Here is a 55,648-nt window from a genome sequence, read left to right on the forward strand (position 1 = left end):
CGGGCCAGGAGGCTCGCTACATGGAGCACGAAGCCCCGTTCGGGGAGCTGGCCCTCACCTGCCCAGACGGTCAGATGCTCCATCACCTCGACTGGCAGAGCGACCATCCGGTCGGCCTGCTGAAAAACGTCCAGCGCCTGACGGCGCCGAATCCCGGCTTCATGACCGGCCCCGGCACCAACAGTTACCTGGTCGGCGACCCCAGCAGCGGCCACATCGTGATCGACCCCGGCCCTGACGACGCCGCCCACGTGGAGCGTCTGTGGCGTGCGGCTGGCGGCGACATCCGCTTCATCGTCTGCACCCATTCACACCCTGACCATTCGCCCGGTGCTCCGTTGCTGCAGGAACTGTGCGCCCGCCACGGCCCACGCCCCCCGATCCTGGGCCTGCCCAGCGCCCCGTCGGCCCGCGCCCACAGCCATTTCATCCCCGACCGGGCGTTGGCCGACGGCGAACGGCTGACGCTGCGCAGCCGCGACGGGACCACCACCCACACCCTGCGCGTCCTGCACACACCGGGACACGCCGCCAACCACATCTGCTTGGTGCTGGAGGAGGACGGCCTGCTCTTCAGCGGCGACCACATCCTCAACGGCAGCACCACCGTCATCGACCCGCCGGACGGGCACATGGACGCCTACCTGCGCTCACTGGACCGGCTCGACCAAGCCTGCGTCGAACACCAGATCGAATTCATCCTCCCCGCCCACGGCTATGTGCTGGGCCAGGCCCGGGAGGCGATCGCGCAACTCAAGCGGCATCGGCTGCAGCGGGAGGCCAAGATCGCCGCCGCCATGCGGACCTTGCCCCATGGCACGCACGACGACTGGGTACGACTGGCCTACGACGACGTGCCCGAACGCCTGTGGCCCGTGGCCAAACGCTCACTGCTGGCACATGTGGAGCGCATCCAAAGCCTGGGCGCGTTCAATCTGTGACCGCCTGCGCCTGGGCCTGCCACTGCAGCCAAGGGCGGTCACGCTGCCAGGTCTCGAGCCAACCGGCCAGCGCCTGTGCCGGCATGGGTCGGGCAATGGCGTAGCCCTGAGCCAGATAGCATCCCAGTCGCAGCAGCAACGCCGCGTGCTCAGGGGTTTCCACCCCCTCGGCCAGTAACGGCCGCTGGAACGCGTGGGCCAGGAAGGTGACACTCTCCACGATATTACGGTCGTCCGGCTGGTCCAGCATGTTGATGACAAAGCCCTTGTCGATCTTGACCTGATCCAGCGGCAACGTGCGGAAGTACGCCAGCGAGGAATAGCCGGTGCCGAAATCGTCGAGTGCGAAACGAATGCCTTGGGCCCGGCAATCCACCATGACGCTGGCTGCCGTGGCCACATCGGCCAGCGCAACGGATTCGAGCACCTCCAGTTCGAGACACCGGGCCATGCCGGCAGGATGCGTCTGCAACAGCTCGGCGAGCCACTGGGAGAAGCCGGGGCGCAGCAACAGGCTGCCCTCGATATTGACACTCACACAAGCCCGTGCGCAGAGGCCGATGTCGTCGCTACGCCAGCAGGCGCGCTGGCGCAATGCGGTGTCGATCACCCACTGGCCGAGCTCGATTTCCAATGCCGTACCCGCGAGCTGCGACAGGAACTGGGCCGGCGGCAGCAGGCCCTGCTGGGGATGCTGCCAACGGATCAGCGCCTCCACGCCCAGCACCGTGCCCGTGCGCAGATCGACCTGCGGCTGGTAATACAGCACGAATTCACCGCGGCGCAGGGCTTCGCCCAGCCGCGACACCTGCTCCTGCTGGACCTGGAGTTCGCGGTCTTCGGTCATGTCGAACAGATGGAACCGATTGCGGCCCGCCTGCTTGGCCCGGTACATCGCCTGGTCGGCGTGGCGCAGCAGGGTATCCGGGTCGGCATCGTCCAGCGGGAACAGGGTCACACCCGCGCTGACCGATACCGTAGCCGTGTGCGCCTCGATCACCACCGGCTGCTGCACCTGCTCCATCAGGCGGCGCAGCACGCCCTCCCATTCGGTGTCGTTCTGCAAATCACCCAGCAGAATCACGAACTCGTCGCCCCCCAGACGGGCCAGCGTGTCCTCGGCACGCAAGCCCTGCTGCAGACGCCGGGTGATCTCGATGAGGAAGCGGTCTCCCATGGCATGCCCGAGACGGTCGTTCACCGGTTTGAAATCATCAAGGTCCAGGTAACACACCGCCAGCAGGCGACCACTGCGCCGGGCCCTGGCCACGGCCCGGCTCATCCGCTCCTCCAACAGCCTCCGGTTCGGTACACCCGTGAGGGCATCGTAATGGGCCAGCCGGTCCAGCTCCCGCTGGTGGGCGCGCAACTTGACCCGGTCGGCCTGCAAATGGGTTTTGGCCAGCATCAGCCGGCGCATATTCCATGCCAGCACCAGAGCCAATCCAAGCACCAGGACACCAGCCGCACCCAGGGTGACGATCCAGGGCCGGTAACGCTGCCACACGTCGCTCCACGCCGGGGGAGGCACCTTGTCAAAAGGCACCATGCGCAGATCCCGCATGGCCTGCTCGACGGAAGAATAGTCGGCCGGAATCGTGAATCCGTAGATGCCTGCCTGTTGGGCCGCGCGGTGGGAAGCTGGCAACGACAGCAACGCGGCAGCCACACGGTGCGACACCGCGGGTGGCACATGTGCTACCGCCAGGAAGGGCCACTCTGGATACAGCCGGGTGGACAAGCGGTAGGGAAAGCCGGGCATCTGCTGAGGATGGATGACCGTCAGATCACCCGACTGCAGCCGTCCCTCTCGCTCCAGGTCCTCCAGCACACCGGTCCGCACAAAGCCTGCGTCGGCCCGACCCTCCAGTACCGCCGTGATCACCTGATCCACCGGCTGGGCCGATTCGATGAAGGTGATCGAATCGAGCGCAATGCCGGCACGCACGAGTTCGGCAGCGGGGGCCATGTAGGTACCGAGAAATGTCTTGCCAGCGATTGCCACGCGACGGCCCCGCAGATCGCGCAACCCATTCAGGTCACCTCGGTCGGCACGCCGCACGATCACGCCACCGATCCCGTACACGGGGGTCTGGCCGTCGCGCAGCACCATCGAGGCCAGCGCACCGGAAAGCTTCCCGTATTCCCGAAGGATGACGTAGTGGGTAGGGTTGGTGAGCACGAAATCAAGCACGCCTTCGGCCATCGCCTGCTCGAGTTCGGTGTCGGTCAAGGCGCTGACACGCACCCGGTAACCGTCCAGATGCTGGCTTAGGTATTCACCGAGTTCGGCAAAACGCTCGTTGATGATGGGTTTCGGCCGAAAGGCGAACACACCCAAGGTGAGGACAGGACGGTGATCGCCTACGGGATCCTCAGCCTCGATAGGCATGGCCCAGGCCTGGGCCGCCATTGCACCGGTCGCGAGCGCCCAAGACAGAACCGGCACCAGAAAGCATGCGACCCTCCACGCCAGGGGGCGGGGCTGGCGGCTTGGGAATGACCGACGGTACGAAGACATGCGGTGATCACGGTTGCTGAACGCCAATCATAGGCCCAAGAACCGCGCAAGGGTAAAGCGTGAAGTCTGCCGATACGCCGGATTCTGTGCATCGGGTTGCCCCGATGTGACCGCCATTTCTCTGGGCCGTGGGTCGCCCACACGGCTCGGTGCCACCTACCCGCCAGCTCGCCTTGCGGAACCACAAGGTCGGAAGAGGTTGCCCTGCTCCCGTGGCTGGCCTACTTGGTGTTGCTGCGCGTAGAGATTGCCCGTTTCACCCCCCACGCTCCTGCCGCCGCAGCGGATGGTTCATGGGGACTCGTCTCTGTTGCTCTGATCCTCACCTCACGGTGGACAGCCGTTAGCTGCTACGCCGTCCTGTGCAGTCCGGACGTTCCTCCAGCGCGCCCTTTCGGGCCTTGCGCCAGCGGCGGTCTGGCAGACTTCACATGAACATTATCGCAGCTTGGCTCGACCATTGCGTATCATCGACACCGATTGCTTGATGAACACGAGCCACACATGATCCGCCTGTCTGAACTCAAACTGCCACTGTCCGCCTTGCCGGTCGAGGAGCGCCGGGCCGCCGACGCGCCCGCCGAAACCGATGCCGACCGCCTGCCCACCCCACACCCGGTCGCGGCGTTGATCACCCTGGCCGCGCAGTCCCTGGGCGTGCCTGAAACAGCCATCGCCCACCTGCATGTGCACAAACGCAGCTTCGATGCGCGCCAACCCGAGTTGCTGGCCGTGTACATCGTGGACGTGACACTCGTGGACCCTGCTGCGGAGGCCGGCTTGCTGGCACGCCACGCGGGGCATCCGCACATTCAGCCCACGCCCGACATGCGCTGGCACCCACTGGCCCAGGCACCTGCCGGCTGGCCGACCCATGAGTGCCAACGCCCCGTGGTGGTGGGCCTGGGGCCGTGCGGCCTGTTCGCGGCGCTGGCGCTGGCCCAGATGGGGCTCAAGCCCATCGTGCTGGAACGGGGCAAACCGGTGCGCCAGCGCACGAAGGACACCTGGGGCCTGTGGCGCAAGAAAGTGCTCACGCCCGAATCCAACGTGCAATTCGGCGAAGGCGGCGCCGGCCTGTTTTCCGACGGCAAGCTCTACAGCCAGATCAAGGATCCGCGCTTTCTGGGCCGCAAGGTCATGCAGGAATTTGTGGACGCCGGCGCGCCGCCGGAAATCCTCTACATGGCCCACCCACACATTGGCACCTTCAAGCTGGTCAAAGTGGTGGAGGCGCTGCGCCAGAAGATCATCGCCCTGGGCGGCGACATCCGCTTCCAGCAGCGGGTCTGCGGCGTGCGGCTGGAGCCGGCGCCCGGCGAAACGGCCTTGGGCCACGGCTGGCCCGCCTGGCGCCTGCGCGGCCTGGAGGTGGAAGACCTGGCCAGCGGCGCGCACTTCGAGCTGGCCTGCGAGCGCGTGGTGCTGGCCCTCGGACACAGCTCGCGCGACACCTTTGCCTGGCTGCACGACGCCGGGGTCTATCTGGAGCCGAAGCCTTTCTCCATTGGGGTGCGCATCGAACACCCGCAAAGCGTGATCGACCGCGCGCGCTGGGGCCGCCACGCCGGCCACCCGCTGCTGGGCGCTGCCGACTACAAGCTCGTGCACCACGCCAGCAATGGGCGCACGGTATACAGCTTTTGCATGTGCCCGGGGGGCACCGTGGTGGCGGCCACCAGCGAGCCCGGCCGTGTGGTCACCAACGGCATGAGCCAGTATTCGCGCAGTGAACGCAACGCCAACGCCGGCATGGTGGTCGGTATCGATCCCCAAGATTACCCTCTGGACGCCGCGGCCTGGGAAGCCGCCTTCGGTCGCGAGGACGGCCCCCGTTACGCCGCCGAGGCCGCGTGGCTGCACGCCCAAGGCCGGGTGCATCCGCTGGCAGGCGTGGTGTACCAGCGCCAACTCGAAAGCCGTGCCTTCGAGGCCGGTGGGGGCGACTACGAAGCGCCCGGCCAGCTCGTCGGTGACTTCCTGGCCCAGCGCCCCTCGACCGCCTTCGGCACGGTCCTGCCCTCCTACAAACCGGGGGTCCGCCTGGGCGACTTGGCCGAGGTGCTGCCGGCCTACGCGGTGCAAGCCATGCGTGAAGCCCTGCCCGCCTTCGGCCGCAAGATCAAGGGCTACGACATGCCCGATGCGGTGATGACCGGCGTGGAGACCCGAACCTCCTCACCGCTGCGCATCACCCGAGGCGACGACTATCAAAGCCTGAACGTGCGCGGCCTGTACCCCGCTGGGGAAGGAGCCGGCTATGCCGGGGGCATCCTGTCGGCCGGGGTCGATGGCCTGCGGGTGGCCGAGGCACTGGCCTGCCATGCGCTGGGCGTACAGCCCCCGCCGCCCGACCGCGGGGCACGCGCCGCCCTGGCTTACGGATGAGCGTCTGGACGGATCAATGCCACCAATTCACTCAGCGGCGCCTCGATGGCTTGTTGCGCCTGCCGCTCGACTTCGCGGTACAGCCGCAACACCTGCTGCCCCATGGGCGTCAGGGTGGTGCCGCCACCGGATGCCCCACCCCGCTGCTTGAGCACCAGCGGCTCGACGAAGTCGCGGTTCATCGCCTCGACGAGCGACCACACACGCTGATAGCTCATGCCGAGCCGACGCCCGGCTTCGGCAATCGAGCCGGTTTCGGCAATGCCCTGCAACACATCGGCCTTGCCCGGCCCGATGGCCACCGCATGCTTGATCTGGAGGCGAAAGCGCGTGCGCGCCTCTAGAGGCGATACGTTCAAGCTGGGTTTCATGGCGCGATGATATTCCCGACAAAAGGCTATTCAAAACACCGATATCTTTTATTTAGAATATCGAAGCCTGTTCGTCTTCCAGCCCGTTTCCACATGCATACCCGTCGTCACTTTATGCTCCCGCTGCTGGCTGCGCTGAGCGTGTATGCAGCCTCCACACATTCCCATGCTCAAGCGGCACCCGTTCCCACGCTGGCCGCTGCATCAGATTTGAAATTCGCCATCGAAGAGGTGGCCGAACGGTTCACACAGGCCACCGGGCAACGACTGCGTCTCGTCTTTGGCTCGTCGGGCAATTTTTACTCCCAAATACTGCAAGGAGCCCCATTTCACCTGTTCATGTCGGCCGACGAGGACTTCGTGTTCAAGCTGGCCGATGCGGGCAAAACCCTGGACAGAGGACAACTCTATGCCTATGGTCGAATCGGGATCATGGTGCCCAAAGGCTCATCTCTGAAAGCCGACGGCACGCTCAAAGATCTTGCTGAGGCCCTTCAAGACGGCCGACTCAAAAAGTTTGCCATTGCCAACCCCGATCATGCGCCTTACGGCATGCGGGCTCGAGAGGCTTTGCAATCCCAGGGCCTCTGGGAGGCCATCGTCCCGAAACTGGTCTATGGCGAAAACATTTCGCAGGCGGCCCAATTCGCCACCTCTGGCGCGACCGATGGCGGCATCATTGCCTACTCATTGGCCTTATCACCACAGGTGGCCAGACTGGGGGATTTCGCCCTGATTCCAGAAAACTGGCACAAACGCCTGGCGCAACGCATGGTGCTGACCAAAGACGCCCCCCAAACCGCTCGCGACTTTTATGCATACCTCTCCACGCCCGAGGCACAAGCCATCATGACGAAATATGGCTTCGAGATGCCCAGGCAGTAATCCAGCCTGAAACCATGGACTGGCAAGCCCTTCGCCTCTCCCTGGAGCTGGCAACCGTCACGCTGCTGGTGCTCCTGCCTATCGGTCTGTGGATGGGGCGCTGGCTGGCGTACACCTCGTTCAAAGGCAAAGCCCTGGTCGAAGCCGCCGTGGTGCTGCCTCTGGTGCTGCCCCCGACCGTCTTGGGTTACTACCTGCTGGTCTCCATGGGCGCTGGCTCTCCCTTGGGCCGCTGGTTGCTCGACACCTTCGACATCCGGCTGACCTTCAACTTCTTGGGCCTGCTGATCGCTTCGGTGGTGTTCAACATTCCTTTCATGGTGCAACCCATCCAGCGCGCCTTCGAGGCCATCCCTGCCAACCTCGGGGAAGCGGCAGCCGTCAGCGGGCTGAACGGCTGGCAGACCTTGATCCGTGTCGAGTTGCCCCTGGTCTGGCCTGGTCTGCTGTCAGCCATGGTGCTGACCTTCGTACACACCCTGGGAGAATTCGGCGTGGTGCTGATGGTGGGCGGGAGCATCCCCGGAGAAACCAAGACCATCGCGATCAGCATTTACGACAAGGTACAGGCCTTCGATCTCGCGAGTGCAGACCAAATGGCCCTGTTTCTGCTGCTGATGTCGCTGACAGCCGTGGCAGCATCGTTCTTTGCCACGGCACGGATGATCAGGACGCGATGAAGCCGCCAGAGACATTGCCCGACGCTGCCTTGCAGGTCCAGGTCGAGCAGGACTGGCCTATGCCCTTGCATGGCCAGTTTGCTTGCCAGCCAAGGGAATTGCTGGCGCTGGTGGGGCCATCCGGGGCAGGGAAAACTTCGATGCTCCGGTGCTTGGCCGGCTTGATGCGACCCGCACGAGGGCGGATCACCGTAGGCCACACGACCTGGCTGGACACCGAGCGCGGCATCTGCCTGCCGCCCCAGCAACGGCACGTGGGTCTGGTGTTCCAGAACTATGCGCTCATGCCCCATCTGAACGCGTTGGACAACGTGGCCTTGTCGTTGTTGCACCTGCCCGCCCGTGAGCGGCGCGCGAAAGCCGCCCACTGGCTCGATCATGTGCGGCTGTCGGCCGATCAGCAAGCCCGCCGGCCCGCCCACCTCTCAGGCGGACAGCAGCAGCGCGTCGCGGTGGCTCGTGCGCTCGCGCGCGAGCCACGGCTCCTCCTGCTCGACGAGCCTTTCTCGGCCGTGGATCAGATGAACCGGCAAGGGCTGTACGACCTGCTGGCCGATTTGCGACAAGAGCTGCACATTCCCATCGTGCTCGTGACCCACGACCTGACCGAAGCGCGCCACTTGGCCGACCAGTTGGTGGTGATGGATGCAGGCCAGGTGCTGCAGCAGGGCACACCCGCACGGGTTTACCGCTCGCCGCGCAACGCCCGGGTGGCCGATTTGGTCGGCGTGCAAAACCGTTTCCGTGGCCGCTGGATCGGGCCGCAGTCGCCGCAGGACGAGGCCGACCGCGCCGGCTGGCTGCAATGGCTCACGCCCGACGGGCACCCGACGCATGTGCATCTGCGGGTGCGCGACAAACAGCGACTCGGCTTCGGCCAAGACGTGAGCTGGATCATCCAGGGCGACGGCCTACACCTGGGGCAAGAAATGCCAACCGACCCCGAAGGACCGGCGTTGGGTGAAGTCACGCTGCAGACCACGGTGACCGCGGTGCGCAACCTCGGCGAAACCACCCTCGCCGACATGCGGGTGGACGGCTTGGCTGGCGTGGCGCTGCGCATCGCACGCTCCGGACCGCACCGGCAGGGGTTGACCCAGGGCCAGTCGCTGTCGGTGCGGCTGGACTGCGACTGGGTCCATGTGATGCCAAGCCGGACCGGCTGAACACCGGCCCGGGTGACGCGATCAGAGTTGCTGCAGCGCGGCGATGCGCTCCTCGATCGGCGGATGGGTGGAGAACAGCTTGCCCAAGCTGCCCGTGATGCCCAGTGCCTGCATACCCTTGGGCAACTCACCCGGCTGCAACCCGCCCAGGCGAGCCAAGGCGTTGATCATGGGCTGCTTGCGGCCCATGAGCTGCGCGGCTCCGGCGTCGGCCCTGAATTCACGCTGACGGCTGAACCAGGCCACGATGATGGCAGCCAGGAAACCCAGAATGATGTCCAACACGATGGTGGTCACGAAGTAGCCGATGCCGGGACCGCCCTGGCTGTCCGAACCGCGGCGCAGAAAGCTGTCCACGATATAGCCGATGACGCGGCTGAGGAACACCACGAAGGTGTTCATCACACCCTGGATCAGCGTCATGGTCACCATGTCGCCGTTGGCGATGTGCGCCACCTCATGCCCAATGACGGCCTCGACCTCTTCCCGCGTCATGTTCTGCAACAGACCGGTGGAGACGGCCACCAGGGCCGAGTTTTTGAAGGCCCCCGTGGCGAAGGCGTTGGGGGCTCCCTCGTAGATGGCCACTTCGGGCATGCCGATGCCGGCCTTGTCAGCGAAGCGGCGCACGGTCTCGACGATCCAGGCTTCATCGGCCGTTCGCGGCTGGTTGATGACGCGCGCGCCGGTGCTGAACTTGGCCATCGGCTTGGAGATGAGCAGCGAGATGAAGGCGCCACCGAAGCCGATGACGAGCGAGAAGACCGCCAGCGCCGTCATGTCCAGGCCATTGGCCGTGAGGAAGCGGTCCACGCCCAGAATGCGGGTGGTGATCAACAACACGGCCATCACGGCGATGTTGGTCAAGACCAGCAAAAGTATGCGTTTCATAGGTGTTGATTCTCCAGAAGAATGGGCTCCACTCAGACCAGGGCCGGCGGCCCAGGTTCCCCAAAAGCGAGGGGACACTGTACCTGAAGGACATGGGGACCGTGTGACGGATCTCAAGCGCGGGCCCGTTGCGTGCGCGGTGGCCGGAACACCTCGGTGTCGGCGTAGAAGGCCGCTGCTTCGTTGGCGGCCCACCAGCCTGGAATGCCCAACACCGGCAGCGGTGTGTACGGTTTGCTCGCCAGCCACTCAGCGCTGAGTCGGGGGGCCAGCCAGTCGTCCCACGGGTGCGCGCCGCAGCCGCTGTCACCGGGCAGATCGCACGGCACGGGCAGGCAGAGCACATGGGCCGTGATCGACTTGTAAGGGGCCACCAGCTTTTCCGTGAGGGCATGGCCGAAGGTCACGGCCTGCGCCCGACTCCAGAGCGGGCGCAGGCCCAGAAACAGCCGCGACCACGCCCGTTCCCGCAAGGCTTGCCACAGGGGTTCGGGAGCCTGCAGCAGCAACGCGTTTTCGTCGAACAAGGTCAGCGCATCGCGCAGCGGTCCACGGGTGGCGTGCACGCCACCCGCATCCCGAATGGCTTGTGCCTGCAGGCGGTTGAGGGCCCGCTTGGTCTGCGGGAAGCGCATCCAGCACAAGGCGTTGAAAAAATCGTGCAGGTTGTCGCGTGTGGGCACGCACCCGGTGGCGTGGATGTACGTTTCGTAGGCCAGCCCTTCGGGCAAGGCGGCCTGGGGCACGAAACGCACCGGGGCCAGGCCGGAGGCATTGAGCACGCCCGGCAGGCCACCCGATAGGCCCCGCTCCACACGCACCCCCAGGACGCGCCAGGGAGTCATCCAAGGTGAGTGCCAAGGCATTGCGATCGGACGCCCCTGCGCTTCATAGACCACGGTTTCCTCGGCCCCACCGGTTTTTCAGGAAACCACGCGCCAGGGCAGCGCTTCACCGGCGCGCAGGGGTTTGAGCTCGGCTTCGCCGAAAGGAAAGCTCTCGGGCGGAGTCCAGCTCTCCCGGCGCAGGGTGAGGGTGCCGGTGTTGCGCGGCAGGCCATAGAAGTCGGCACCGAAGAAACTGGCGAAACCCTCCAGCTTGTCGAGCGCGCAAGCCGTGTCGAAGACCTCGGCGTACATCTCCATGGCGGCGTGGGCCGTGTAGCAGCCGGCGCAACCCGTGGCATGCTCCTTCAGGTGGGCCGGATGCGGCGCGCTGTCGGTGCCCAGAAAGAACTTAGGGCTGCCACTGGTGGCCGCGGCGACCAGCGCCTGGCGGTGAGCCTCGCGCTTGAGCACGGGTAGGCAGTAGTAGTGCGGGCGTATGCCACCGGCGAAGATGGCGTTGCGGTTGTACAGCAGGTGATGCGCCGTGATGGTGGCGGCCAGATGCCCGTCTGCCTCGGCCACGTACTGCGCGGCTTCCTTCGTGGTGATGTGCTCCATCACGATCTTCAGGCCCGGAAAGTCCTTGCGCAGCGGTTCCAGTTGTTGCTCGATGAAGACGGCCTCGCGGTCGAACAGGTCGATGTCGGGGCTGGTGACTTCGCCGTGAACGAGCAGCAACACGCCTTCGCGCTGCATGGCGTCCAGCGTCCGGTAGGTTTTGCGGATGTCGGTCACGCCGGCGTCGCTGTTGGTGGTGGCGCCGGCCGGGTACAACTTGCAGGCCACCACGCCCGCGGCCTTGGCTCGCGCGATTTCCTCGGGCGGCAGGTTGTCGGTCAGGTACAGCGTCATCAGCGGCTCGAAGGCCACGCCGGCCGGCACCGCCGCCTGGATGCGGGTTTTGTACGCCAGCGCCTGCTCGGCGGTGGTGACCGGCGGCCTGAGGTTGGGCATGATGATGGCGCGGCCGAACTGCGCCGCCGTGTGCGGCACCACGGTGTGCAAGGCAGCCCCGTCGCGCACGTGCAGGTGCCAGTCGTCGGGGCGGGTGATGGTGAGAGTCTCGGAGGGGGCGCTCATGGCGCTATTGTCTCATTGCGCCTGACGCCAAACCCCTCATCCAAGTCATGGGACGACCCGGATGTCCCTCACAGGGTGTAGTCGCCGCTGGCTTCAGGCTGAAACAGGATCTGGAGCACCTCGGCTTCACCGATCCGCCCATCGGGAGCGTTCCAGCGGGCGCGACTGCCCACCGTCAGACCCAGCAGGGCCACCCCCACGGGCGACAACACCGACACGAATCCCCGTTCGGGTTCGGCGTCATCCGGGTAGCACAGCGTCAGCACACGCTCACCCCCCTGGGTCAGGTCACGCAGTCGGACCCGGGAATACATGGTGACCACCTCGGCGGGGATGTCCCGCGAGGGCACCACGTCGGCCGTATCGATGAGCTCTGTGAGGGTGTGCGCAATGCCGTGGGGAATGGCGTCCGGGCGCTGGCGCATGAGTTTGTGCAACCGCACGTGGTCGAGTTCGGTCAAGGTTCGGTCGAAAGAAGGCAAAGAAGGCATAACACGCTCCGAATCGGGCCGAGGGCCCTGAGGCGCCTGGAAGCCCGGCGATCTGGAGGGGCGCGAAACGATGAGAGAGGTGACGCGACCGCCGGGCTCAGAGGTGTGCGGCCACAGACCGGCCGCACACCAGGGGCTGGTGCGCCATGCAGGCCGGGTGGAGCAGGTTACGCATGCTGAACATGATACCCGTTCAGGGAGTTTCCTGCTGAGTGCCCATGCCCTGTGCAGTGGATACGTTCACGTGCCGCTCGACATCGGCCCAGAACGCTTGTGCCACAGGCTTGCCTTTGCGGCCACCGGGGCGTTCGCTGGGCCGTTCGCGGTAGAGGCGAATTTCCATGGCTCCTCGCCAAGTATCGCCGGACGGAGCGGCATCCACCAGCCGTCCGTCTGCCAGGGCCTGCTGCACCGAGCTGGTCGGCAAAAACGCGATCCCATGACCCTCGATGGCCATGGCCTTGAGGCTTTCGGACATGTCGGTCTCGTACACGCGCTGGGTATGCACCGATTCGCCCGACTGGCGCAGCACCCAATCCACCACACGCCCCAGATAGGCACCGGGTGCATAGGCCAGAAAGGGCACGGGCTGCCCTGGCGTGCCGGGCAGGCGGTGCAGCGGCTGTCCGTTCCGATCCGGTTTGACGTAAGGGGCCAGCACCTCGTGGCCCAGTGACAACATCTCATAGCGCTCGGTATCGAGCTGAATGGGTTGCGAGGCGTGATGGTAGGCCAGCAGCAGGTCGCAACTGCCTTCGGTCAGGCGCATCACGGCGTCGTGCACGTTCAGGGCAATCAGCCGGCTCTTGACCGGGCCCAGCCGCTGCCGCAGCCCCGATAGCCACGCGGGAAAAAACGTGAAGGCCAAGGTGTGCGGCACCGCGAACTCGATCGTGTCCTTGGCCACCGCCGTGTGCTGGCGCAGCATGCTGCGGGTGGTCTGGAGGGTGTGCAGAATGTCGAGCGCCTGCTCGTACAGCGTCTGCCCCGCCGCGGTGAGCCGGGTGGGGTAGGAGGACCGGTCCACCAGATCGGTGCCGGCCCACGCTTCCAGCGACTGGATGCGGCGGGAGAAGGCCGGCTGCGTCACGTGGCGCAACTGGGCCGAACGGCTGAAACTGCGGGTTTCGGCCAGGCTGACGAAATCTTCAAGCCACTTGGTGTCCATCGGCCAGGTCTCCTCCACTTTGCTGCAAGGCCCACATCTGGGCATAGCGGCCCCCAGCGGCGAGCAGTTCGGCATGCCGGCCCCGCTCGACGATGGTGCCGTGCTCCAACACGAGGATTTCGTGCGCATCCACCACGGTGGACAGCCGGTGTGCGATCACCAGCGTGGTCTTGTCGCGGGCCACCTGCCGGAGTTCTGCTTGGATGGCCCGCTCGTTGGCGCTATCCAGCGCCGAAGTGGCTTCGTCGAAGATGAGGATGGGGGGGTTTTTGAGCAAGGTACGCGCAATCGCCACCCGCTGCTTTTCTCCACCCGACAGCTTGAGCCCTCGCTCACCCACCATGGTCTGATACCCCTTGGGCAACCGCTCGATGAAGTCGTGGATGTGCGCAGCCCGGGCCGCACGAACCGCCTCGTCGTGCCCGGCATCGGGTCGGCCGTACAGGATGTTGTACTCGATGGTGTCGTTGAACAGCACCGTGTCCTGCGGCACGATGCCAATGGCCTGGCGCACACTGGCCTGGGTGACGGTGCGGATGTCCTGCCCGGCGATGGTGATGCGCCCCTCCGATCCGTCGGCCGGGTCGCCGGGGCGGCCCACGTCGTAGAAGCGGTAGAGCAGGCGCGCCAGCGTGGACTTGCCCGAGCCCGACGGCCCCACCACGGCCACCGTCTTGCCCGGGGGAATGGTAAAGCTCACGCCATGCAGGATTTCCCGTTCGCGCTCATAGGCAAAGCGCACGTTCTCGAAACGCACCTCGGGCGGGCCGTCGATCCGCAGAGGCTGAGCGCCGGGGGCATCGGCGATCTCGCGCTCCTGGTCCAGCAGGGCGAACATCTTGTCCAGATCGGTCAGGCCCTGCTTGATTTCGCGGTACAGCACGCCCAGGAAGTTGAGCGGGATGTAGAGCTGGATCATGAAGGCGTTGATCATGACCAGATCACCCAGCGTCATCTCACCCTGGGTCACACCCACGGTGGCGCGCCACAGCATGGCCACGAGCGCGGTGGCGATGATGAGCTGTTGCCCGGCGTTGAGCATGGACAGCGTGACCTGGCTTTTCAGCCGGGCGCGGCGCAGGCGCTCCAGCGCCTCGTCGTAACGCCGGCCTTCGAAAGCCTCGTTGTTGAAATACTTGACCGTTTCGTAGTTCAACAGGGAGTCGATGGCCTTGGTCTGGCTGGCCGACTCCATCTCGTTCATGTGGCGACGGAACTGGGTGCGCCAGGCCGTCACCTTCACGGTGAAGAACACATAGACGGTGAGTGCGAGCAAGGTGGTCCACACGTACCAGAGCTCGAACTTGAAGCCCAGCAGCGCCAGCACCAAGGCCACCTCCAGCAGCGTGGGCAGGATGCTGTAGAGCGAATACGAGATCAGCGACTGCACGCCGCGCGTGCCGCGCTCGATGTCGCGCGTCATGCCGCCGGTCTGGCGTTCCAGATGGAAACGCAAGCTCAGTTCGTGCAGGTGACCGAACACCTGCAAGGCGATGGCTCGAGTAGCGCCTTCGGTGGCTTTGGCAAAGATGAGCTCGCGCAACTCGGTAAACAGCGTGGTGGAGAAGCGCAGCAAGCCATAGGCCAGCAGCAGACCCACCGGCACCACCAGAAAAGCCTCACTACCCGGCGGCAGGCCCAGCATGGACTGGCCGGGCGCGGGGGTGAGGCTGTCCACCAGTTCCTTGAGCAGCAGCGGCACCCCCACGTTGGCGAGCTTGGCCACCACCATGAAGGCCAGCGCGGCCGCCACCCGCCAGCGGTACTGCCACAGGTAGGGCAGCAAGCGACGCAACACCCCCCAGTCGGAGCGGGCAGCCGCCTGCGTGCCGGGGCGAGCGGCAACGGGCGCGGTCGCGTGCGGGGCGACACCGGCGGAAGACAAGTCGCGCATGGATGACAATCAGGACATGAACGCTCCGATTTTGCCCCCAACTGCGCCGGCCGGCACGGACCCGGCCGATCTCCCCTGCCGGGCTGCCGACACGCCGCCCACCGACAAGACCCTGGTGCTCAAGGTCATCCCCATGCCGGCCGACTGCAACGCCAACGGCGACATCTTTGGCGGCTGGGTCATGGCCCAAGTGGACTTGGCCGGCTCGGTGCTGCCTGCCCGGGTGGCACAAGGGCGCCTGGCCACGGTGGCGGTCAACCAGTTCATCTTCAAGCAGCCGGTCAGGGTGGGCGACATTCTGAGCTTTTACAGCAGCATCACGCGCATCGGCAACACGTCGATCACGGTGCAGGTGGAGGTGTTTGCCGAACGCTTCCGCGCACAGGGCCAGTTCGTGAAAGTGACCGAAGCTTCCCTCACCTACGTTGCCATCGACGACCAGGGCCGCCCGCGCCCGATCCAGAAACCGAACCACCCGTCTCCGGCTGGCTGATCGCTACCTGCCGGATGGGAGGTGTCCGGCACAGGCGTATCATTCTGCGCGACCGCACGTTGCACACCTCCCATGCCCTCATCCCGATCCACCCCGTCCCCGGCGCTGTCGCCCGCCGACTATCTCAAACTCATCTTGACCGCCCGCGTCTATGACGTGGCGGTCGAATCGGCTCTGGAACCCGCCAAAAACCTGAGCCGGCGCCTGCACAACAAGGTGTTGCTCAAGCGCGAAGACCAGCAACCCGTGTTCAGCTTCAAGCTGCGTGGCGCTTACAACAAGCTGGCGCACCTGACGCCTGAGCAATTGCAGCGCGGCGTCATCTGCGCCTCGGCAGGCAACCACGCACAGGGAGTGGCACTGGGTGCGCACAAGCTGGGTACGCGCGCGGTCATCGTCATGCCCATCACCACGCCCCAGGTCAAGATCGACGCGGTCAAGGCGCTCGGGGGCGACGTGGTGCTGCATGGCGACAGCTATTCCGACGCCTACCAGCACGCCGTGCGGCTGGAAAAGGAGCAAGGGCTGACCTTCGTGCACCCCTTCGACGACCCCTACGTGATTGCGGGCCAAGGCACCATCGCCATGGAGATGCTGCGCCAGTTGCAGAGCCTGGGCAGCCAGCGGCTCGACGCGGTGTTCGTGGCCATCGGCGGCGGGGGGCTCGTCAGCGGCGTGGCCAACTACATCAAAGCGCTGCGCCCCGAAGTCAAAGTGATCGGCGTGCAAATGAACGACTCCGATGCGATGATGCGGTCGGTGGCCGCCGGCGAGCGAGTCACGCTGCCCGACGTCGGCCTGTTCAGCGACGGCACCGCCGTCAAGCTCGTGGGCGAGGAGACCTTTCGCATCAGCCGCGAGCTGGTGGACGGCTTCATGACGGTGGACACCGATGCCGTCTGCGCCGCCATCAAAGACATCTTCGTGGACACCCGCAGCATCGTCGAGCCCGCCGGAGCGCTGGCGGTGGCCGCCATCAAGAAGTACGTGGCCGAGCACAAAACCAGAGGCGAAACCTACGCCGCCATCCTGTGCGGCGCCAACATGAACTTCGACCGCCTGCGCTTCGTGGCCGAACGCGCCGAGGTCGGGGAGGAGCGCGAGGCCCTGTTCGCCGTCACGCTGCCCGAAGAGCGCGGCAGCTTCAAGCGCTTCCTGGAGGCCATTGGTGCACTGCCTGGCGGTCCGCGCAACGTGACGGAGTTCAGCTACCGCATCAGCGACGAACGCGAAGCCCATGTCTTCGTGGGCCTGACCACCCACAGCAAGGGGGAAAGCAGCAAGATCGCCACCAGCTTCGAAAAGCACGGTTTCGCCACCCTGGACCTGACGCACGACGACCTGGCCCAGGAGCACATCCGCCACATGGTGGGGGGGCGCTCCCCGCTGGCCCAGGACGAACGGCTGCTGCGCTTCGTGTTCCCGGAGCGACCGGGCGCCTTGCTCAAATTCCTCAGCCTCATGCGGCCAGGCTGGAACATCAGCCTGTTCCACTACCGCAACCAGGGCGCGGACTATGGCCGCATCCTGGTCGGCTTGCAGGTGCCCGCGCAAGATGACAAGGCCTTCCAGAAATTCCTCGATACCTTGGGTTACCCGTATGTGGAAGAAACCCATAACCCGCTGTACCGGCTGTTCCTGAAACGCTGAACGCAGGTGCAGGCCATGCAACCCGTCCGACACTTTTTGCTGGCGCTGCAATTCTTCACCCGCATCCCCGTGACGGGCGCGCTGGCGCGGTGGGTCGGCTACAGCCCCGCGATGCTGCGCGCCAGCGCGGCGCACTTTCCCGGCGTGGGTTGGATCGTGGGCGGCGTGGCGGCGGCCGTCTATGGTCTGCTGTGCTGGCACCTCCCCCCGGTGGCTGGCATCACCTGGGTCGCGGCCGTGTTCAGCACCATCGTCACGGTGCTGCTGACCGGCGGCTTCCATGAAGATGGCCTGGCCGACGTGGCCGACGGTCTGGGCGGCAGCCAGCAGCGCGAGCGCGTGCTGGAAATCATGAAGGATTCACGCATCGGCGCCTTCGGGGCGATGGCGCTGGTGCTGGCCCTGCTGGCCAAGGTGGCGCTGCTGGCGGTGCTGGGGCAAATGTCGCTGGCCGGCGCCTTGCTGGCCATAGGGCTGGCGCACGTGGCATCGCGCACCTGGCCGTTGCTGACCATCCGATGGCTGCCGCATGTGGGTGATGCGGCGGGCAGCAAATCCAAGCCCCTGGCCGACCAGATCAGTCCGCGCGCGCTGATGGCGGGGGCACTCTGGTGTGGCCTGGCGGTGCTCGTGGCGCTGGCCTGGGCACACACCCTGCCGCTTCCGTGGCTGGGCGGCCTGCAAAGCGGTGAACGCACCGCCACGGTGCTGCTGTGGGGCCTGCTCGGTTCCGCCCTCGGCTGGGTGGTCGTCCACTGGCGCCTGAAGCAGCGCTTGCAAGGTTTTACCGGCGACGGCTTGGGCGCGGTTCAACAGGTCAGCGAAATCGGGTTTTATCTGGCGGTTGCACTGGCCATGGGCGCCCGATGAGCAGCACCCCACCACTCGAACTCTGGCTGGTCCGGCATGCCCGGGTCACGGTGCCTGCGGGCATCTGCTATGGGCGCTTGGACGTGCCCGCCGACACCACACTGACACAACGTGCCGCGCAAGCCCTGAGCCGGGCCTGGTCAGCCGAGCAGACACCGCCCCCTCCGGCGTTGGCCTGGCATTCTCCATCCAGCCGCACCGCCAGTTTGGCTCAGGCTGCCGCCCGACTGGGCCTGCCCGCAGCCCACCCAGACACCCGGCTGTCCGAGATGGATTTCGGCCAGTGGGAAGGCCGGCGGTGGGACGACATCCCCCGCGCCGAACTGGACGCCTGGAACGCGAACTTCCACCTGCACCGCCCGGGCGGCGGCGAAAACGTGGCCGAACTGCTGGAGCGGGTGCGCAGCGCTCTGCTCGCCTGTCAGCAGCAGGCACGAGCCGCAGGCGCGCGGCGGGTGGTGTGGTTCACCCACGCGGGCGTGATCCGGGCGGTGGAGGTCAGCCTGTCGGGACGGGCCCTGCCCTTGCAGGCCCGCGACTGGCCGACCACGGCCTGCGAATTCGGGACTTGGCAGGTGCGGTTGGTGGAATAATGCCGGCACCATGCCCATCACTCTCGACGGCCAACTGGTCGTGGCCATTTCGTCCCGTGCCCTGTTCGACTTCGAAGCCGAAAACGAGGTATTCGAGCAGGCCGACGACCGCGCCTACATGCAGTTGCAGCTCGAACGGCTCGATGAACCGGCCGGCCGCGGCGTGGCGTTCTCACTGGTACACAAACTCCTGAGCTTCAACACACCCGAGCAGCAGCGGGTCGAGGTGGTGATCCTGTCGCGCAACGATCCGGTGTCGGGCATGCGCGTGTTCCGCTCGGCCAGCCACTACGGCCTCACCATCCAGCGCGGCGTGTTCACCCGGGGCCAGTCGCCCTGGCGCTATCTGCGGCCGCTGCGGGCCAACCTGTTCCTCTCGGCCCACTTGAGCGACGTGCGTTCGGCCCTGGACGCGGGCGTGCCAGCGGCGCAGGTGTATCCGCAATCGGTCCGGGCCAGCGACGCCCACCCGCACGAGGTGCGCATCGCCTTCGACGGGGATGCGGTGCTGTTCTCCGACGAAGCCGAGCGCGTGTTTCAGTCGCAGGGGCTCAGCGCTTTCCAGGCCCACGAACTCAGCAACGCCAGCCGGCCCCTGCAGGGTGGACCGTTCAAACCCCTGCTGGAAGCGCTGCACCGTTTGCAAAATGCCGGCACGGCCCATATGCGCATCCGCACCGCACTGGTCACGGCCCGCAGCGCCCCAGCCCACGAACGCGCCATCCGCACGCTCATGAATTGGAACATCGAAGTCGATGAAGCCATGTTCCTGGGCGGTCTGCCCAAGGGAGAGTTCCTGCGCGAATTCGAACCCGACTTCTTTTTCGACGACCAGACCGGCCACATCGAGCATGCAGCGCGCCATGTGCCGGCTGGGCATGTGGCGAGCGGGATTGCGAACGCCTGACCCCATCCAGCGCCGAGGTGTCGAGCGGCCGGGTCACAGCGTGAAGTCGTAGTCGATGGTCAGCGGCGCATGGTCGCTGAAGCGCTGGTCCTTGTAGACGCTGGCCCGGCGCGCGGTGGCCGCCAGGGCTGGTGTGGCCAGGTGGTAATCGATGCGCCAGCCCACGTTCTTGGCCCAGGCCTGGCCCCGGTTGCTCCACCAGGTGTAGGCCGCCTCGGTTTCGTCCGGGTGCAAGCGGCGGTACACGTCTTGCAGACCGCCTTCGGTCAGCAGCTTGGTCATCCAGGCACGCTCCTCGGGCAGAAAGCCGCTGTTCTTCAGGTTGCCTTTCCAGTTCTTCAGGTCTTTTTCGTGGTGGGCGATGTTCACGTCGCCCACCATCAACACCTCCCGCTGGGCGCACAGGGCGGTCAGCCACGGGTAGATGCGATCGAGGAAACGGTATTTGGCTTCCTGCCGCTCGTCGCCGGACGAGCCACTGGGAAAGTAGCAACTGATGAGGCTGAGCTTGCGCGCCGGTGTGTCGAAACGCAGCTCCACGTAGCGGCCCTCGTCGTCGAACTCGGGCTCCCCGATGCCCACGACGACATCGCTGGGTTCGTGCCGGCTGTACAGGCCCACGCCCGAATAGCCCTTTTTCACGGCATAGTGGAAATAACCCTGGAGGCCGGCCAGCGCGTCGAAGCGGCCTTCCACGTCCGGCGCCTGGGCCTTGAGCTCCTGCACCCCCATACAATCGGGCGCAGTGGCCGCGACCCATTCTTCGAGCCCCTTGGCGGTGGCGGAACGGATGCCGTTGAGGTTGAGGCTGGTCAGTCGAAACAAGGATGTTCCCCATGAAGGTTGAAGCAGTCGCGCCCGTCGATGAACTGGCGCAAGCGTTTGTGCAATTTTCCGTCCAATCGGGCGTGCTGCGTTTTGGCGAGTTCAAGACCAAGGCCGGCCGCCTGAGCCCTTACTTCTTCAACGCCGGCCTGTTCGACGATGGCGCCAAGCTCGGACGCCTCGCCGCGTTCTATGCCGAACGCATCCTGGCCAGCGGCATCGCGTTCGACATGATCTTCGGCCCGGCGTACAAGGGCATCCCGCTCGCGGCCACGGTGGCGGTGGAACTGGCGCGCCAAGGCCATAACGTGCCGTTTGCCTACAACCGCAAGGAAGCCAAGGACCACGGCGAAGGCGGTACCCTGGTCGGCGCCCCGCTGCAAGGCCGGGTGCTCATCATCGACGACGTGATGAGCGCGGGCACCGCCGCACGCGAGTCGATCGCGCTCATCCGGGCTGCGGGCGCCACTCCCCATGCGGTGGCCATTGCGCTGGACCGGCAGGAAATGGCCACCGAGCTGGGCAGCGACGGCCAGGTGCACGACGTACCCTACAGCGCCGTGCAGTACGTGCGCGAGCAGCTCGGTCTGCAGGTGTGCGCCATTGCCAAGCTGGCCGATCTGTTGCACTATTTGCAACGTCACGCCGGGGAGGACATGGGGCAGCACCAGGCCCGGGTGCAGGCCTACCGTGACCGCTACGGCGTCCATTGACTCCCAGTCACCGCCGAACATGACCCATGCACACCGCTGTCCCCGCTGGTTGATGCTGAGCTCCGCCGTGTTGAGCGGCTGGGCATTCGCCCAGGGAGCGAGCATCTACAGCTGTGTGGATGCCCAGGGTCGGCGCCTGACGTCGGACCGGCTCATCGTGGCATGCCTGGACCGCGAACAGAACGAACTCAACCCGAGCGGGACCGTGCGCCGGGTGATCCCGCCGTCGATGACGGCCGAGGAACGCGCACGGGCCGAGGCGCGGCAGCGCGCCGACAACGAGGCGCGCGCCCGGGCAGCCGAGGAGCGCCGCAAAGAACACGCCATGCTCATCCGCTACCCGAATGCGCAGACCCACCAGCGGGCACGGCTGGAGGCGGTGCGGCAGATCGAGGCGGTCATCGAGGCGGTGCAACTGCGTCAGCAGGAACTGGAAAAACAGCGCGCCGACATCCTGAACGAAATGGAGTTTTATCAGCGCGACCCGAGCAAGGCGCCGGAATGGCTGAAGCAGCGACAGGCGGACAACCTGCAGCAAATGGCTTCTCAACAAGCCTATTTGGCCGATCAGCAGCGCGAGCTGAACCGGATCCACCAGCGTTTCGACGAGGAACTCGCCGTGCTGCAGCGGCTGTGGCAGGAACGGGACCAGGCGGCTCGCTGATGCCGTCTGCGGGCGGCGTCAGCCCAGCTTCTTCTTGAGCAGTTCGTTGACCTGGACCGGGTTGGCCTTGCCTTTGCTGGCCTTCATCACCTGGCCCACCAGGGCGTTGAACGCCTTGTCCTTGCCCGCACGGTATTCGGCCACGTTTTTCTCGTTGGCGGCCAGCACCTCGTCGATGATGGCCTCCAGCGCGCCGCTGTCGTTCATCTGCTTGAGGCCCTTGGCTTCGATCAGGGCATCCACCTGGGCCTGCGGTTCACCGACTGGCGCTTCACCGCCCCACAGCGCATCCATCACCTGCTTGCCCGCGTTGTTGCTGATGGTGCCATCGGCAATGCGGTTGATGAGTGCGGCCAGTTGCAGCGCACTCACGGGCGCCTCGGCGATGTCGCGTTCCTCGGCGTTGAGGCGCCGCGACACCTCGCCCATGATCCAGTTGCTGGCCAGCTTGGGCTGCCCGCAGGCCTGGGCGATGGCTTCGAAATACGCGGCCATGGCGGGACTCTGCGTGAGCGTGGTGGCGTCGTACTCGGGCAGGCCGTACTGCTGCACGAAGCGCTCGGCCATGGCACGCGGCAGCTCGGGCATGGCGGCGCGCACACGTTCCACCCACTCACGCTCGATCACCAGCGGCGGCAGGTCCGGGTCGGGGAAGTAGCGATAGTCGGCCGCGTCCTCCTTGGTGCGCATGGCGCGCGTCTCGCCCGTCTCGGGGTCGAACAGCACGGTGGCCTGCTCGATGGCGTGGCCGTCCTCCAGTTGCTCGATCTGCCAGCGCACCTCGTAGTCGATGGCCTGCTGCATGAACTTGAAGGAGTTCAGGTTCTTGATCTCACGCCGCGTGCCCAGCGGCTGGCCCGGCTTGCGCACGCTGACGTTGGCGTCGCAGCGGAAGCTCCCCTCCTGCATGTTGCCGTCGCAGATGCCGATCCACGTCACGATCTTGTGCAGTTCCTTGGCGTAGGCCACGGCCTCGGCGCTGGAGCGGATGTCGGGCTCGGTCACGATCTCCAGCAGCGGCGTGCCGGCGCGGTTGAGGTCGATGCCGGTCATGCCGTGGTAGTCCTCGTGCAGGGACTTGCCCGCGTCTTCTTCCAGGTGCGCGCGCACCAGGCGCACGGTTTTTTTCTCCCGGGTCGCGTCAGCGCCCTTGCCGGTCTCCAGGTAGAAGCTGACCTCGCCGCCCTGCACCACCGGGGTCTCGTACTGGCTGATCTGGTAGCCCTTGGGCAGGTCGGGGTAGAAGTAGTTTTTGCGCGCGAAGACGCTGCGCTCGGCCACATGGGCGCCCACGGCCAGGCCAAACCGGATCGCGCGCTCCACCGCCCCGCGATTCATGACAGGCAGTGTGCCGGGCAGGGCCAGGTCCACCGCGCAGGCCTGGGTGTTGGGCTCGGCGCCAAAGGCCACCGGCGCTCGGCTGAAGATTTTGCTGTTCGTGGAAAGCTGGGCGTGGGTCTCGAAGCCGATGACGACTTCATACCCCTGCACCAGCAGGGAAGCTTGTGCTTGGCTCATGTTGGATCTGCCTTTTCAGAATCCGGCCGGCGCGCGGGTATGCCAGTCGGTGGCGCACTGAAAATGGTGGGCCACGCCCAGCAGACGCGCCTCCTGGAAATAGTTGCCGATGAGTTGCAGGCCCACCGGCATGCCGCCCTCGCCAAAACCCACCGGCACGCTCATGCCCGGCAGGCCCGACAGCGACGCGGGCAGCGTGAAGATGTCGGCCAGGTAGGCGGCCACCGGGTCGTCGGACTTCTCGCCGATCCTCCATGCCACCGTGGGCGCCACCGGCCCGGCAATCACGTCGCACTGCTGGAACGCGGCCTGGAAGTCCTGCGCGATCAGGCGGCGGATCTGCTGCGCTTTGAGGTAGTAAGCGTCGTAGTAGCCGTGGCTGAGCACATAGGTACCGATGAGGATGCGGCGCTGCACTTCCGCACCGAAGCCCTCGCTGCGCGACTTCTTGTACATGTCGAGCAGGTCGGCGTAGTCTTTGGCGCGGTGGCCGAACTTCACGCCGTCGTAGCGGCTGAGGTTGGAGCTGGCCTCGGCCGGGGCGATGATGTAGTAGGCGGGGATGGACAGCTCGGTGCGCGGCAGGGAGATGTCCACCAGCGTGGCGCCCAGCTTTTCGACTTCGGCCAGCGCGGCACGGATGGGCGCGGCCACGTCAGCGGCGCAGCCTGCGCCGAAGAACTCTTTCGGCAGGCCGACGCGCAAACCCTTGAGCGGCTGGCTCTCCGTGGCCGCGCTCAATCCGGCCAGTGGCTGGTCCAGGCCGGCGGTGTAGTCCTCGGCGGGGCGGTCCAGACTGGTGGAATCGCGATCCGGATCGGGCCCCGCCATGGCGCTGAGCAGCACGGCGCAGTCGCGTGCGCTGCGCGCCATGGGACCGGCCTGGTCCAGGCTGGAGGCATAGGCCACCATGCCATAGCGCGAACAGCGGCCGTAGGTCGGCTTGATGCCGGTGATGCCGGTGAAGCTGGCGGGCTGGCGGATGGAGCCGCCCGTGTCGGTGCCGGTGGCCGCCGGGGCCAGGCGCGCCGCCACGGCCACGGCCGAGCCCCCCGACGACCCCCCAGGCACGCGGCTCACGTCCCAGGGGTTGTGCGCCGGGCCGTAAGCCGAGTTGTCGTTGCCCGAGCCCATAGCGAACTCGTCGCAGTTGAGCTTGCCCAGCGTCACGGCGCCCGCCGCGGCCAGGCGCGACACCACCGTCGCGTCGAACGGGCTGCGGTAGCCTTGCAGCATCTTGCTGCCCGCGGTGGTGGGAAAGTCCTTGGTGACAAAGACGTCCTTGTGCGCCAGCGGTACGCCCAACAGCGGGGTGCGCTCGCCGGCGGCCAGGCGGGCATCGGCCGCTCGCGCTTGCGCCAGGCTGGCGTCCTCGTTGAAGGTCAGGTAGGCGCCGAGGTGGGCGTGCTGCTTCGCGCGGTCGAGCAGGTGACGGGTCACCTCCACGCTCGACACCTCGCGCGCGGCGAGCTTGGCGGACAGAGCCGTCAGATCCAGTTGGTGCAGTTCGGTCATGTCTTGTTCACTCGCCTCACTCGATGACCTTGGGCACCAGGAACAGCCCGTCTTCCACGACCGGGGCATTGGCCTGGTTGGCCTCGCGCTGGTTGGGTTCGCTCACCACGTCGTCGCGCAGGCGCAGCGCCACCTGGTCGAACACGGCGGTCGGGTGGGCCAGCGGTTCCACGCCGGTGGTGTCCACCGCCTTCATCTGTTCGACGATGTCGAAGAAGCCATTGAGCCGGTCCTGCATGGCCTGCGCCTGAGGCTCGGAGAGTTCCAGGCGCGCGAGATGGGCAATGCGCCCGATGTCTTGCAAGGTCAGGGACATGTGATGTTGCTCGAGCTCACGGTCAGATTGCAACCGTGTGTAAAAACCGAAGAGGAATGCGCCCTCGCCTCCCAGCAAGGCCAAGAGATACACGGGCGATAGGGTATTATCTTAGGTTTGATGAGCCGGTCTGAAACTCACCGCTTTTCAGGCCAATTTTTCGTCAAATCATCCCGATTTAACGCCAAATTCTCTCCCGGCGCTGCCCGCGTACATGCGCAAGCCGGACCCGGGCAGGCCGTACAGGACAACCCAACATGTTCGAATCTTTCCGTCGGCACTTCTCCACCGACCTGGCCATCGACCTGGGCACCGCGAACACGCTCATCTATGTGCGCGGCAAAGGCATTGTGCTCGACGAGCCCTCGGTGGTCTCCATTCGCCACGAAGGCGGGCCGCAAGGCAAGAAAACCATCCAGGCCGTGGGCCACGAGGCCAAGGCCATGCTGGGCAAGGTACCCGGCAACATCGAGGCCATCCGCCCGATGAAGGACGGCGTGATCGCCGACTTCACCGTCACCGAGCAGATGCTCAAGCAGTTCATCAAGATGGTGCATCCGCGCTCCATGCTCAAGCCGAGCCCGCGCATCATCATCTGCGTGCCGTGCGGCTCCACCCAGGTGGAACGGCGCGCGATCCGCGAGTCCGCCCTGGGTGCTGGTGCCTCCGAGGTCTACCTGATCGAAGAGCCGATGGCCGCAGCCATTGGTGCCGGACTGCCGGTGGCCGAGGCCGCCGGCTCCATGGTGGTGGACATCGGCGGCGGTACCACCGAGGTGGGCGTCATCAGTCTGGGCGGCATGGTTTACAAAGGCAGCGTGCGTGTGGGTGGCGACAAGTTCGACGAAGCCATCATCAACTACATCCGCCGCAACTACGGCATGCTGATCGGCGAGCCCACGGCCGAAGCCATCAAGAAGCACATCGGCAGCGCCTTCCCTGGCTCCGAAGTCAAGGAAATGGAGGTCAAGGGCCGCAACCTGAGCGAAGGTGTGCCGCGCAGCTTCACCATTTCCAGCAACGAGGTGCTGGAAGCCCTGACCGACCCCATCAACCAGATCGTCAGCGCGGTGAAAACGGCGCTGGAACAGACCCCGCCCGAACTGGGCGCCGACATTGCCGAGCGCGGCATGATGCTGACCGGTGGGGGGGCCCTGCTGCGCGATCTGGACCGGCTGCTCTGCGAGGAAACCGGCCTGCCGGTGCTGGTGGCCGAGGAGCCCCTGCTCTGCGTGGTCAAAGGCTGCGGCATGGCGCTGGACCAGATGGACCGCCTGGGCGGCAGCATCTTCACCAACGAATAATCACCCCCGCCACCGGCCATGCCGCTGGGAACCGTTGACCGCACGCCCCCCCCTTTTTTCAAGCAGGGGCCATCGGCGCTGTCCAAGCTGCTGGTGCTCAGCGCCATCGCCTCGCTGCTGATGGTGGTGGACGCGAAGCGCCACTGGGCCGAGCCGGTGCGGCAGGTGGTGGCCACCGTGATCTACCCGCTGCAATGGCTGGCGCTGCAGCCCCTGCATGCCGCGCGCTGGTCCGGCCAGTACCTGGGCAGCCTGCAGGCGGCCCAGCAGGAAGCCGCACAAGCGCGCGCCGAACTGGTGCGCCAGGTGCAACGCGCCGCCATCGTCGAGCACCTGTCCCAGGAAAACCGGGAACTGCGAGCCCTGCTGGGCATGCAGGAGCGGCTGCCCACGGGGGCCCAGGGCTCCCAGATTCTGTATGAAGTGCCCGACCCGTTTTCGCGCAAGGTCGTCATCAACCTCGGCCAGCGCGACGGCATCCAACCCGGCTCGGCGGTCATGGACGGCTACGGCGTGCTGGGGCAGGTCACCCGCGTCTATCTGGCCACGGCAGAAGTCAGGTTGCTGATCGACCGGCAGCAGGCGATCCCCGTGATCAACACCCGCACGGGGCAGCGCAGCCTCGCCTATGGCATGCCTGGTGGTCGACTGGAACTGCGTTTCGAGTCGGTCAACACCGACACCGAGCCGGGCGACGTGTTGACCACCAGCGGCATCGATGGCGTGTACCCGCCGGGGCTGCCGGTGGCGAGGGTGACGCACGTCTCGGCCGTGGGTGACACCGGATTCGCCCGTATCGAGGCCGAACCCATGGCGCGGATGGACAACACCCTGCATGTGCTGGTGGTGGCCCCGGCTGGCCGCCCTCGAATGCCGGTGGGCGACGGGGAGGCGGCGTCATGATGATGCGCACCGGTCAGGCCTTGCTGCTGCCGGCCAACCCCTGGTTCATCTGGGGCACGCTGGTCGGGGCGCTGTCGCTGAACATGCTGGTCCAGATCGCGTTGCTTGGGCGCTCGCCATGGATGCCAGACTTCCTGGCCCTCACGCTCGCGTTCTGGACCATCCACCAGCCGCGCCGCATCGGCGTGGGCACGGCCTTCACCTTCGGCCTCATTCTGGATGTACACCATGGCTCCTTGTTGGGCCAACACGCACTGGCCTATTCGGTGCTGAGCTATCTGGCGATCGTGATCCACCGCCGCGTGCTGTGGTTCGACCTGCCCAGGCAAGCCCTGCATGTGCTGCCCTTGTTCGCCGTGACGCACGCCCTCCAATGGCTGGCCCGGGGCATGGCCGGCTCGGGCTGGGCGGGCTGGCCTGCCTTGCTGGCGCCGGGCTTCGAGGCCTTGCTGTGGCCAATGGCAACCATGTTGCTGCTGGCCCCCCAGCGACGCGCCCACGACCCGGACGAGAATCGCCCGATCTGACCACGGGTGCGCATGACCGAGCTTCAAAACATCGAAGGCCAACTGCAGCGGTTCCGCCTGCGGGTGTGGATCGCGCTCGGTGTGGTGCTGGTGGCGCTCGGGCTCATCGGCGCGCGCATGTACGTGCTGCAGATTCTGCGACACGAGGCCCTGCTGACCCAGGCGGAGAGCAACCGCACGGCGGTGTTGCCCATCCCCCCGCCGCGCGGTCGCATCCTGGACCGCCACGGAGTGGTCCTGGCAGACAACCAACCCACCTTCACCCTGGAGATCATTCCCGCACAAGCCGGGCGCCTCCAGGAAACCCTCGATGCGATCGCCGAACTCATCGAGATCAGCCCCCGCGACCTGCGCCGCTTCCAGCGCCTGGTGGCGGAATCACGACGCTTCGACTCGCTGCCGCTGCGAACCCGTCTGACAGCGGAAGAAATGTCGGTGATGGCGGCCCATCTCTACCGCCTGCCGGGTGTGACGATCCAGGCCCGCAGCCTGCGCCACTACCCGCTCGGCGAAACGGCCTCGCATGTGATCGGCCACGTGGGACGGATCAACCAGCGTGAACAAGAGATGATGGCCGACTGGCCGCCAGAGCGGCGCAGCAACTACCGGGGCACCGACCACATCGGCAAGCTGGGCATCGAGCAGAGCTACGAAGAACACCTGCACGGCACCACCGGCTTCGAGCGGGTCGAAACCACGGCAACCGGCCGCGCAGTGCGCAGCCTGGAGATCACCCCCCCGGTCCCCGGGGATTCGGTCCGGCTCACCATCGACGCCCGGCTCCAACACCTGGTGGAGCGCCTGTACGGCGACCGCCGTGGCGCGCTGGTGGCCATCGACCCGCGCAACGGCGACATCCTGGCATTCGTCAGCATGCCCACCTTCAATCCCAATCTGTTCGTCGAAGGCATCGACGCAGAGAGCTGGCGGGCGCTCAACGAATCCATCGACCGGCCGCTGCTCAACCGCGCCCTGCGCGGCACCTATCCGCCCGGCTCCACCTACAAGCCTTTCATGGCGCTGGCCGGACTCGAAACCGGGTCGCGCAAACCCTCCACCACGATCCACGACCCCGGCTTCTGGGTGTTCGGCAACCACCGGTACCGCAGCGTGGGCGAGCGCAGCCTCGGCATGGTGGATTTGCGGCGCAGCATCGTGGTGTCCAGCAATGTGTACTACTACACGCTGGCCAACGAGATGGGGATCGACGCCATCCATGACTTCATGAAGCCGCTGGGCTTCGGACAACACACCGGCATCGACCTCGTGGGCGAAGCCAAGGGCATCCTGCCCAGCCCGGCTTGGAAACGCAGCACCTTCAAGCGGCCCGAGCAGCAACGCTGGTATGCGGGCGAGACCATCTCCGTCGGGATCGGCCAAGGCTACAACAGCTTCACCATGCTGCAACTCGCCTCGGCCATGGCCACCCTGGCCCATCACGGGGTGCGGCACACACCACACCTCGGGCTCAGCATCCACACCCCCCAAGACCGGCAAGGCCGCCCCATCTATCGGGCGGCCGGTACGCCGCTCGGCTACCGGCCGGAGCATCTGCGCGCGGTACTGGATGCGATGGAAGCAGTCACCACGGAGGGCACATCGGCCCGGGTGTTCGCTGGGGCACCCTACCGCAGCGGCGGCAAGACCGGGACGGCCCAGGCCGTGAGCATCGGTCAGCGTGAGCGCTACGATGCCGCCAAACTGGCCGAGCACCAGCGCGACCATTCGCTCTATGTCGCCTTTGCGCCCGTGGAAGAACCCACCGTCGCGCTGGCCGTGATCGTGGAAAACGCGGGCTTCGGATCGGCCAGTGCAGCCCCGATCGCGCGGCGCGTGTTCGATTACCTGCTGCTCGGGCTCTACCCCAGCGAGGAAGACATCGCCGCCACCCAGAAAGGTCAGTCGGCCGCCCCGATCGGACAGCAACGGCCGATCAGCGAAGTGCCCTGGCCAGGCAGCGATTGAGCGCCTGGGGATGCCTGGCTGCCCTCAGGGCATCATGACCCAGGCATCCCAGCCGGTCTTGAGGATCAGTGCCGTCACCACCAGAATGAACACCCCGCGCACGAAACCTGCACCGTGTTTGAGTGCCAGCTTCGTACCCAACAGGCTGCCCAGCACATTGGCCACCGCCATGGCCAGACCGATGTGCCACCAGACATGGCCTTTCCAGGCGAACAGCCCGAGCGCCGCCAGGTTGGAGGTGGTGTTGAGCAGTTTGGCCGATGCGCTGGCGTTCAAGAAGTCGTAACCCAGCCAGCGCACGAACAAGAACACGAAGAAACTGCCGGTCCCCGGACCAAAGAAGCCGTCGTAAAAGCCAATGGTGAGCCCGAGCGCACTGGCTGCCAGCGCTTCCTGCCGCCCCTGAAAACGCGGCTGATGGTGGCGCCCCAGCTCTTTGCGGACCAGGGTGTAGATGAGCACCACGAGCAGCACCAAAGGCAACACACGGCGCAGAAAATCGGGCGAAACCACGGTGACCAGCCAGGCACCGGCCATGGCGCCGGCAAAGCACACCCCAGCGGCCGGCAGCAGGGCCGACCAGCGCATCTCCACCCGACGGGCGTACTGCACGGTCGCTGCAGCCGTGCCCCACACCGAAGCACTTTTGTTGACCCCGAACAGCGTGGCCGGATGCGCGTGCGGAAATGCCGCGAACAGCGCCGGCACCAGGATCAGCCCGCCACCGCCCACGATCGCATCCACAAAGCCGGCCAACCCGGAGGCCAGTGTGACAAAAAGCCATTCCATGGGGCGCCATTGTGACGGTTTTCACCCATGCAAAACGCCTGTGCGGCCAGCCCACGGTGCGCGGGGCAGTGAAGGCGTCAGCGAAGCGGTGTCGCTCACTTGCGCGACGCGCTCATCCTCGAGCAGGGATCCGTCTCATCCAGCGGTTGGGTGCCTCCTGAGAGCTGGCAGGAGGCGCCCCGATGCCCGATCAGGCGTGGCGCAAGGCACGCAAGCGGAGAGAGAATTCGCGCAAAGCGGCGATGCCGCTGGCTTCCGCACGGTGACACCAGGCCTGCAAGTCCCTGGCCAGTTGTTCACGGGTCACCGAGGTGTTGGACCAGAGCTGGCGCAGCTCCTCGCGCATCGCATGCATCTGGGCCAGGGTGGGATTTTCGGCGCGGATTTTCTCGATCTTGGCCTTGTACTGCGGCGGCACCTTGTCGTCGTCACGGTGCAGCCAGCGGCGGGCAGCCTTGATCATAGACGCATCGGCACTGCGTGTCTTGAGGGTTTCAAGCTCGGCACGCACCGCGGCGCGCATCTCGCGGGCATAGCTGGCCATCACCTCGTAGCGGTTGGCGATGATCGCTTCCAACGTCTTTTCGTCGGCCACAGGCTTCACGTCGCCAAACGCGAGCCTGGGCGGCGTTTTCTTGGGCTTGGCCAGGCCCAGTTTGGCCAGCGCGCTGATGTAAACCCAACCGATGTCGAACTCGTAGGGCTTGACCGAAAACTTGGCCGAGGTCGGGTAGGTGTGGTGGTTGTTGTGCAGCTCTTCGCCCCCGATGATGATGCCCCAGGGGGAAACATTGGTGCTGGCGTCGGGTGCCTCGAAGTTGCGGTAGCCCCAGAAATGCCCGATGCCATTGACGACACCCGCCGCCCAGAACGGAATCCACACCATCTGCACCGCCCAGACCGCCAACCCCAAGGCACCGAACAGCGCCACGTCGATGATGAGCATCAGGCTCACCCCCAAACGCGAGTGCCGGGCGTAGAGGTGACGTTCGATCCAGTCATCGGGCGTGCCATGGCCGTAGCGCTCCAGCGTGTCCACATTCTTGGCCTCGGCGCGGTAGAGTTCCGCCCCTTCCCAAAACACCTTCTTGATGCCGAAGACCTGGGGGCTGTGCGGGTCGCCCTCCTGCTCGCACTTGGCATGGTGCTTGCGGTGAATGGACGTCCATTCTTTGGTGACCATGCCGGTGGTCAGCCAGAGCCAGAAACGGAAGAAATGCGACACCACCGGATGCAAATCCAGGGCACGGTGCGCCTGGTGCCGGTGCAGATACAACGTGACGCTGACGATCGTGATGTGCGTCAGCACCAACGCCACGATCAGGACCTGCCACCAGGCAGCGCCGGTGAGGCCATCGGCCAGAAAAGTCAGGAGGCCATTCCAGCCGGATTCCATCGAAACCATACACACTTTCACACGAGAAAACACACACCCCGAAGGGTGACAATGGGATGCCTTTACAGCAAACCCCGGAGGATTTTAGGGGCGAGACCCGAAAACACCAAGCTTTTTTCGGTCACACGGTGCGTCCGTCGATACGCCGCAAGGGCAGCCCCGGTCAGGGCCGTCCCTGAGGCTCAGGGCCTGCGCTGCCAGAGGGCTGCAAAAAAACCATCCGTTTGGTGCAGATGGGGCCACAGACGCAAATATCCAGAGCGGCACAAGGTGTCGGCCTTCGCCACCCCGGCGTGCGCCAACCGTTCGGCGGCGTCGAGGGGCACGAAATCTCGGTGGGCGGCGCTGAAGGCCTCGGCCATCTGTTCGTTTTCCTGGCGCAGCAGGCTGCAGGTGGCATAGACCAGCCGCCCGCCAGGCTTCACCAGCCGGGCCGCTGCCGCGAGGATGCGCGCCTGCAGGTCGCTGAAAGCCGCCACATCCTGGGGCTTTCGGCGCGCCTTCAGGTCGGGGCTGCGGCGCAGGGTACCCAGGCCCGAGCAGGGGGCGTCCACCAGCACCCGGTCCACCTTCCCGGCCAGGCGTTGCAGCCGTTCGTCCCGCTCATGGGCCAGGACCATGGTCTGGAGATCGGTGATGCCGCTGCGGGCCAGCCGCGGCTTGAGGGCCTCGAGCCGGTGGGCAGAGGTGTCGAAGGCGTAGAGCCGGCCCTGGTTGCGCATCAGGGCACCGAGGGCGAGCGTCTTGCCCCCGGCGCCGGCACAAAAATCGACCACCGTGTCGTGCCGCTTGGGCTCCACCAGCAGGGCCAGCAGTTGCGAGCCTTCGTCCTGCACCTCGACGAGGCCGTCGCGGTAGGCCGGCACAGCGCGCAGCGACGGTTTGCCCTGCAGCCGCAACCCCCAGGGCGAATATGGCGTGTCGGCAGCCTCCACGCCGGCGGCCAGCAGTTGCTGGCGCACGGCCGGGCGCTTGGCCTTGAGGCCGTTGACGCGCAGATCCAACGGGGCCGGTTGGCCCAAAGCGGCCACGAGGGCCTCGTAACCGGCCCCCACTTCGCTGCGCAGAGCCTGCTCCAGCCACCCCGGCAAGGGCAACGCGCGCAGGGCATGAAAGACCTGATCCGACAGGAGGTGGCGATCGCGCGCGCCCAGCTTGGGATGCTCGCGGAAAAACTGGGCCACGGTGGCGTCGGCCGGGTGTTCGAAGGTCAGGACCCGGGCCATCAGGGTGGCGCCCAGGTCGTTCAACACAGGGGGATGCATGGCCTCGATTGTCGGGTATGGCACGGCCGGTGCGGGATAATCGGACCCCATGTCTGACATCGTTTCCGAAGTGCGGCGGCGCCGCACTTTTGCCATCATCTCCCACCCCGACGCGGGCAAGACCACCCTCACCGAAAAACTGTTGCTGTTCTCGGGGGCCATCCAGATCGCCGGCTCCGTCAAGGCGCGCAAGGCCGCGCGCCACGCCACGTCCGACTGGATGGAAATCGAAAAGCAGCGCGGCATCTCGGTGGCCTCCAGCGTGATGCAGATGGAATACCGCGATTGCGTGATCAACCTGCTGGACACCCCGGGCCACCAAGACTTCTCGGAGGACACCTACCGCGTGCTCACCGCCGTGGACGCCGCGCTCATGGTGATCGACGCCGCCAACGGCGTGGAACCGCAGACGCGCCGCCTGCTGCAGGTCTGCCGCGCACGCAACACGCCCATCCTCACCTTCGTCAACAAGATGGACCGCGAGGTGCAGGCGCCGCTGGACCTGATGGACGAGATCGAGCGCGAACTCGGTATGACGGTGGTGCCTTTCACCTGGCCCGTGGGCATGGGCAAGCTGTTCCACGGTGTGTACGACCGCCGCTGCAACCAGATGCGGGTGTTCGACCCCGGCGCCGACCGCGTGGGCGGTGATGAGGAAGTGCTGGCCGGACTGGACAACCCCGAATGCGCGAAACGCTTTGGTTTGGAGTGGCAGCAGGCCAAAGACGAACTGGAGCTGGTCGAAGGGGCCAGCCCGGCCTTTGACGAAGCCGAATTCCTGGCTGGCAGGCAGACGCCGATGCTGTTCGGCTCGGCCATCAACAACTTCGGCGTGCGCGAGGTGCTCGACGCGCTGGTGGACCTCGCCCCACCCCCCGGCCCCAAGCCTGCCATCCAGCGCATGGTGGAACCCACCGAGCCCAAGTTCAGCGGCGTGGTGTTCAAGATCCAGGCCAACATGGACCCGGCGCACCGCGACCGCATCGCCTTCGTGCGCGTGGCCAGCGGCCACTTCGAACGCGGCATGAAGCTCAAGGTGGTGCGCAGTGGCAAGGAACTGCGCCCCAACACGGTGGTGAGCTTCCTGTCCCAGCGCCGCGAGCTGCTGGACGAGGCCTATGCCGGTGACATCATCGGCATTCCCAACCACGGTGTGCTGCAACTGGGCGACACGCTCACCGAAGCCGAGACGCTGCAATTCACCGGCCTGCCCTTCTTCGCGCCGGAAATCATTCGCAGCGTGGAGGTGGCCGACCCGTTGCGCACCAAGCAACTCAAGGCCGGCCTCACGCAGCTGGGCGAAGAAGGCGCGATCCAGGTGTTCCGCCCCATGGCCGGCAGCGTGCTCATGCTGGGCGCCGTGGGGCAACTGCAATTCGAAGTGGTGCAACACCGGCTGGAAACGGAATACGGCGTCAAGGCCCGCATCACCCACAGTCCCTACCAGGTGGCGCGCTGGGTCACCTGCCCCCCGGAAAATGGCGGCGAAGTGGAATTGAAACGCTTTATTGACGCCAACATCCACCGCATGGCCTGGGACGCGGTGGACGCGCCCGCCATCCTGGTGGACCACAACGCCACGCTGCGCGCGGTCGAGGCCAACTGGCCCAAAATCCAGTTCCACGCCATGCGCGAACACGCGGGGCTGGTGTTCCACAAGGCCGTCTGAAGACCCCTTCGCCATGAAAATCTTCGCCCCCCTGTACGAACGGGCCATGCGCTGGGCACGGCACCGACACGCGCCCTGGTACCTGGGGGGGATGAGTTTCGCCGAATCGTCGTTTTTCCCCATCCCGCCCGACGTGATGCTGGCCCCCATGTGCCTGGCCCAACCCCACCGGGCCTGGCGTCTGGCTGGGATCACGACCATCGCTTCGGTGCTGGGTGGGCTGCTGGGCTATTGCATCGGCTTGTACGCCTTTGGCCTGGTCGAACCCTGGCTGCAGACGCAGCCCCGCTATTGGGCGGGGTACCAGCAAGCCCTGGCATGGTTTGGTCAATGGGGCATATGGGCGGTGTTCATCGCCGGGTTTTCGCCCATTCCCTACAAGGTATTCACCATCGCCGCTGGCGTGCTGTCCATGGCCTTGCTGCCGTTCGTGGCCGCTTCCCTGGTGGGGCGCGGCGCACGGTTCTTTTTGGTGGCGGCCTTCATGCGTTGGGGCGGAGCCCGCATGGAAGCGGAGCTGCACAAACACATCGACCGGCTGGGCTGGGCCGCCGTGGCGCTGGTGGCGCTGGGCGCAGCCGTTTACGCTCTGCGTTGACCCCCTGGCTTCACAGCGAGGCCAACAAGCGCTCGATGGCGCGCGGATAAATCAAGTGCTCCTGTGTGAGCACCCGGGCAGCCAGCGTTTCGGGCGTGTCATCGGGCAGCACCGGCACCACCGCCTGCTCCAGGTATTCGCCATGGTCCAGTTCCGCAGTCACACGGTGCACCGTGGCGCCGGCGAAGCGGCAACCCGCTTCAATGGCCCGCCGGTGCGTGTGCAGGCCCGGGAACGCTGGCAACAGCGAGGGGTGGATATTCAGCATCCGCCCCTCGTAGTGGGCCACAAAACCCGGTGTGAGGATGCGCATGAAGCCCGCCAGCACCACGAGATCGGGGCGCCCGTCCGGCACCAGACCGTCAACCACCTCTCTGAGGGCGGCGTCGAACGCTTCACGGCCGTCGTAAGCTTTGTGGTCCACGATGCGGGTGACCAAGCCCTGGTCGCGCGCCCAGGATAGCCCCGGGGCTTCAGGGCGGTTGCTCACCACCCCCACCACGCGCGCACCCCAACGGCTCTCCCATTGACGTTGCTGCGCGGCACGCACAATGGCCTGCATGTTCGAGCCCGAGCCTGAAATCAGCACGACGATGCTTTTGCGATTCATCTGAGACATAAGCCCGCCAGTGTAATCATCCCAACCCATGCGGCTGGCCTTTCTCGGCCTGGACACGCTGTCACCGCCCGGACAAGCCACAATCGAACGGGCGTGCTAAAACATGGGCTGACTCATCCCTCACAGGAGACAGACCCCATGGACTTGGCCTTCACGCCGGAAGAATTGGCGTTCCGCGACGAGATCCGCACCTGGGTGCGTGCCCACCTACCCCAGGACATTGCCGACAAGGTGCACAAAGCCCAGCGCCTGACCCGTGACGACATGCAGCGCTGGGCCAAGATCCTGGGCAAAAAGGGTTGGCTGGGTTATGGTTGGCCCAAGCAGTTCGGTGGCCCGGGCTGGAATGCGGTGCAAAAGCACCTGTTCGAAGAAGAATGCGCACTGGCCGGCGCCCCACGCATCGTGCCTTTCGGTCCGGTGATGGTGGCACCCGTCATCATGGCCTTCGGCAACGCCGAGCAGCAGCAACGCTTCCTGCCCGGCATCGCCAGCGGCGAGGTGTGGTGGAGCCAAGGCTACAGCGAACCGGGTGCCGGCTCGGACCTGGCTTCGCTCAAAACCCGCGCCGAGCGCGTGGGCGACCACTACATCGTCAACGGGCAAAAAACCTGGACCACCCTGGGCCAGTACGGCGATTGGATTTTCTGCCTGGTGCGCACCAGCACCGAAGGCAAGCCGCAGACCGGCATCAGCTTTTTGCTCATCGACATGAAGAGCCCTGGCGTGACCGTGCGCCCCATCAAGCTGCTGGACGGCGAATACGAGGTCAACGAGGTCTGGTTCGACAACGTGAAGGTCCCCGTCGAAAACCTGATCGGCGAGGAGAACAAGGGCTGGACCTATGCCAAACACCTGCTGAGCCATGAGCGCACCAACATCGCCGACGTGAACCGCGCCAAGCGCGAGCTCGAGCGCCTCAAGCGCATCGCCAAGGCCGAGGGGGTGTACGACGACTCGCGCTTCCGCGACCAGATCGCGCTGCTGGAGGTGGACATCGTGGCGCTGGAAATGCTGGTGCTGCGCGTGCTCAGCGCCGAGAAGTCCGGCAAGCAGAGCCTGGACATCGCCGGCCTGCTCAAGATCCGCGGCAGCGAGATCCAGCAGCGCTATACCGAACTCATGATGCTGGCCGCCGGCCCCTTCAGCCTGCCCTTCATTTTCGAGGCCATGGACGCCGGCTGGCAGGGCGACTTCCCCGGTGGCGTGGTGGCCAACGCGCCACTGGCCGCCAACTATTTCAACATGCGCAAGACCACCATCTACGGCGGCAGCAACGAAGTGCAGCGCAACATCGTGGCACAGACCGTGCTGGGTTGAGGAGTACACAGATGGATTTCGATTTTTCCGACGAACAAGTACAGCTGCGCGATGCCGTGCGCCGCTGGGTGGACAAAGGCTACGGCTTCGAGCGCCGCCGGGCGATCGTGGCGGCCGGTGGCTTGGACCGGGCCGTCTACGCCGAACTGGCCGAGCTGGGTCTGTGCGGTCTCTATGTATCAGACGAACATGGCGGCCTGGGCATGGGCCCGGTGGAAGGCATGGTGGTGATGGAGGAGTTGGGCCGTGGCATCGTGCTGGAGCCGCTGGCACAGACACTGGTGGCCTCGGGCGTACTCGGCGGCTACGCCAGCACCGACCTCCAAGCCGCATGGCTGCCCCGCATCGCCTCGGGCGAGGCACTGGTGGTGCTGGCGCATCAGGAGCGTGGTCTGCGCTACACCTTGGGCGCAGCTCATACCCGCGCCATGCCGCAGGGTGACGGCTGGACCCTGACCGGCCGCAAGAGCGTGGTCCCGGCGGGCGACGCAGCCGACGCCTGGCTGGTGCCCGCGCAGGCGGACCAGGGCCTGGGGCTGTTCCTCGTGGCCAGGGGCGCGCCAGGCACATCGACCAACGGCTACCTCACGCAGGACGGCAGCCGCGCGGCCGAAGTCACCTTCCACGACACGCCGGCCCAACTCGTCACGCTCGACGGGCAAACCGCACTCGAACACGCGGTGGACATCGGTATCGCTGCCAGCAGCGCCTACGCCATCGGTGTGATGGATCAAACCGTGGCCGTGACCGCCGACTACCTGAACACCCGCAAACAGTTCGGCGTGCCCATCGCCAGCTTCCAGGCCCTGCGCCATCGCATGGCCGACATGAAAATGCAGCTCGAACTCGCGCGCAGCATGAGCTACTACGCCAGCCTCAAGCTCAATGCCCCGACCGGCGAGCGCCGCCACGCACTCGCCCGCGCCAAGGTGCAATTGGGACAAAGCATGCGCTTCATCGGCCAGCAGGCTGTTCAGCTGCACGGCGGCATCGGCGTGACCGACGAGTACATCGTCAGCCACTACTTCAAAACGCTGACCCAGCTCGAAATGACCTGGGGCGACACCCTGCATCACCTGGGCGAGGTGTCGGCCCGTATGCAGGACACGGCCGGCGTGTTCGCCTGAAGGCCGCGCAGGTTCATGCCGCCTACAGCCAACCTTGCCGGTGTACCCAGAACACCGCCCCGAGCAGCACGGCCAACAGCATCAGCCACGGCCAGGGGCTGGCCTTGTCGGCATAGGGGTCATGCAGCGAGCGCCTGGAACCGGCGGGTAACGCGGCCACCCCGGTCAGGGCGGCTCCAAATGGTATGTTGATCCGGGCCCGGATATTCACCGCCCAGCCGTTGGCGTCGAGCATCGGGCCCAGGTTGCGCTGGCGCAGCTTGAACCAGGCCAGCAGCATCGACGGCCCGGAAATCAGCAGCACCATGCCCAGCACGACCAGCGGCATCTGCCAAGCCGGCAGGCTGAGGAAACCGGAAACCACCGCTGCCAGCGCAGTGCCCAAAGCGCCCAAGGCCAGCCCGATGGCGGCGAAGATCCCGGCGAACTTGGCGATGTCGAAGGCCTGCTGCCGCGTGCCATGGACAGGCGCCTGGGCTGGTGCTCCGACTTGGGCAACCCCGGCGGCCGATCGGGCTTCGACATCCTGGTCGCGCGCTGCGGCAAATTTCTGGATCTGCTCCCCGAGCATGCGGGCCGCGCGTTTGTAAGGGGTCCAGAAGGCCTGCCGCACGCTGATGGGGGCTTCTACCACCTTGACCACGCTGGCGTTCCAATCACGCCCTGCGCGGTCGTAGAACACGCCATTGCGCCCAGGCACCATCATCTCATCGGTGTCGCCGCCGGTCATCGCAGCCACGATGGTCATCGGGGCTTCACCCTGACGCACGCACTGGCAATACACCAGATAGGTGCCAGACAATGGGGCCAGCGCCGCGTGGCGAGCCATGTCGGTCACACGCAGGCACAGGTCGCAGCTGCGCTGATCGATATACAACCTGCCTGCCTGGAACACGGCCTGCCGCTGGCCACCATAGAAATCGCTGAGGTTGACGAAGTTGCGCAGCAGGACGACCAGATGGCGGCGCAGGCGCAGCAACTTGTCCAGCCCGTCCACAGCGGTGGCGTCGGTGTCGGACTGGGCGTCCTGCTCGATCAGCGTCCGCAGAGCCGCCACGGTGCCAGGCTGTAACAAATCGGCCAGGGCCTCGGCAGGCAGATCGGCCACGGGCGTGGTGGGCTTGGCGGCCAACCAGGCCCGGTAGGCGGTCAACTGGGCACTGAGCTGCTGCCACTGTGCCAGCGTGAGCCAGGTCTGCTCTCCCAGCACCGGGGTCACGACCTGCTCGCGCAACGCCGCCATCGCGGTCTGCCAGGCAGGGTTGATGCCATCCACCAGCGGCAACGCGCCGCCTGGCACGACCTTGGCCAGCGGCAGCGCGGCCACTTCCTGGCGTGCATCGCTCAGGGCCAGAGCCGCGATCTCGGCATACTGGCTCTCGACGGGGTTCAGCGCCTCGGCGGCGCGCTCGTCGAAGGCGGCCAGGCGGCAACGGGTGAAGTAGTCCTCCACCTTGGCCTGCACGGCATCGAAGGCGTTGAGCGCCTGGGGCGTTCGGTCACCGAAAGCCAGGATCTGGGCAGCATCGTGACGGGCTTGGTCCTGCCATGCCTGGACCTGCTCGGCCGCCGCCCAAAAGGCCTCCAGGGTGTCGGCCGAAACACCGGGCTGCCCGCTGCGGTCGGTCTGCGCCCCCACCGTGGCGATGACCTGCTCGATCAGCGCGCGGACAGCATCGTCCATTGCCAGCGCCACCGGCACGATGCCATCGCCGTTGAAGCGATTCGGCGGAAACAGGCGGGCCGGATCGGCCAAGTCTTCCATGGTGAGCGTATCGCCTCCGGCCCGGCCCACCCGCACCAGCACCTCACGGGCCGCTGCGAGCAGCTCCTGTCCTGCGGGGTGACGATGATCCAGCGCCGCCAGCGGCAAGCTGTCGCCCGGTTCGAACAGGAGACCGGGATCGCGCAGCACCTCGCACACCCAACGCACGGCGGCACACAACTCCGGCGCTCGGATGCGGCCATCCCCGTCCGCATCGATGAGTTGCAACGTGCGCTCGTCGAATTCGAGCCCGGCCGTCGGGCAGGCCAGCACGGCCCAAAGCTTCTGGTCGAGTTCTCCCAGGTGGCGCAGATCGTCGGCCGTTTCGATGCATACCTGATCGAAGCCCCCCGAGCGAAAAAAGCGCCAGCGATGCTGGCCGGAAGGGGTTGTGGTCACGGGGTCGCTCCTATGTCACCATGTGGGAGCGATCGTAGCATTTCGAGAGGGCTCGGCCCCGCCTGAGCGGCGGGGCGGCTCGGTGTTCGCTCAGGCGTGCAACCGGGAATGGCGTGGCAGGTGCGCCATCAAAAACTCCATCTGATCGGCGAGGATGCGACGGTTGCGCAGAATGAAGTCTTCCCACAGACTGGGCACATAGGGGGCATAGAGCAATGGCATGCGGGCTTGCTCTGGCGTGCGATTGCCCTTGCGGTGGTTGCAGGAGCGGCACGCCGTGACCACGTTCATCCAATGGTCCCGCCCCTGCTGCGCCAGGGGGAGAATGTGCTCCCGGGTCAGGTCGTCTTCGTGGAAGCGGCCACCGCAGTAGGCACACACGTTGCGGTCCCGGGCGAACAGTTTGGCGTTGCTGAGCGACGGCTTGAGGTCGAACGGGTTGATGTTGGGCACGCCCTTGGTTCCGATGATGGAGTTGACCTCGATCACCGACTGACGGCCGGTGACCGCGTTGTGCCCGCCCCGGAACACCGCCACCTGCTGCCCCATTTCCCAGCGCACCTCATCGGCGGCGTAATGCAGCACCGCTTCTTCGAGGCTGATCCACGACTGGGGCAAGCCCTGCGCCGACAACTTCAACACCTTCAAGACGAACCTCCGTGCGTTGAACTTGTGTCAATATAGCGCGCTTTGATGTCGGCTCTGCGGCATCTGGTGTCATTTCCCCGATCCGTCGCATGAAAATCATCCAAGGCCTGAACAACCTGCTGCGCCACGCCCAGGCGCGGGAATCGGGCTGCGCCCTGACCATCGGCAATTTCGATGGCGTGCACCGTGGCCACCAGGCCATGCTGGCCCTACTGCACAACGAGGCGCGCCACCGGGGCGTGCCGAGCTGCGCCCTCACGTTCGAGCCCCATCCCCGCGACTACTTCGCCGCGAAATTCCACAAACCCGAACTGGCGCCCGCGCGCATCGCCACCTTGCGCGACAAGCTGCACGAGCTGCGTGCCTGCGGCGTGGAGCAGTGCGTGATCCTGCCGTTCGACGAAGCCCTGGCCAGCCTGCCGGCGCAGGCCTTCATCGACGAGGTGCTGGTGCGTGCGCTGGGCGTGAAATACGTGCTGGTGGGTGACGATTTCCGCTTCGGGGCCCAGCGTCAGGGCGATTACGCCTTGCTGGATGCCGCCGGCGCCCGACTGGGCTTCGACGTGGCACGCATGATGAGCTACGAGGTGCATGGGCTGCGCGTTTCCAGCTCGGCCGTTCGGGACGCCTTGGCCGAAGGTCGTATGGACGATGCGGCGGCGCTGCTCGGCCGCCCTTACAGCATCACCGGGCACGTGGTCCATGGCCGCAAGCTGGGACGGACCCTCGGTGCCAGCCGCTGCGGTGCAGGCGATGGCTTTCGCACGCTCAACCTGCGCTTTTCGCACTGGAAGCCGGCAGCCAGCGGCATCTTCGTGGTGCAGGTACACGGGCTGGACCCAGACCCCGACGCCCCCCCGCTGCCCGGTGTCGCCAACCTGGGCGTGCGCCCGTCGCTGGACCCGAACGACACCAACGGCGGGCGCGTGCTGCTGGAAACCCACTGCCTGGAGTGGCCAGAACGGGTGCAGCGTGCCCTGGAGCGTGCGCCCACCCCGGGGGAGGCCTACGGTAAAATCATCCGGGTGGAGCTGCTGCACAAACTGCACGACGAACTCAAGTACGACAGTCTGGACGCCCTGACCCAGGGCATCGCCCGGGACTGCGAGGATGCGCGTGCCTGGTTCGAGGCCCGCCTGAACGCCGCCAGTGGCACCCACGACGCTGCCGGCAGCCATGCCGCCGTGCGCCGCCAGACCACCCGCGACCGAATTTGACGCCTGCTTGTGGCCCGGCATACCCGCCTGGCTCCCGCTGCAAGCCCCTGGACAGGCTCGGGGTAGGCAGCCTACGGTTTCCTTTCCTGCGCCAGCGGGCCGAGCCTGTCGAGAATTTCCGCGTATCCACCATGTCCGACGCACAAGCCAACGCCGCCCCCTCCGGCACCGATTTCAGCAACACCCTGAACCTGCCCGACACCCCCTTTCCCATGCGCGGCAACCTGCCCCAGCGCGAGCCCGGCTGGGTTCAGCAATGGGAAGAGCGGGGCATCTATCAGCGCCTGCGTGAAGCCCGCGTGGGCGCGCCCAAGTTCATCCTGCACGATGGACCGCCTTATGCCAACGGTCAGATCCACATCGGCCACGCGGTCAACAAGGTGCTCAAGGACATGATCGTCAAGGCACGCCAGCTGGCCGGGTTTGACGCGCAGTACATTCCGGGCTGGGATTGCCATGGGCTGCCCATTGAAAATGCGATCGAAAAGCTGTACGGCCGCAACCTCAGCCGCGACCAGATGCAGGCCAAGGCCCGCGCCTTCGCCACCGAGCAGATCGCCCAGCAGATGGCCGACTTCAAGCGCTTGGGCGTGCTGGGCCAGTGGGACAACCCCTACAAAACCATGGATTTCGCCACCGAAGCCAACGAAATCCGTGCCTTCAAGCGCGTGATGGAACGCGGCTTCGTGTACCGCGGCTTGAAGCCCGTGTACTGGTGTTTCGACTGCGGCTCTTCGCTCGCCGAGTTCGAGATCGAATACCAGGACAAAAAGAGCCAGACGCTGGACGTGGGCTTCCTGTGCGCCGAACCGGCCAAGCTGCTGCACGCCTTCTTTGGTCAAAGCGGCCTGCCGCATGCCGACACCGCCGGGCTGGAGCAGCAGCCCATGTTTGCCGTCATCTGGACCACCACGGCCTGGACCATCCCGGCCAACCAGGCGCTCAACCTCAACCCCGAACTGACCTACGCCTTGGTACAGACGCCGCGCGGCCTGCTGGTGCTGGCCGAGTCGCTGGTGGACAAGTGCTTGGAACGCTACCAGCTGGAAGGCACCGTGCTGGCCACAGCCCAAGGCCGCGCGTTGGAGATGATCCATTTCAAGCACCCGTTGGCACACGTCCACCCCGGGTACGACCGCCTGAGCCCCATTTACCTGGCCGACTACGCCACCGCCGACGACGGCACCGGCATCGTGCACTCAGCGCCCGCCTACGGCGTGGAGGACTTCAATTCCTGCGTCGCCCACGGCCTGGCCTACGACCAGATCCTCAACCCCGTGCAGGGCAACGGCCAGTATGAAGAAGCCCTGCCCCTGTTCGGTGGCATGAACATCTGGCAAGCGGCCCCCGTCATCATCGAGACGCTGCGCGAGCATGGCCGCCTGTTCGCCACCGAAACCATCACCCACAGCTACCCGCATTGCTGGCGCCACAAGACGCCAGTGATCTACCGCGCCGCGGCGCAGTGGTTCGTGCGCATGGACGAAGGCGAGGGCATTTTCACCAAAGACAAGGCTGCCAAAACGCTGCGCCAGCTCGCACTGGAGGCCATCGAGCACACGCAGTTCTACCCCGAGAACGGCCGCACCCGGCTGCGCGACATGATCGCCAACCGGCCCGACTGGTGCATCAGCCGCCAGCGCAGCTGGGGCGTGCCGCTGCCCTTCCTACTGCACGTGGACAGCGGCGAGCCGCACCCGCGCACACCCGAGATCATCGACCTGGCCGCCGAGGTGGTGGAAGCAGGCGGCATCGAGGCCTGGAGCCAGCTCGGCGTGGCCGAGATCCTGCAGCGCATCGGCGACCCCGCCGACCCGGCGCGCTACACCAAGAGCACCGACATCCTGGAAGTCTGGTTCGACTCTGGCACCACCCACACCACGGTGCTCAAGGGCAGCCACGCCGGGGCCGGCCACGACAGCGGCCCCGAAGCCGACCTCTACCTGGAAGGCCACGACCAGCACCGCGGCTGGTTCCACAGCTCGCTGCTCACGGCCTGCGCCATGTACGACCGCGCGCCCTACAAAGGCCTGCTGACCCACGGCTTCACCGTGGACGGCCAGGGCCGCAAGATGAGCAAGAGCGTGGGCAACGTGGTGGCCCCACAGCAGGTCAGCTCCAAGATGGGCGCTGAAATCATCCGCCTGTGGGTGGCCTCCACCGACTACTCCGGCGACCTGGGCATCGACGACAAGATCCTGGCGCGCGTGGTGGACGCCTACCGCCGCATCCGCAACACGCTGCGCTTCCTGCTCGCCAACATCAGCGACTTCGATCCCAAGCACGACGCCGTGCCGCTGGAGCACATGCTCGAGATCGACCGCTACGCGCTCTCCCGCGCGGCACAGTTCCAGGCCGAGGTGCTGGCTCACTACCACGCGTATGAGTTCCACCCCGTGGTGGCCAAACTGCAGGTGTACTGCTCCGAAGACCTGGGCGCCTTCTACCTCGACGTGCTCAAGGACCGCCTCTACACCACGGCACCCAAGAGCCTGGCACGCCGCAGCGCACAGACCGCGCTGCACCAGATCACCCATGCCATGCTGCGCTGGATGGCGCCCTTTTTGAGCTTCACCGCCGAGGAAGCCTGGGCGCTGGTGGGCCACACCCCGTCCATCTTCACCGAAACCTACCTGAACCTGGGCACCCCCAACGAAGCGCTGCTGGCCAAATGGAGTCGGGTGCTGGACATCCGCGCAGCGGTGAACAAGGCCATCGAAGAGGTGCGCACCTCGGGTCAGGTGGGCTCCTCCCTGCAGGCCAACGTGGTACTGACCGTGGGCGCGGAAGACTTGGCGCTGCTGCAAAGCCTGGGCGAAGACCTGAAGTTCGTCCTCATCGTCTCAGCGGTTAGCCTGCAAGCGGGTCCGGAACTCGCGGTGACTGTGACGCCTTCGCGCGCCCGCAAATGCGGCCGTTGCTGGCACTGGCGCGACGACGTCGGGCACGATCCAGCCCACCCCGAGCTTTGCGGCCGCTGCACCAGCAACCTGTACGGGGCGGGCGAAGCCCGCGCCGTGGCCTGAGCCCGAGCGCGACATGGGCAAACCCTCCTCCAAGGGCATGCTGGTCTGGCTCGGGTTGGCATTCGCCATCCTGCTCGCCGACCAAGCCACCAAATGGTGGATCGTGAGCTTCTACCAACTGGGAGAATCCACGCCGGTCACCTCGTTCTTCAACATCGTGAGGGTGCACAACACCGGCGCGGCGTTTTCCTTCCTGGCCACGGCCGGAGGCTGGCAACGCTGGTTTTTCACCGCCATCGGCGTGGGGGCCACGGTTTTCATCCTGTGGATGTTGCGCGCACACCACAATCAGAAACTTTTTGCCTTCTCGCTGTCCTGCATCATGGGCGGTGCCCTGGGTAACGTGATCGACCGTCTGGTGCACGGCTACGTGGTGGACATGCTGGATTTCCACTGGCGCTGGCTGCAACCCGTGTTCAGGGGCGGGCACTTTCCGGCGTTCAACCTGGCCGATACCGCCATCACCATCGGTGCAATCGGGTTAATATTGGACGAGATCCTGCGCGTCAGGCGCTCCCGCTGACCCCACCGCCCACCCCCTGTACTGCATGACCGCCCAGCCATCGTCCGCTCTGCCACAGGCCCTACAGGCCCCCCAGGCCGCAGCGATCCGTGGCCAACGGCGGCGGGTTGCACCGGCCTGTTGGACGGGCCTGGCCGCATTGTGGCTGGCCACCAGCCTGGGGGCGCAAACGATCCAGTGTCACGTCACCTTTGCCGGTGCCACCCGCACCTTTTCGGTGCCTCCCACTGGCCATACCGATGAGGTTCGTCCCCTGCTGGAGGGCGCCTCTTTCGTCATGGAAGTCATCAACCGCCTGCCCCCTGAGCCAGGAGCAGGGGTGAAGGTGCGTACCTACGGCGTCTTCTCGGGTGAGCCCTACCTGATGCACCAAGCGCTGTTTCTCCCGGACACTTCGGCCAGCGCCCTCCATGGTTTCACGGGGCTGCAAGTCATTCGCGAGCCGCTGCGCCACCAAGAGCTGGCGTACTGGTGCGAACGGGCTTCAGCACGCTGAATTCGCTACGCCGTCAGGCGAAACACCGTCACCATCTGTGCGAGTCGCTGGGCTTGCTCCCTGAGGCTTTCGGCGGCCGCCGAACTCTGCTCAACCAGCCCCGCGTTCTGCAACGTCGTGCGGTCCAACTCACCCACCGCGGCATTGACTTCAGCGATACGGTCGCTCTGCTCGCTGGCTGAGGCCGCCATCGCCGCCAGCATGTCAGACACCTGTCGCACACTCTGGACCACGTCGCGCATGGTTGCGCCCGCCGACTGGACCAGCTCATTGCTCCCAGCAACCTTGCCGACACTTTCGTCGATGAGGTGTTTGATTTCCCGCGCTGCTTGGGCGCTGCGCTGAGCCAGGCCACGCACCTCGGCAGCGACCACTGCGAAACCTCGACCCTGCTCTCCCGCCCGCGCCGCCTCGACGGCGGCATTCAAGGCCAGGATGTTGGTTTGAAAGGCTATACCGTCGATGACGGCAATAATGTCCGCCATCTTGCGGCTGTCGGCATGGAGAGCGTCCATGGTCTGCACCACTTCGTCCACCACGGCACCACCTCTCTGGGCAACACCCGCCGCCTCCCCCGCCAAACGGCTGGCCTGTTGCGCTGTCGTAGCTCCCTCGCGAACGGCTGCAGTGAGGGCATCCATGCTGGAACTGGTGGTCGCCAGATGGTTGGCCGCACTTTCCGTGCGTGAACTCAAGTCCCGGTTACCTGACGCGATTTCTGCACTGGCCGTCAGAATCTGGTCACTGGTTTGACGCACCGTGGCCATGATGGACGCCATACGCCCCAGAATGGCTCTAAGCTCAACAGCCAGAGGCGCTCGAACCTCTACCCCTTCAACATTCAGCGCGACCTGGTCGCCGTCACTGAGGTGTTTGGCCAGCAATGCCACTTCAGCGTTGTCCCGGACATTTCTGGACAACTTTGTAACAAAGATCATCTCAAACACCGTTTGCAGCACAACGTAAGCGGCATGGATGAAGATGATGCCCAGATGGGGCTGGGTCAGGCAGTACACGCCGAAACCGGCCGCTTGCAAGCGGTCGAACAGGATGTGATGGACGGCAAAAAAGGCCGCTGCCAGCGCGATCGGACGCCAGTCAAGGTAGACCATGAGCAAAGCCAAGGTCATAAACACGCCGAAATGGAATTCGACCATGCCAGCGCTGAGTTGAATGTGCAGCGCGACCAACGCGGCCAATGACAAAGCCATCAGCAACCTGGACCCCAGACTGCCCCGCCAAACCAAACTGGCGAAGAATCCAGGCAAAGTGAGCAGGAGCGTCCAGCCGAGCACGCTGCTCAACGGCATCACGGGGCTCTCGAATGCCAGGCCGATGGCGACGGCCACACCCGCATAAAGCAGCAACAAAAGACGCAACAACGCGTCTCCTAGCTGGCGTTGTGCGTCCAGAGGGTGCATCGGCCCAACACGCCGAATGGACGGGTTCTCACCCATGTACTTAGCCTATTTGCCCAAGATGTTGCCACTGCCGCTAAACACCGGCATCAAGTCAGCAGTATATCTATCCGGCGCTACACCAGATCAGAAGGCGCCAGGCCCGGCGTGCCCCAGACGAGATACTCTCATGGAATCAACACCGTTGAGCCCGTCGTCTGGCGGGTTTCAAGGTGGCGGTGCGCCTGCTGCACCTGCTCCAGCGGGTAACGCTGCTCCACATGGATCTTCACCTGACCCGATGTGACGACTGCGAACAGGTCATCGGCCATGGCCTGGGTGCGTTCCCGGCTGGTGATGTGGCTGAACAGCGTCTGGCGCGTGACATAGATCGACCCCTTGGCCGCCAATACCGCCGGGGCGAATGGAGGCACCGGGCCTGAAGCGTTGCCGAACGTGACCATCAGGCCGAACGGCGCCAGACAATCCAGCGATGAGTCCCAGGTGTCCTTGCCCACCGAGTCGTACACCACCTTCACGCCCTTGCCACCGGTGATCTCTTTCACCCGGGCCGCAAAATCTTCGGTACGGTAGTTGATCACATGGGCCGCACCGTTGGCTCGGGCGAGCTCGCATTTGGCGTCCGAACCGGCGGTGCCGATCAGTTGCAGGCCCAGAGCCCGGGCCCACTGGCAGGCGATCAGTCCCACGCCACCCGCGGCGGCATGGAACAGCACGTAGTCGCCAGGCTGCAGGCCCTCGACCGGTTTGCAGTGCTTGAGCAGGTACTGGGCGGTAAGGCCCTTGAGCATCATGGCCGCCCCTTCTTCGAAGGAAATGGCATCCGGCAGGCGGCACACGTTCATGGCGGGCATGACACGCACATCGCAGTAGCTGCCGGGGGGCTGGCTGGCGTAGGCCGCGCGGTCGCCGACGCGCAAGTGGCTCACGCCTGCCCCCACGGCCTCGATCACCCCGGCGCCCTCCATGCCGAGCCGCAGCGGCAGCGGCAAGGGGTACAGCCCCGAGCGTTGATACACGTCGATGAAGTTCAGGCCAATGGCGTGGTGCCGGATGCGCACCTCGCCCGGGCCGGGTTCGCCCACGGGCACCTGCACGATATGCATCTGCTCGGGGCCACCGGGCTGGTCGATCACGACGGCGCGACTGGTGGTGATGGGCATGATATCTCCTCGAATCGAACGACCCGCATGGTGCCACGAACACGGCAGCTTTGCAGCCCCATGACCAATCAGGCATGTCCGGCTTGTTACAGTGGCGCCCATGTCTGCTTCGCACCCCCCTCTGAACCTGGCCACGGTCGGCCTGCTCATCGTCCCCCCCTTGATGTGGGCGGGTAATGCCGTGGTGGGCCGCATCGCCGCCCCCTGGATTCCGCCCGTCACTTTCAACTTCTTGCGCTGGGTGCTGGTGTTGCTGATCCTGTTGCCGCTGGCCGGCTGGGTGCTGCGCCGGGACAGCCCTTTGTGGCGACACTGGAAACGCTACGCCTTGCTGGGCCTGCTGTCGATCGCCAGCTACAACATGCTGCAGTACCTGGCGCTGAACACCTCGACCCCGATCAACGTCACCCTGGTCGCGGCCAGCATGCCGGTGTGGATGTTGGTGGTGGGACGGCTGTTCTTCCAGGCCCCGATACGTCGGGTCGCGCTCATCGGCGCGGGCTGCTCACTGCTGGGGGTGCTGGTGGTGCTGACCCAGGGCGATCTGGCTCGGCTGCGGGATCTGCAACTGGTGCCTGGCGACGCCTGGATGTTGCTGGCCGCATTCGTCTGGGCCACCTACAGCTGGCTGCTGACGAAGCCCGACGAGGCCAGCGACATCCGCAACGACTGGGCCGCCTTCCTGCTGGCCCAGACGGCGCTGGGCCTGGTCAGCGCCTCGGTGCTCACGACTGGGGAGTGGATCTGGCTGAGCAGTCAGGGGCAAGGCCACATCGAATGGAGCTGGGCGCTGGCGGCCATTCTGGTGTTCGTGGCCATTGGCCCTTCCTTGCTCGCCTACCGCTGCTGGGGCGCCGGCGTGCAACGCGCCGGTCCCACGCTGGCGGGCTTTTTCAGCAACCTGACCCCGCTCTTCGCGGCACTCATGTCACTGGCCTTTCTGGGCGAGGCACCGCAGGCATTCCATGGGGTGGCGTTCGCGCTCATCGTCGCCGGGATCGTGGTGTCGTCCCGGCGCTGAGCGCTGAAGCGCCCGGCAAGGCTCGGCGGCTTCAGAAGGTCCCGGGGAACGCACCGCCATCGGGCAGGATGTTCTGCCCGTTGATGTAACCCGCCTGCACGCTGCACAGAAAGGCACAGATGGCACCGAACTCCTGCGGCGAGCCAAAGCGCCGGGCAGGGATCTGGGCCATCTGTGCGGCACGCACCTCCTCCAGCGACTTGCCCAGTTTCTGGGCCGCGCCCGACTGGGTGGCCCGGAGGCGGTCGGTGTCGAACTTGCCGGGCAGCAGGTTGTTGATCGTCACGCCCCGGGCCGCGATGCCACTGCGCGCCACCCCGGCCACAAACCCGGTCAGGCCGCTGCGGGCTCCGTTGCTCAGGCCCAGGATGTCGATCGGCGCCTTCACCGCGCTGGAGGTGATGTTGACGATGCGGCCAAACCCCCGCTCGGCCATGCCGTCCACGGTGGCCTTGATCAGCTCGATGGGCGTGAGCATGTTGGCGTCCACGGCCCGGATCCACTCTTCTCGGTCCCATTGACGAAAGTCGCCCGGCGGCGGCCCTCCCGCGTTGGTGACCACGATGTCGAACGAACGCCCCGGCCCGCCGGCCACCGTGAACAAGGCCTCACGGCCTTCGGGCGTGGTCACGTCGGCAGCCACGGGCAGCACCTGCACGCCGGTGTCGGCGCGCAGGGTATCGGCCGCTCGGACCAGAGCCTCGGCCCCGCGCGCCGCCATGACCACGTTCACACCCTCCTGGGCGAGTGCCTGTGCGCACCCCAGCCCCAAGCCCTTGCTGGCCCCACACACCAGGGCCCAGCGGCCCGCGATTCCCAGATCCATCGTTCGTCTCCTATGCCAATCAAACCGTTCACGAGCGCTGCCGGCTCACCCACAACACCCCGGCCAACACCAGCACGGTGCCGGCCAGCACCCAGGCGTTGAAGGGTTCGCCCAGAATCAGCACGCCCATGATCAGGGTGGACATCGGACCGACCATGCCCGTCTGGGCGGTCAGACCCGAGCCGATGCGCTCGATGGCCATCATCACCATGACCACCGGTGCCGCCGTGCAGAGTACCGCATTGAGCACCGACAGGGCGATCACCTCGGGCGCCACCACGGCCGCCGAGAGCGGCCGCAGCAGCACGAACTGCAGCAGGCACAGCACGCAGGCCACCGTGGTGGCCCAGCCCACCAGCCGCAGCGAACCCAGGCGCTGCACCATTTCGCCGCTGTAGACGAGGTACACCGCGTAGCTGACGGCGCTGCCGAACACCAGCGCGGCCCCCAGGGCGGTGTTCCAGCCGTCGAACGACACCTCGTGCCCGAACACCAGCAGCACGCCCGCATAGCTCAGCGCCATCGCGCCCGCCTGGCGACCGGTGATGCGCCGCCGGTAAAGTACCCAGCCGAGCAACAGCACCAGCGTGGGGTTGAGGTACAGAATGAGCCGCTCCAGGCTGGCGCTGATGTACTGCAGGCCCCAGAAATCCAGGAAACTGGCCAGGTAGTAGCCGCTGAAGCCCAGCCCCAGGATGCCCAGCCAGTCGCGCCGGGTCAGGGGCTCCACCGGGCGCGGGCTGCGGTAGGTGGCCCACCAGGTCATGGCCAGAAACAGGGGCAACGCAAACAGCATGCGGTACATGATGAGCGTGACCGCATCCACCCCGTAGCGGTAGGCCAGCTTCACGATAATGGCCTTGCCGCTGAAAGCGACAGACCCAGCCGCTGCCAGCAACAGCCCGGACGTCAGGTGACGAGGATGCGTCAAGTTGGCCATTTCAACCTTGCAGCGGCTTGAACACCTTGAGCCACCTGGGTGCGGGCAACCCCCAACGGGTCTGTACCGCCTCTGCGCGAGCCAGCAGCTGGGTGCGATCGGGGCTTTGCGGCGTGCGCAGGGCCAGCACCACGGTGTTGCCTTCGCGCGTGGGGCGGAAGGCCCAGACGGCCGCATCGCCGAACACTTCGCGGATGTGCCCGAGCGAACGCTCGTAGCTGGCCTGGCGGCCGAACAGGTTGACGGTCATGGCGCCATCGTCCGTGAGCAGGCGGCGGCAATCGGCGTAGAAGTCCACGCTGTCCAGCACGGGGGCAGCGGCCTCGTCGTCGTAGAGATCGACCTGCAGCGCGTCCACGGTGCCGTGGAAGGGAGTGTAGGCCGCCACCTCGGCGGCATCGCCCAACATCACCTTCAGCCGGGTGCTGTCGGGTGGCAGCTTGAACCAGGTGCGGCAGGCCGCGATCACCTGCGGGTTGATGTCCACGGCCGTGGTGTCCATGCGCAGCTTCTTGAAGCAGAACTTGGTGAGCGCTCCTGCCCCCAGCCCGAGCTGCAGGGCGCGCCGGTTGGACACCGAGTCGGGCTCGACGAACAGCAGCCAGGCCATCATGCGCTGCACGTATTCCAGCTCGATATCGAAGGGCTTGTCGATCCGCATGGTGCCCTGGATCCATTCGGTGCCCAGGTGCAGGTAGCGCACCTCACCATCCTCCGACAGAGTGACGCCGGGCAGCCCTGGAACCGGGTCGCGACTCATGCGGCGTCTCCGAGCAGGCCATGGCGGCCGAACACGTCGCGCCAGGCGGCGAGCTTGCGCTCGAAACTCCAGCTCGCGTTGGCCGGGCTGGTCGATGGCAGACGGTACACCGGCAGGCCGAGCGCACGGGTGTGCCGGGCGTGGCGGAAGCTCTCGCCACCGTTGTGGGCGATCGCCTGCAATTGGGGGCAACGCTCGCGCAGACCCGGCAGGTCGTTGAGCTGCGCATGGCGGATGGCGCTGTCGAGGCTGCCTTCGCGTTCGCAGGCGGCGTACACGTCCCACACGCCCAGGCCATGGCTGAGCAAGCGATCGATGCGTTGGGGGTAAGGCATGTCGGTCAAGGACTCACCCCATAGGGCAGCCAGGATTTTCCAGAAATGGTTTTGCGGGTGCGCATAGTAACGCTGCGCGCGCAAGGAGGTGACGCTGGGGAAACTGCCCAACACCACCAGACGGGTCCGCGCGTCCAGCACCGGCGCCAGCCCGCGCAGCAACCGCTCGCTCATGCCATCTCCCACAGCCGCTGCAGCCGAGGCAGGGCGGCGCAGGTGTTGCGGGCCGCCTCCTGGGCCAACACCTCGGGCGCCACGCCCCGCAGCGCGGCGATGGCTGCCCCGATGCGCGGCAGCTCAGCCGGCGTGTTCACCTCCTGGGGCCGACCAGCGGCCCGCTGCGCGGCGGTGACGTACAGCCACTGGGGCGGAATGTCCGGGGCATCGGTTTCGAGCACGAGGGCCGACAAGGGCAGCTCGGTGGCCAGGCGCCGCAGGCGCTGGGCGGTCTCGAAGGTGACCGCGCCGCCGAAGCCCAGACGCAGCCCGAGGGACAGGAAAGCCTGTGCCTGCTGCAGGCTGCCGTTGAACGCATGCGCGATCCCGCCTGGCGCCGCCGCCCCCTGCCCCGCCAGCGCCCGCAAGGGCTGGAGCAGGGCATCGGCCGAACGGCGCACGTGCAGGATCACCGGCAGGCCGTGGCGCTGCGCCAGCCGCAACTGGGCCCGGTAGAAGCGGTGCTGCTTGTCACGCATCTCGGGCTCGCACAAGGCCGGCACGAAGAAATCGAGCCCAATCTCGCCCACGGCAACCAGCCGCTCGTCGGCCACGGCCTCGGCCAACCGCTCGTCCAGGGCCTGCAGATCGGCCTCATCGGCCTGGGGCACGTACAGCGGGTGGATGCCGAGCGCATAGGCATCGCCGGTGCGGTGGGCCCAGTCGCGCACCGTGTCCCAGTTCGCGCGCTCGACGGCGGGACACACGCACAGGCGGACCCCCGCCTGCCGCGCGGCTTCGCGCACGCGCCAGCGCTCGGAGTCGGTCCACTCCGGGGCGTCGAGATGGCAATGGCTGTCGATCCACATGGGGGTTTCGATTATGGGTCAGCAGGGGACAGGCCGGTGATGCACAATGTTTTCCCGACACGACGACGGAGCCCACCCAGTGAACCCTCCACGGCATCTGACCATCCTGACCGGGGCGTCGCGCGGCCTGGGGCAGGCCATGGCGCACCAGCTTCTGTCCCCTGACAGCCTGCTGCTGTGCATCTCGCGCCACACCAGCGACGATCTGGCCCAACAGGCCATGGCCCGCGGCGGGCACCTGGAACAATGGGCGCAGGACCTGGCGGACACCGCCGAGGCCGCCGACCGCCTCGAACGCTGGCTGCACAGCCTGCACACCCCCGGCCTGTCCAGCGCCTCCCTGATCAACAACGCCGGGGTCATCCCCCACATCGGCCCCATCGACGACTGCCCGGCCGATGAACTGACCCGGGCCCTACGGGTCGGCCTCGAAGCCCCCATGATGCTCACCGCAGCCTTCCTGAGAGCAACGGGCACGTGGGTAGCGCATGGCTGGGAAGGGCCGCGCAAGGTGCTCAACATCTCCTCCGGGCTGGGGCGCCGTCCCATGGCCGGGCAGGCGCCCTACTGCGCCGCCAAAGCAGGACTCGACCATTTCAGCCGCTGCACCGCGCTCGACGAGGCGCGCCGGCCGCACGGTGCACGCATCGTCTCGCTGGCGCCGGGCGTGATCGACACCGACATGCAAACCCACCTGCGCGCCGGCGACCCGCAAGCCTTCCCCGACCTCGACCGCTTCCTCGACCTCAAGGCGCAGGGGCTGCTGGCCTCACCCGAAGCGGCCGCCCGCCAGGTGCTCGGCTACCTGGCCCGACCGGACTTCGGCGACCACCCCGTGGCCGACGCGAGGGATTGAACCTTGGCCACCAACCCGCGCCACCGTCGCCGGCATCTGTGTTGCCTGGCTGGTGCGGCCGCGCTGGCATCGTTTCCTACACTCTGGGTACACGCCGCCACTACCCACTCTACTGGCCAAGCACGGGAGGATGAACGGTTCTGGACGCTGACCCGAGAAGGTGGCTATGTGCTGCTGATGCGACACGCCGCCACCGTTGCCGGTGTGGGCGATCCACCCGGCTTCCGGCTCGACGACTGCCACACCCAGCGCAACCTGAGCGAGTCGGGCCGCGAAGCCGCACAACGGCTGGGCGAACGCTTCCGGGAACGGGGCGTGCGG

52 protein-coding genes and 1 other RNA gene (2 of these 53 running past the window's edge) are annotated in these 55,648 nt (G+C 66.1%); 27 read left to right on the forward strand and 26 right to left on the reverse strand.

Annotated elements, in window-relative coordinates:
• Positions 1 to 941 carry the 3' portion of an MBL fold metallo-hydrolase gene (locus tag HZS63_RS04200; RefSeq protein ID WP_180682790.1) on the forward strand. The gene continues 715 nt to the left of window position 1, outside the view, so 941 of the gene's 1,656 nt are visible here — the last part of the coding sequence; the start codon falls outside the window, past its left edge; its stop codon occupies positions 939 to 941.
• Here the strand turns inward: HZS63_RS04200 and HZS63_RS04205 are convergent.
• Complete coding sequence (locus HZS63_RS04205; RefSeq protein WP_180682791.1) at positions 931 to 3,333, reverse strand: putative bifunctional diguanylate cyclase/phosphodiesterase; 2,403 nt, start codon at positions 3,331 to 3,333, stop codon at positions 931 to 933. The genes HZS63_RS04200 and HZS63_RS04205 overlap by 11 nt on opposite strands.
• A gap of 186 nt (positions 3,334 to 3,519) precedes the next feature.
• An RNA gene (gene rnpB, locus HZS63_RS04210) (RNase P RNA component class A) lies at positions 3,520 to 3,891 on the reverse strand.
• Positions 3,892 to 3,966: 75 nt separating this feature from the next.
• Between rnpB and HZS63_RS04215 the strand changes: the two genes are divergently transcribed.
• Complete coding sequence (locus HZS63_RS04215; protein ID WP_180682792.1) at positions 3,967 to 5,850, forward strand: NAD(P)/FAD-dependent oxidoreductase; 1,884 nt, start codon at positions 3,967 to 3,969, stop codon at positions 5,848 to 5,850.
• Here HZS63_RS04215 and HZS63_RS04220 read toward each other — a convergent pair.
• Positions 5,841 to 6,221, reverse strand: a complete 381-nt coding sequence (locus tag HZS63_RS04220) for a winged helix-turn-helix domain-containing protein (protein ID WP_180682793.1) — start codon at positions 6,219 to 6,221, stop codon at positions 5,841 to 5,843. The two genes, HZS63_RS04215 and HZS63_RS04220, sit on opposite strands and share 10 nt — an antisense overlap.
• A 114-nt stretch (positions 6,222 to 6,335) precedes the next feature.
• On the opposite strand from HZS63_RS04220, the gene modA reads away from it, so the two are divergent.
• The 3 genes from modA to HZS63_RS04235 are packed head-to-tail and all read left to right on the forward strand — an operon-like array spanning position 6,336 to position 8,952.
• Positions 6,336 to 7,106 (forward strand): molybdate ABC transporter substrate-binding protein, encoded by a 771-nt coding sequence (gene modA, locus HZS63_RS04225; RefSeq protein WP_219339088.1) that lies wholly within the window; start codon positions 6,336 to 6,338, stop codon positions 7,104 to 7,106.
• Between the two features lie 14 nt (positions 7,107 to 7,120).
• A complete protein-coding gene (gene modB / locus HZS63_RS04230) occupies positions 7,121 to 7,786 on the forward strand; it encodes a molybdate ABC transporter permease subunit (RefSeq protein ID WP_180682795.1) in 666 nt (221 codons plus the stop codon).
• A 59-nt stretch (positions 7,787 to 7,845) separates the two neighbouring features.
• On the forward strand, positions 7,846 to 8,952 hold the full coding sequence (locus tag HZS63_RS04235; protein WP_246316155.1) for an ABC transporter ATP-binding protein: 1,107 nt from the start codon (positions 7,846 to 7,848) through the stop codon (positions 8,950 to 8,952).
• A gap of 21 nt (positions 8,953 to 8,973) precedes the next feature.
• Here the strand turns inward: HZS63_RS04235 and htpX are convergent, their stop codons facing one another.
• The 6 genes from htpX to HZS63_RS04265 all read right to left on the reverse strand — a co-directional run bounded on the left by htpX (position 8,974) and on the right by HZS63_RS04265 (position 15,363).
• Complete coding sequence (gene htpX / locus HZS63_RS04240; protein WP_180682797.1) at positions 8,974 to 9,843, reverse strand: protease HtpX; 870 nt, start codon at positions 9,841 to 9,843, stop codon at positions 8,974 to 8,976.
• A 113-nt stretch (positions 9,844 to 9,956) separates the two neighbouring features.
• Positions 9,957 to 10,688 (reverse strand): DUF3025 domain-containing protein, encoded by a 732-nt coding sequence (locus HZS63_RS04245; RefSeq protein WP_246316136.1) that lies wholly within the window; start codon positions 10,686 to 10,688, stop codon positions 9,957 to 9,959.
• Between the two features lie 78 nt (positions 10,689 to 10,766).
• Positions 10,767 to 11,810 (reverse strand): dihydroorotase, encoded by a 1,044-nt coding sequence (pyrC, locus tag HZS63_RS04250; RefSeq protein WP_180682799.1) that lies wholly within the window; start codon positions 11,808 to 11,810, stop codon positions 10,767 to 10,769.
• Between the two features lie 68 nt (positions 11,811 to 11,878).
• On the reverse strand, positions 11,879 to 12,301 hold the full coding sequence (gene rnk / locus HZS63_RS04255) for a nucleoside diphosphate kinase regulator (protein ID WP_180682800.1): 423 nt from the start codon (positions 12,299 to 12,301) through the stop codon (positions 11,879 to 11,881).
• 193 nt (positions 12,302 to 12,494) lie between these two features.
• Entirely contained in the window at positions 12,495 to 13,469 is a 975-nt protein-coding gene (locus HZS63_RS04260) for a LysR substrate-binding domain-containing protein (RefSeq protein ID WP_180682801.1), read from the reverse strand.
• On the reverse strand, positions 13,450 to 15,363 hold the full coding sequence (locus tag HZS63_RS04265; protein WP_180682802.1) for an ABCB family ABC transporter ATP-binding protein/permease: 1,914 nt from the start codon (positions 15,361 to 15,363) through the stop codon (positions 13,450 to 13,452). The genes HZS63_RS04260 and HZS63_RS04265 overlap by 20 nt, the downstream gene beginning before the upstream one ends.
• A 16-nt stretch (positions 15,364 to 15,379) precedes the next feature.
• Here HZS63_RS04265 and HZS63_RS04270 point away from each other — a divergent pair, with 16 nt between their 5' ends.
• The 5 genes from HZS63_RS04270 (at position 15,380) to HZS63_RS04290 (ending at position 19,876) form a co-directional block, all read left to right on the forward strand.
• Positions 15,380 to 15,856 (forward strand): acyl-CoA thioesterase, encoded by a 477-nt coding sequence (locus tag HZS63_RS04270; RefSeq protein WP_180682803.1) that lies wholly within the window; start codon positions 15,380 to 15,382, stop codon positions 15,854 to 15,856.
• Between the two features lie 72 nt (positions 15,857 to 15,928).
• Positions 15,929 to 17,506 carry a threonine ammonia-lyase, biosynthetic gene (gene ilvA / locus HZS63_RS04275; RefSeq protein WP_180682804.1) on the forward strand — a complete coding sequence of 526 codons (1,578 nt, stop codon included), beginning with the start codon at positions 15,929 to 15,931 and terminating at the stop codon, positions 17,504 to 17,506.
• Positions 17,507 to 17,521: 15 nt separating this feature from the next.
• A complete protein-coding gene (locus tag HZS63_RS04280; protein ID WP_180682805.1) occupies positions 17,522 to 18,376 on the forward strand; it encodes an adenosylcobinamide-GDP ribazoletransferase in 855 nt (284 codons plus the stop codon).
• Positions 18,373 to 18,969, forward strand: a complete 597-nt coding sequence (locus HZS63_RS04285; protein WP_180682806.1) for a histidine phosphatase family protein — start codon at positions 18,373 to 18,375, stop codon at positions 18,967 to 18,969. The genes HZS63_RS04280 and HZS63_RS04285 overlap by 4 nt, the downstream gene beginning before the upstream one ends.
• A gap of 10 nt (positions 18,970 to 18,979) precedes the next feature.
• A complete protein-coding gene (locus HZS63_RS04290) occupies positions 18,980 to 19,876 on the forward strand; it encodes a 5'-nucleotidase (RefSeq protein WP_180682807.1) in 897 nt (298 codons plus the stop codon).
• A gap of 33 nt (positions 19,877 to 19,909) precedes the next feature.
• On the opposite strand, the gene HZS63_RS04295 is transcribed toward HZS63_RS04290, so the two are convergent.
• Positions 19,910 to 20,701, reverse strand: a complete 792-nt coding sequence (locus tag HZS63_RS04295; RefSeq protein ID WP_180682808.1) for an exodeoxyribonuclease III — start codon at positions 20,699 to 20,701, stop codon at positions 19,910 to 19,912.
• An 11-nt stretch (positions 20,702 to 20,712) separates the two neighbouring features.
• Here HZS63_RS04295 and pyrE point away from each other — a divergent pair, with 11 nt between their 5' ends.
• Together pyrE and HZS63_RS04305 are read left to right on the forward strand one after the other, a co-directional pair.
• On the forward strand, positions 20,713 to 21,414 hold the full coding sequence (gene pyrE / locus HZS63_RS04300; RefSeq protein WP_180682809.1) for an orotate phosphoribosyltransferase: 702 nt from the start codon (positions 20,713 to 20,715) through the stop codon (positions 21,412 to 21,414).
• A 19-nt stretch (positions 21,415 to 21,433) separates the two neighbouring features.
• Positions 21,434 to 22,078, forward strand: a complete 645-nt coding sequence (locus tag HZS63_RS04305; protein WP_246316137.1) for a DUF4124 domain-containing protein — start codon at positions 21,434 to 21,436, stop codon at positions 22,076 to 22,078.
• 18 nt (positions 22,079 to 22,096) lie between these two features.
• Here HZS63_RS04305 and gatB read toward each other — a convergent pair whose 3' ends face one another.
• From gatB to gatC, 3 genes are read right to left on the reverse strand one after another with little or no spacing between them, the layout of a single operon-like run.
• The gene (gene gatB, locus HZS63_RS04310; RefSeq protein ID WP_180682810.1) at positions 22,097 to 23,596 is read right to left on the reverse strand and encodes an Asp-tRNA(Asn)/Glu-tRNA(Gln) amidotransferase subunit GatB; all 1,500 of its coding nucleotides are present in this window, start codon (positions 23,594 to 23,596) and stop codon (positions 22,097 to 22,099) included.
• 15 nt (positions 23,597 to 23,611) lie between these two features.
• Positions 23,612 to 25,111 carry an Asp-tRNA(Asn)/Glu-tRNA(Gln) amidotransferase subunit GatA gene (gene gatA / locus HZS63_RS04315; RefSeq protein WP_180682811.1) on the reverse strand — a complete coding sequence of 500 codons (1,500 nt, stop codon included), beginning with the start codon at positions 25,109 to 25,111 and terminating at the stop codon, positions 23,612 to 23,614.
• Between the two features lie 16 nt (positions 25,112 to 25,127).
• Entirely contained in the window at positions 25,128 to 25,427 is a 300-nt protein-coding gene (gene gatC / locus HZS63_RS04320) for an Asp-tRNA(Asn)/Glu-tRNA(Gln) amidotransferase subunit GatC (protein ID WP_180682812.1), read from the reverse strand.
• 257 nt (positions 25,428 to 25,684) lie between these two features.
• Here gatC and HZS63_RS04325 point away from each other — a divergent pair, with 257 nt between their 5' ends.
• Genes HZS63_RS04325 through mrdA form a run of 4 tightly spaced genes read left to right on the forward strand, consistent with a single transcriptional unit; the run spans position 25,685 to position 30,126 of the window.
• The gene (locus HZS63_RS04325) at positions 25,685 to 26,731 is read left to right on the forward strand and encodes a rod shape-determining protein (RefSeq protein ID WP_180682813.1); all 1,047 of its coding nucleotides are present in this window, start codon (positions 25,685 to 25,687) and stop codon (positions 26,729 to 26,731) included.
• A gap of 18 nt (positions 26,732 to 26,749) precedes the next feature.
• Positions 26,750 to 27,634: a rod shape-determining protein MreC gene (mreC, locus tag HZS63_RS04330; RefSeq protein ID WP_180682814.1), complete on the forward strand. Its 885-nt coding sequence runs from the start codon at positions 26,750 to 26,752 to the stop codon at positions 27,632 to 27,634.
• Positions 27,631 to 28,161, forward strand: a complete 531-nt coding sequence (gene mreD / locus HZS63_RS04335) for a rod shape-determining protein MreD (RefSeq protein ID WP_180682815.1) — start codon at positions 27,631 to 27,633, stop codon at positions 28,159 to 28,161. Before mreC ends, mreD begins: the two co-directional genes overlap by 4 nt.
• Positions 28,162 to 28,173: 12 nt before the next feature.
• Positions 28,174 to 30,126 carry a penicillin-binding protein 2 gene (gene mrdA, locus HZS63_RS04340; RefSeq protein WP_180682816.1) on the forward strand — a complete coding sequence of 651 codons (1,953 nt, stop codon included), beginning with the start codon at positions 28,174 to 28,176 and terminating at the stop codon, positions 30,124 to 30,126.
• A gap of 24 nt (positions 30,127 to 30,150) precedes the next feature.
• Here mrdA and HZS63_RS04345 read toward each other — a convergent pair whose 3' ends face one another.
• The 3 genes from HZS63_RS04345 to HZS63_RS04355 all read right to left on the reverse strand — a co-directional run bounded on the left by HZS63_RS04345 (position 30,151) and on the right by HZS63_RS04355 (position 33,576).
• Positions 30,151 to 30,915 carry a sulfite exporter TauE/SafE family protein gene (locus HZS63_RS04345; protein WP_180682817.1) on the reverse strand — a complete coding sequence of 255 codons (765 nt, stop codon included), beginning with the start codon at positions 30,913 to 30,915 and terminating at the stop codon, positions 30,151 to 30,153.
• 190 nt (positions 30,916 to 31,105) lie between these two features.
• Positions 31,106 to 32,320, reverse strand: coding sequence for a DesA family fatty acid desaturase (locus tag HZS63_RS04350; protein ID WP_180682818.1), 1,215 nt, complete (start codon positions 32,318 to 32,320; stop codon positions 31,106 to 31,108).
• 173 nt (positions 32,321 to 32,493) lie between these two features.
• Complete coding sequence (locus HZS63_RS04355) at positions 32,494 to 33,576, reverse strand: RsmB/NOP family class I SAM-dependent RNA methyltransferase (RefSeq protein WP_180682819.1); 1,083 nt, start codon at positions 33,574 to 33,576, stop codon at positions 32,494 to 32,496.
• Positions 33,577 to 33,625: 49 nt separating this feature from the next.
• Here HZS63_RS04355 and HZS63_RS04360 point away from each other — a divergent pair, with 49 nt between their 5' ends.
• A complete protein-coding gene (locus HZS63_RS04360; protein ID WP_180682820.1) occupies positions 33,626 to 35,245 on the forward strand; it encodes a peptide chain release factor 3 in 1,620 nt (539 codons plus the stop codon).
• Between the two features lie 13 nt (positions 35,246 to 35,258).
• A complete protein-coding gene (locus HZS63_RS04365) occupies positions 35,259 to 35,843 on the forward strand; it encodes a YqaA family protein (protein WP_180682821.1) in 585 nt (194 codons plus the stop codon).
• A 10-nt stretch (positions 35,844 to 35,853) separates the two neighbouring features.
• Here HZS63_RS04365 and purN read toward each other — a convergent pair whose 3' ends face one another.
• Positions 35,854 to 36,453, reverse strand: a complete 600-nt coding sequence (purN, locus tag HZS63_RS04370; protein WP_180682822.1) for a phosphoribosylglycinamide formyltransferase — start codon at positions 36,451 to 36,453, stop codon at positions 35,854 to 35,856.
• Positions 36,454 to 36,600: 147 nt separating this feature from the next.
• Here purN and HZS63_RS04375 point away from each other — a divergent pair, with 147 nt between their 5' ends.
• Together HZS63_RS04375 and HZS63_RS04380 are read left to right on the forward strand one after the other, a co-directional pair.
• The gene (locus tag HZS63_RS04375; protein ID WP_180682823.1) at positions 36,601 to 37,782 is read left to right on the forward strand and encodes an acyl-CoA dehydrogenase family protein; all 1,182 of its coding nucleotides are present in this window, start codon (positions 36,601 to 36,603) and stop codon (positions 37,780 to 37,782) included.
• Positions 37,783 to 37,793: 11 nt separating this feature from the next.
• Positions 37,794 to 38,909: an acyl-CoA dehydrogenase family protein gene (locus HZS63_RS04380; RefSeq protein WP_180682824.1), complete on the forward strand. Its 1,116-nt coding sequence runs from the start codon at positions 37,794 to 37,796 to the stop codon at positions 38,907 to 38,909.
• A 22-nt stretch (positions 38,910 to 38,931) separates the two neighbouring features.
• On the opposite strand, the gene HZS63_RS04385 is transcribed toward HZS63_RS04380, so the two are convergent.
• Together HZS63_RS04385 and HZS63_RS04390 are read right to left on the reverse strand one after the other, a co-directional pair.
• The gene (locus tag HZS63_RS04385; RefSeq protein ID WP_180682825.1) at positions 38,932 to 41,073 is read right to left on the reverse strand and encodes a hypothetical protein; all 2,142 of its coding nucleotides are present in this window, start codon (positions 41,071 to 41,073) and stop codon (positions 38,932 to 38,934) included.
• A gap of 90 nt (positions 41,074 to 41,163) precedes the next feature.
• Entirely contained in the window at positions 41,164 to 41,721 is a 558-nt protein-coding gene (locus HZS63_RS04390) for an HNH endonuclease (RefSeq protein ID WP_180682826.1), read from the reverse strand.
• Between the two features lie 89 nt (positions 41,722 to 41,810).
• On the opposite strand from HZS63_RS04390, the gene HZS63_RS04395 reads away from it, so the two are divergent.
• From HZS63_RS04395 to HZS63_RS04410, 4 genes are all read left to right on the forward strand, one after another.
• Positions 41,811 to 42,938 carry a bifunctional riboflavin kinase/FAD synthetase gene (locus HZS63_RS04395; protein ID WP_180682827.1) on the forward strand — a complete coding sequence of 376 codons (1,128 nt, stop codon included), beginning with the start codon at positions 41,811 to 41,813 and terminating at the stop codon, positions 42,936 to 42,938.
• 131 nt (positions 42,939 to 43,069) lie between these two features.
• Positions 43,070 to 45,964 (forward strand): isoleucine--tRNA ligase, encoded by a 2,895-nt coding sequence (ileS, locus tag HZS63_RS04400; protein WP_180682828.1) that lies wholly within the window; start codon positions 43,070 to 43,072, stop codon positions 45,962 to 45,964.
• A gap of 13 nt (positions 45,965 to 45,977) precedes the next feature.
• On the forward strand, positions 45,978 to 46,487 hold the full coding sequence (gene lspA / locus HZS63_RS04405; protein WP_180682829.1) for a signal peptidase II: 510 nt from the start codon (positions 45,978 to 45,980) through the stop codon (positions 46,485 to 46,487).
• A 25-nt stretch (positions 46,488 to 46,512) separates the two neighbouring features.
• Positions 46,513 to 46,983, forward strand: coding sequence for a hypothetical protein (locus HZS63_RS04410; protein WP_180682830.1), 471 nt, complete (start codon positions 46,513 to 46,515; stop codon positions 46,981 to 46,983).
• A 5-nt stretch (positions 46,984 to 46,988) separates the two neighbouring features.
• Here the strand turns inward: HZS63_RS04410 and HZS63_RS04415 are convergent, their stop codons facing one another.
• A complete protein-coding gene (locus tag HZS63_RS04415) occupies positions 46,989 to 48,440 on the reverse strand; it encodes a methyl-accepting chemotaxis protein (protein WP_246316138.1) in 1,452 nt (483 codons plus the stop codon).
• A gap of 128 nt (positions 48,441 to 48,568) precedes the next feature.
• The gene (locus HZS63_RS04420) at positions 48,569 to 49,564 is read right to left on the reverse strand and encodes a quinone oxidoreductase family protein (protein WP_180682831.1); all 996 of its coding nucleotides are present in this window, start codon (positions 49,562 to 49,564) and stop codon (positions 48,569 to 48,571) included.
• Positions 49,565 to 49,664: 100 nt separating this feature from the next.
• On the opposite strand from HZS63_RS04420, the gene HZS63_RS04425 reads away from it, so the two are divergent.
• Positions 49,665 to 50,585, forward strand: a complete 921-nt coding sequence (locus HZS63_RS04425) for a DMT family transporter (protein WP_180682832.1) — start codon at positions 49,665 to 49,667, stop codon at positions 50,583 to 50,585.
• A 31-nt stretch (positions 50,586 to 50,616) separates the two neighbouring features.
• On the opposite strand, the gene HZS63_RS04430 is transcribed toward HZS63_RS04425, so the two are convergent.
• The 5 genes from HZS63_RS04430 to HZS63_RS04450 are packed head-to-tail and all read right to left on the reverse strand — an operon-like array spanning position 50,617 to position 54,471.
• The gene (locus HZS63_RS04430) at positions 50,617 to 51,411 is read right to left on the reverse strand and encodes an SDR family oxidoreductase (protein WP_180682833.1); all 795 of its coding nucleotides are present in this window, start codon (positions 51,409 to 51,411) and stop codon (positions 50,617 to 50,619) included.
• A 28-nt stretch (positions 51,412 to 51,439) separates the two neighbouring features.
• Positions 51,440 to 52,342 carry a DMT family transporter gene (locus tag HZS63_RS04435; RefSeq protein ID WP_425505911.1) on the reverse strand — a complete coding sequence of 301 codons (903 nt, stop codon included), beginning with the start codon at positions 52,340 to 52,342 and terminating at the stop codon, positions 51,440 to 51,442.
• A gap of 10 nt (positions 52,343 to 52,352) precedes the next feature.
• The gene (locus HZS63_RS04440) at positions 52,353 to 53,111 is read right to left on the reverse strand and encodes a spermine/spermidine synthase domain-containing protein (protein ID WP_180682835.1); all 759 of its coding nucleotides are present in this window, start codon (positions 53,109 to 53,111) and stop codon (positions 52,353 to 52,355) included.
• Positions 53,108 to 53,620: a DNA-deoxyinosine glycosylase gene (locus HZS63_RS04445; RefSeq protein WP_180682836.1), complete on the reverse strand. Its 513-nt coding sequence runs from the start codon at positions 53,618 to 53,620 to the stop codon at positions 53,108 to 53,110. Before HZS63_RS04445 ends, HZS63_RS04440 begins: the two co-directional genes overlap by 4 nt.
• On the reverse strand, positions 53,617 to 54,471 hold the full coding sequence (locus HZS63_RS04450; protein ID WP_180682837.1) for a TatD family hydrolase: 855 nt from the start codon (positions 54,469 to 54,471) through the stop codon (positions 53,617 to 53,619). The genes HZS63_RS04445 and HZS63_RS04450 overlap by 4 nt, the downstream gene beginning before the upstream one ends.
• Before the next feature lie 79 nt (positions 54,472 to 54,550).
• On the opposite strand from HZS63_RS04450, the gene HZS63_RS04455 reads away from it, so the two are divergent.
• Positions 54,551 to 55,327 (forward strand): SDR family NAD(P)-dependent oxidoreductase, encoded by a 777-nt coding sequence (locus tag HZS63_RS04455; protein ID WP_343039945.1) that lies wholly within the window; start codon positions 54,551 to 54,553, stop codon positions 55,325 to 55,327.
• A gap of 3 nt (positions 55,328 to 55,330) precedes the next feature.
• Positions 55,331 to 55,648, forward strand: the 5' portion of a protein-coding gene (locus tag HZS63_RS04460) for a histidine phosphatase family protein (protein ID WP_246316139.1). Its footprint extends 321 nt past the window's final position; only the first 318 of its 639 coding nucleotides appear in the window; it begins with the start codon at positions 55,331 to 55,333; its stop codon lies beyond the right edge, outside the window.

This window comes from Tepidicella baoligensis (genome assembly GCF_013432195.1).
GTDB classification, from domain to species: domain Bacteria; phylum Pseudomonadota; class Gammaproteobacteria; order Burkholderiales; family Burkholderiaceae_C; genus Tepidicella; species Tepidicella baoligensis.

What these genes read in the sequence shown, in the direction of transcription:
- HZS63_RS04205 (WP_180682791.1), bottom strand. Translation starts at nt 3,333, where the DNA reads ATGCCTATCGAGGCTGAGGATCCCGTAGGCGATCACCGTCCTGTCCTC.
- HZS63_RS04215 (WP_180682792.1), top strand. Translation starts at nt 3,967, where the DNA reads ATGATCCGCCTGTCTGAACTCAAACTGCCACTGTCCGCCTTGCCGGTC.
- HZS63_RS04220 (WP_180682793.1), bottom strand. Translation starts at nt 6,221, where the DNA reads ATGAAACCCAGCTTGAACGTATCGCCTCTAGAGGCGCGCACGCGCTTT.
- modA (WP_219339088.1), top strand. Translation starts at nt 6,336, where the DNA reads ATGCTCCCGCTGCTGGCTGCGCTGAGCGTGTATGCAGCCTCCACACAT.
- modB (WP_180682795.1), top strand. Translation starts at nt 7,121, where the DNA reads ATGGACTGGCAAGCCCTTCGCCTCTCCCTGGAGCTGGCAACCGTCACG.
- HZS63_RS04235 (WP_246316155.1), top strand. Translation starts at nt 7,846, where the DNA reads ATGCCCTTGCATGGCCAGTTTGCTTGCCAGCCAAGGGAATTGCTGGCG.
- htpX (WP_180682797.1), bottom strand. Translation starts at nt 9,843, where the DNA reads ATGAAACGCATACTTTTGCTGGTCTTGACCAACATCGCCGTGATGGCC.
- HZS63_RS04245 (WP_246316136.1), bottom strand. Translation starts at nt 10,688, where the DNA reads ATGACTCCCTGGCGCGTCCTGGGGGTGCGTGTGGAGCGGGGCCTATCG.
- pyrC (WP_180682799.1), bottom strand. Translation starts at nt 11,810, where the DNA reads ATGAGCGCCCCCTCCGAGACTCTCACCATCACCCGCCCCGACGACTGG.
- rnk (WP_180682800.1), bottom strand. Translation starts at nt 12,301, where the DNA reads ATGCCTTCTTTGCCTTCTTTCGACCGAACCTTGACCGAACTCGACCAC.
- HZS63_RS04260 (WP_180682801.1), bottom strand. Translation starts at nt 13,469, where the DNA reads ATGGACACCAAGTGGCTTGAAGATTTCGTCAGCCTGGCCGAAACCCGC.
- HZS63_RS04265 (WP_180682802.1), bottom strand. Translation starts at nt 15,363, where the DNA reads ATGCGCGACTTGTCTTCCGCCGGTGTCGCCCCGCACGCGACCGCGCCC.
- HZS63_RS04270 (WP_180682803.1), top strand. Translation starts at nt 15,380, where the DNA reads ATGAACGCTCCGATTTTGCCCCCAACTGCGCCGGCCGGCACGGACCCG.
- ilvA (WP_180682804.1), top strand. Translation starts at nt 15,929, where the DNA reads ATGCCCTCATCCCGATCCACCCCGTCCCCGGCGCTGTCGCCCGCCGAC.
- HZS63_RS04280 (WP_180682805.1), top strand. Translation starts at nt 17,522, where the DNA reads ATGCAACCCGTCCGACACTTTTTGCTGGCGCTGCAATTCTTCACCCGC.
- HZS63_RS04285 (WP_180682806.1), top strand. Translation starts at nt 18,373, where the DNA reads ATGAGCAGCACCCCACCACTCGAACTCTGGCTGGTCCGGCATGCCCGG.
- HZS63_RS04290 (WP_180682807.1), top strand. Translation starts at nt 18,980, where the DNA reads ATGCCCATCACTCTCGACGGCCAACTGGTCGTGGCCATTTCGTCCCGT.
- pyrE (WP_180682809.1), top strand. Translation starts at nt 20,713, where the DNA reads ATGAAGGTTGAAGCAGTCGCGCCCGTCGATGAACTGGCGCAAGCGTTT.
- HZS63_RS04305 (WP_246316137.1), top strand. Translation starts at nt 21,434, where the DNA reads ATGACCCATGCACACCGCTGTCCCCGCTGGTTGATGCTGAGCTCCGCC.
- gatB (WP_180682810.1), bottom strand. Translation starts at nt 23,596, where the DNA reads ATGAGCCAAGCACAAGCTTCCCTGCTGGTGCAGGGGTATGAAGTCGTC.
- gatA (WP_180682811.1), bottom strand. Translation starts at nt 25,111, where the DNA reads ATGACCGAACTGCACCAACTGGATCTGACGGCTCTGTCCGCCAAGCTC.
- gatC (WP_180682812.1), bottom strand. Translation starts at nt 25,427, where the DNA reads ATGTCCCTGACCTTGCAAGACATCGGGCGCATTGCCCATCTCGCGCGC.
- HZS63_RS04325 (WP_180682813.1), top strand. Translation starts at nt 25,685, where the DNA reads ATGTTCGAATCTTTCCGTCGGCACTTCTCCACCGACCTGGCCATCGAC.
- mreC (WP_180682814.1), top strand. Translation starts at nt 26,750, where the DNA reads ATGCCGCTGGGAACCGTTGACCGCACGCCCCCCCCTTTTTTCAAGCAG.
- mreD (WP_180682815.1), top strand. Translation starts at nt 27,631, where the DNA reads ATGATGATGCGCACCGGTCAGGCCTTGCTGCTGCCGGCCAACCCCTGG.
- mrdA (WP_180682816.1), top strand. Translation starts at nt 28,174, where the DNA reads ATGACCGAGCTTCAAAACATCGAAGGCCAACTGCAGCGGTTCCGCCTG.
- HZS63_RS04345 (WP_180682817.1), bottom strand. Translation starts at nt 30,915, where the DNA reads ATGGAATGGCTTTTTGTCACACTGGCCTCCGGGTTGGCCGGCTTTGTG.
- HZS63_RS04350 (WP_180682818.1), bottom strand. Translation starts at nt 32,320, where the DNA reads ATGGTTTCGATGGAATCCGGCTGGAATGGCCTCCTGACTTTTCTGGCC.
- HZS63_RS04355 (WP_180682819.1), bottom strand. Translation starts at nt 33,576, where the DNA reads ATGCATCCCCCTGTGTTGAACGACCTGGGCGCCACCCTGATGGCCCGG.
- HZS63_RS04360 (WP_180682820.1), top strand. Translation starts at nt 33,626, where the DNA reads ATGTCTGACATCGTTTCCGAAGTGCGGCGGCGCCGCACTTTTGCCATC.
- HZS63_RS04365 (WP_180682821.1), top strand. Translation starts at nt 35,259, where the DNA reads ATGAAAATCTTCGCCCCCCTGTACGAACGGGCCATGCGCTGGGCACGG.
- purN (WP_180682822.1), bottom strand. Translation starts at nt 36,453, where the DNA reads ATGAATCGCAAAAGCATCGTCGTGCTGATTTCAGGCTCGGGCTCGAAC.
- HZS63_RS04375 (WP_180682823.1), top strand. Translation starts at nt 36,601, where the DNA reads ATGGACTTGGCCTTCACGCCGGAAGAATTGGCGTTCCGCGACGAGATC.
- HZS63_RS04380 (WP_180682824.1), top strand. Translation starts at nt 37,794, where the DNA reads ATGGATTTCGATTTTTCCGACGAACAAGTACAGCTGCGCGATGCCGTG.
- HZS63_RS04395 (WP_180682827.1), top strand. Translation starts at nt 41,811, where the DNA reads ATGAAAATCATCCAAGGCCTGAACAACCTGCTGCGCCACGCCCAGGCG.
- ileS (WP_180682828.1), top strand. Translation starts at nt 43,070, where the DNA reads ATGTCCGACGCACAAGCCAACGCCGCCCCCTCCGGCACCGATTTCAGC.
- lspA (WP_180682829.1), top strand. Translation starts at nt 45,978, where the DNA reads ATGGGCAAACCCTCCTCCAAGGGCATGCTGGTCTGGCTCGGGTTGGCA.
- HZS63_RS04410 (WP_180682830.1), top strand. Translation starts at nt 46,513, where the DNA reads ATGACCGCCCAGCCATCGTCCGCTCTGCCACAGGCCCTACAGGCCCCC.
- HZS63_RS04415 (WP_246316138.1), bottom strand. Translation starts at nt 48,440, where the DNA reads ATGGGTGAGAACCCGTCCATTCGGCGTGTTGGGCCGATGCACCCTCTG.
- HZS63_RS04420 (WP_180682831.1), bottom strand. Translation starts at nt 49,564, where the DNA reads ATGCCCATCACCACCAGTCGCGCCGTCGTGATCGACCAGCCCGGTGGC.
- HZS63_RS04425 (WP_180682832.1), top strand. Translation starts at nt 49,665, where the DNA reads ATGTCTGCTTCGCACCCCCCTCTGAACCTGGCCACGGTCGGCCTGCTC.
- HZS63_RS04430 (WP_180682833.1), bottom strand. Translation starts at nt 51,411, where the DNA reads ATGGATCTGGGAATCGCGGGCCGCTGGGCCCTGGTGTGTGGGGCCAGC.
- HZS63_RS04440 (WP_180682835.1), bottom strand. Translation starts at nt 53,111, where the DNA reads ATGAGTCGCGACCCGGTTCCAGGGCTGCCCGGCGTCACTCTGTCGGAG.
- HZS63_RS04445 (WP_180682836.1), bottom strand. Translation starts at nt 53,620, where the DNA reads ATGAGCGAGCGGTTGCTGCGCGGGCTGGCGCCGGTGCTGGACGCGCGG.
- HZS63_RS04450 (WP_180682837.1), bottom strand. Translation starts at nt 54,471, where the DNA reads ATGTGGATCGACAGCCATTGCCATCTCGACGCCCCGGAGTGGACCGAC.